Genomic DNA, 52,168 nt, shown 5'->3' with positions numbered 1-52,168 from the left:
CCAGGAGTCCCCCCACCCATGACCCACACCGCCGTGACCGCACCGGCACCCCTCACCGGCCTCCGCGTCCTCGACCTCGCCACCCTCTTCGCCGGCCCCCTCGCCGCCACGATGCTCGGCGACTTCGGCGCGGAGGTCATCAAGGTGGAGCACCCCCGCAGACCGGACCCGTCCCGCGGCCACGGCCCGTCGAAGAACGGCATCGGCCTGTGGTGGAAACTCCTCGGCCGCAACAAACGCACGATGACGCTGGACCTCTCCACCAACGGCGGCCGAACCACCCTCCTCCGCCTGGCCGCCTCGGCCGACGTGATCATCGAGAACTTCCGCCCCGGGACCCTGGAGAAGTGGGACCTCGGCTGGGAGGAACTGTCGGCGGCGAACCCCCGGCTGGTCCTGGCCCGCGTCACCGGCTTCGGCCAGTTCGGCCCGTACGCGCACCGCCCCGGCTTCGGCACGCTCGCCGAGGCGATGAGCGGTTTCGCCGCGATCACCGGCGAACCGGACGCCCCGCCGACCCTCCCGCCCTTCGGCCTCGCCGACTCGATCGCGGGCCTGGCCACGGCGTACGCGGTGATGACGGCCCTCGCGGCCCGCGACCGCACGGGCCGCGGGCAGGTCGTCGACATGGCGATCATCGAGCCGATCCTCACGGTCCTGGGCCCGCAGCCGCTCTGGTACGACCAGTTGGGCCACGTCCAGCCCCGCACGGGCAACCGCTCCCAGAACAACGCGCCCCGCAACACCTACCGCACCGCGGACGGCAGTTGGGTCGCCGTCTCGACCTCGGCCCAGTCGGTCGCCGAACGCGTGATGCGCCTGGTCGGCCGCCCGGACCTGACCGCCGAACCCTGGTTCACCACCGGCGCGGAACGGGCCCGCCACACCGACGTCCTCGACGAGGCGGTCGGATCGTGGATCGCCGAACACACCCGCGAGGAGGTCATCGCGGAGTTCGAGAAGGCGGAGGCCGCCGTGGCTCCCATCCAGGACGTACGCGACGTCATGACGGACCCTCAGTACGCCGCCCTCGACACGGTCACCACCGTCGACGACCCCGAACTGGGCCCGCTGCGCATGCAGAACGTCCTCTTCCGCCTCACCGAGACCCCCGGCGGAATCCGCTGGGCGGGCCGCCCGCACGGCGCCGACACGGACACCGTCCTCGCCGAACTCGGCCTGACGGAGGCCGAGATCACCACGCTCAGAGCGGAGGGCGCCCTGTGACCACGGAAGCCACCGGCGGCCCAGGAGCGACCGACGCCTTCGCTCTCACCTGGCTGTACGTACCCGGCGACCGCCCCGAAGTGGTGGCGAAGGCCCTGGTCGCGGGCGCCGACGTGGTCGTCGTCGACCTGGAGGACGCGGTCGCCCCCGACCGCAAGGAGTACGCCCGCGCCGCCACCGCCGACCTCCTGTCCGAGCCGTCCCCGCTCCCGGTCCCGGTGCACGTCCGCGTCAACGCCCCGGACAGCCCGGAGTCCGCCGCCGACCTCCGGACCCTGGCCGCGCTCCCGTCCCTGTCGGGCCTCGCGGGCATCCGCCTGCCCAAGATCACGACGCCCGCCCAGGTCGTGCGTGCGGCGGACAGGGCCCCGCACATCCCCCTGTACGCCCTCCTGGAATCGGCCCTCGCCGTCGAGCACGCCTACGCGATCGCCACGGCCCACACCGCACTGCGCGGCATCGCGCTCGGCGAGGCCGACCTCCGGGCCGACCTCGGCGTACGCGACGACGCGGGCCTCGACTGGCCCCGCTCCCGAGTGGTCCTGGCCGCCCGGGCGGCAGGTCTCGCCCCGCCGCCCCAGTCCGTCCATACCGACGTACGCGACCTCGCCGGTCTGGCCGCGTCCTGCGCCCACGGCCGCGCGCTGGGCTTCCTCGGCCGCGCGGCCATCCATCCCCGTCAGCTCCCGGTGATCGAGACGGCCTACCTCCCGACCCCGGCGGACATCGAATCGGCCGAGTCGGTCGTCAAGGCCGCGGCCACCCACCCCGGCGCCCAGGCCCTCCCGGACGGCCGCTTCATCGACGCGGCGGTGGTGGCGGCGGCCCACCGCACCCTGACACTGGCCCGCCGCCGCTAGTCGTGCACGCACACGTGGAGGGGGCGCCCCAACTGCTCGGGGCGCCCCCTCCACGTACGAACTGAGGTCAGGCCTTCTTGGCCGACTCGGCTTCCTTGTCCTTCGCCTCGACGGAACTCGACGAGTCGTCGGTCTCCGACTCAGAGGAGCCGGAGCTGGAGTCGGTTTCGGCCTCGGCCGTCTCCTTCTCGTCCACGTCCTCGGACTTCTTGGCCTCGGACTTCTTGCCCTCGGAGACCTTGGTCTCGGAGTCCTTCTTCTCGGAGTCCTCGTCCTCGGACTTCTTGTCCAGCTTCACCGCGGCGCCGTCGTCGTCGGTGTCCTCGTCGGAGGCACCCGGTTCGACGACCTCTTCGCGTCCCGGACGGAGCCGGGCCGACAGCACGATGTAGAGGACTGCGAGGAGGAAGACGACGATCGAGGTCCACTCGTTGAGGCGCATCCCCAGGAAGTGGTGGGCCTCGTCGACCCGCATGGCCTCGATCCAGAAGCGGCCCGCGCAGTACGCGGCCACGTACAGGGCGAAGGCGCGGCCGTGGCCGAGCTTGAAGCGGCGGTCGGCCCAGATGACGAGGACCGCGACACCGATGCACCACAACGACTCGTACAGGAAGGTCGGGTGGTAGTAGCCCGGCACCCGGCCGTCCGTCGAGGACGTGATGTGCAGCGCCCAGGGGAGGTCCGTCTCCCGCCCGTACAGCTCCTGGTTGAACCAGTTGCCCCAGCGGCCGATGGCCTGCGCGAGGGCGATGCCGGGCGCGAGGGCGTCGGCCCACGCCGGCAGCGGGATCCCGCGGCTGCGGCAGCCGATCCAGGCACCCACCGCGCCGAACGCGATGGCGCCCCAGATACCGAGGCCGCCCTCCCAGATCTTGAAGGCGTCGACCCAGTCCTGACCCTCGCTGAAGTACAGCTGGTAGTCGGTGATGACGTGGTAGAGCCGCCCGCCGACGAGACCGAACGGCACGGCCCACACGGCGACGTCCGCCACGGTGCCTGGTCGGCCCCCGCGCGCGATCCATCGCCTGTTGCCGAGCCAGACGGCTACGAAGACGCCGATGATGATGCAGAACGCGTAGCCGCGCAGCGGAATGACGCCGAATAGTTCGTACACTCCGCGCGACGGGCTGGGGATGTAGGCAATTTCCATGGCGGAGTCGACGCTACCCTGCCGGGCGGCACGTACGACAACCCGCCCGGGCTACGGCTCCATAACGAGACCGACGGGACCCACGGGGCCTCCGGTGCGGATGTGACATCCGCGAAGCGCCGGGCGGCCCACCGGCCTCCTGCTCCACCTACCACCACGGCCTCAGACCTCGGCGCCTCGCGCCTCCACCTCTGCGGCTCCGCGCCTCACGCCTTGTCGGCCTGCTGCACCATCTGCTTCAGCTTCGCCGGGGTCATCGACTGGTCCTGGTAGATGTTCTTGCCGTTCAGCAGCACCGTCGGCGTGCCGCTGAAGCCGCCGCCCTGGAAGGCCTGGTGGGACTTGGCGACCCAGCTGTCGTGCGCCCCGTCGTCGACGCACTTCTTGAACGGGCCGGTGTCCAGCCCGTCGACCTTGCCGGCCAGCTCGATCAGCTTGCTGTTCTTCGCGTACGCGTCGTCCGTCTCGGCGGGCTGGTTCTCGAACAGCACGTCGTGGTACGCGGTGAACTTCCCGGCGTCCTGGGAACAGGCCGCGGCGTTGGCCGCGCGCAGGGAGCCGCTGCCTCCCATGTTCCCGTCGATCAGGGTCGCGAGGTGGTACTCGACCTTGAGCTGTCCGGCGTCCGTCAGCTCGTGGATCGTCGAGCGGTAGGCGTCCTCGAAGCTCTTGCAGGCCGGGCAGCGGAAGTCCTCCCACACGGTGAGGGTCGACTTGGCGCTCTCCTTGCCGACGGGGATGGCCAGGCTGTCGTCGCCGTTCGCCCCCGAGGGGGCCGTCACCGGGCCCGCCGTGTCGGTCTTGTCCTTGCCTGCGTTCGCGGCCAGCACACCGCCGACCGCGGCCAGTGCCAGCACGCAGACGACGGCACCGCCCACGATCAGCACGCGCCGGCGCTTCTCCGCCGTCTTCTGCTTCGCTCGCTCTTCCGCCAGCCGCTCGCGGGCGGTGCGCTTTCCGTCACGGTTCTTCTCGCTCACATCCCGCAGAACGAACCGGGGAGGCGCACCGCGCCTCCCCGGCCCCAGGTCCACCCGTTCGAGTGAGCGGATTGTCCGTTACGTACGTGAACAGCTGTACGCAACGGACAATTGGTCACGCCGTGCCGCGCACGCCCTTCGCGAGGTCGGCGGCGAGGGCGCGTACGGCGTCCAGGCCAGCGGCCTCGTCCGGGGCGTCCAGCATCCGCTTCACGAAGGCCGAGCCGACGATGACGCCGTCGGCGAAGCCGGCCACCTCGGAGGCCTGCTCGGCGTTCGAGACGCCGAGGCCGACACAGACCGGGATGTCGGTGGTGGCCTTGGTGCGCCGCACCAGGTCCTGGGCCTGCGCGCCCACAGACGCACGTGTCCCGGTGACGCCCATCAGCGAGGCCGCGTAGACGAAGCCGGAGCCCGCCTTCGTGATCTCGGCGAGCCGGGCGTCCTTGCTGCTGGGGGCGACGACGAAGACGGTCGCGAGGCCGTGCTTCTCGGCGTGCTCCCTCCACAGCGCGGACTCCTGCACGGGCAGGTCGGGCAGGATGCAGCCCGCGCCGCCCGCCTCGGCGAGCTCGGCGGTGAAGCGCTCGACGCCGTAGCGGTCGATCGGGTTCCAGTACGTCATCACGAGGACGGGTTTGCCGGTCGCCTCGTACGCCTCGCGGACCGTGCGCATGACGTCCGCGATCTTGACGCCGCCTCGCAGGGCGATGTCGTCGGCGGTCTGGATGACCGGTCCGTCGAGGACGGGGTCGCTGTGCGGCAGCCCGACCTCGACGACGTCCGCGCCGCCCTCGAAGACGGCCTTGATGGCCGCGATCCCGCCGTCGACGGTCGGGAAGCCGGCCGGCAGGTAGGCGATGAGCGCGGAGCGCCCCTCGGCCTTCGCACCGGCGAGGGTGTCGCTCAACAGCTGGATGTTGCCGCTCACTTGGCGTCCCCCTCGATCTCCGCGCTGTCGCTGTCGGCATCCGCCTCGACGACGGCGTCGGCGCCCTCGTCGTACAGGCCGAAGTAACGGGCGGCCGTGTCCATGTCCTTGTCGCCGCGCCCGGAGAGGTTGACGACGATCAGCCCGTCGGGCCCCAGCTCCTTGCCGACCTCCAGGGCGCCGGCCAGCGCGTGCGCGCTCTCGATCGCCGGGATGATGCCCTCGGTACGGGAGAGCAGGCGCAGGGCCTGCATCGCCGCGTCGTCGGTGACGGCACGGTACTCACCGCGTCCGCTGTCCTTGAGGTACGCGTGCTCGGGGCCGATGCCCGGGTAGTCGAGTCCGGCCGAGATCGAGTACGGCTCGGTGATCTGGCCCTCCTCGTCCTGGAGGACGTACGACCGCGAGCCGTGCAGGATGCCGGGCTCGCCCGCGGTGAGGGTGGCCGCGTGCTCACCGGTCTCGATGCCGTGTCCGGCGGGCTCGCAGCCGATGAGGCGTACGTCCGCGTCCGGGATGAAGGCGTGGAAGAGACCGATGGCGTTGGAACCGCCGCCGACGCAGGCGACGGCCGCGTCGGGGAGACGGCCCGCGCGCTCCAGGATCTGCCGCCTGGCCTCGACGCCGATGACGCGGTGGAAGTCGCGGACCATCGCGGGGAAGGGGTGCGGTCCCGCGACCGTGCCGAACAGGTAGTGGGTGCGGTCGACGTTGGCGACCCAGTCGCGGAAGGCCTCGTTGATGGCGTCCTTCAGCGTGCGGCTGCCGGACTTCACGGCGATGACCTCGGCGCCGAGCATGCGCATCCGGGCCACGTTCAGGGCCTGGCGCTGCGTGTCGATCTCGCCCATGTAGATGGTGCATTCGAGGCCGAACAGCGCGCAGGCGGTGGCCGTCGCGACACCGTGCTGGCCCGCGCCGGTCTCGGCGATGACCCGGGTCTTGCCCATGCGCCGGGTGAGCAGGGCCTGCCCGAGCACGTTGTTGATCTTGTGGGAGCCGGTGTGGTTCAGGTCCTCGCGCTTGAGGAACACCCGGGCGCCACCCGCGTGTTCGGCGAAGCGCCGCACCTCGGTGAGGGAGCTGGGGCGGCCGGTGTAGTGGACGAGCAGGTCGTCCAGTTCCCGGGCGAACTCGGGGTCGGACTTCGCCTTGTCGTACTCCACGGCGACCTCGTCCACGGCGGCGACCAGCGCCTCCGGGATGAATTTCCCGCCGAACGCGCCGAAGTATCCCTCGGCGCTGGGGACCTGACCCTCGGGGTCGGGAATGAAGAACTCGCTGGGCATGCGGTTACCTCGCAGGGGCGACAGCCCCGGTCAACAGGTCGGATGGACGGTCACGTCTGCGCCACGGCCGCCGAAAGGTTCGCTCATATGGAGGCGTACCACTCCCCGCCGCGACGGCGCGAGGCCCCACGGCGGTGGTCGGCTGTGATCGGCGGTGATCGGCGGTGCCGAACCGGGCCGCGACCCCCGTCAGGAGACGGGGCGGAGCCCACCGTCGGCGGTGGCGCGTACGCGCCGACGCCATCGCATGCCGTTGACCTGGCCGGGCTCGTCACCGATGACGTACCGCACCCGGCGACCGTGCACGCGCCGCGCGGGCGCCCGGCAGCCGCGCGGACGGCAGCCGCGGGCGAGCCGTGCGTAGGGGCCACGGGCCACCGAGGGGCCCGCGGCGGCCGACCGTACGCTCGCCGGACCGCCGTCGGGGCCTGGGCCCGGACGGGTGGTCGTGGCGGCGAGGGAACGGTCGGCGTACATCCGGAGGTGTCAGCCCCGTCCGTGCCGCAGTGCGGGATGGGCTCCCGCGGCGACCAGGTCGGAGACGGCGGTCTTCGGGTCCCGGCCGGTGACCAGGGACTCGCCCACCAGCACGGCGTCGGCGCCCGCGTTGGCGTACGCGATGAGGTCGTGCGGCCCGCGGACGCCGGACTCGGCGATCTTCACGATGTGCGCCGGGATCTCGGGGGCGACACGGTCGAAGGTGCCGCGGTCGACCTTGAGGTCCTTGAGGTTGCGCGCGTTGACGCCGATGACCTTCGCACCGGCGTCCACCGCCCGCTCGACCTCGTCCTCGTCGTGCACCTCGACGAGCGGTGTGAGCCCGATGGACTCGGCGCGCTCGATGAGGGACTCCAGGGCGGGCTGGTCGAGGGCGGCCACGATGAGCAGCGCGAGGTCCGCGCCGTACGCCCGGGCCTCCCACAGCTGGTAGGAGGTGACGATGAAGTCCTTGCGCAGCACCGGGATGTCGACCCGGGCGCGGACGGCCTCCAGGTCGGCCAGCGATCCGCCGAAGCGGCGCTGCTCCGTGAGGACGGAGATGACGGCCGCGCCGCCCGCCTCGTAGTCGGCGGCGAGTGCGGCCGGGTCGGCGATCGCGGCGAGGGCGCCCTTGGACGGGCTGGAACGCTTGACCTCACAGATGACCTTGACGCCGTCGCCGCGCAGGGCCGCGACACCGTCCTTGGCAGGCTGAGCCTTCGCGGCGCGCTCCTTGAGCTCGTCGAGGCTGACGCGCGCCTGCCGCTCCGCGAGGTCGGCACGGACTCCGTCGATGATCTCGTCGAGCACACTCACGCGAGCGGCCCCCTTCCCAGACGGTTGACAGTTGTAGCGCTTCTGCGGTTGACCCGGGTCCGTCTCGCTTCGGACGAAACCGATGGTCACTGCGATGGTATCCGGAGGAGGGCTTAGGCCTCGCATCCGGTTGACGCCGGTCCCACTACCTGGACGTTCACCGATTGATCAAGGATGCAGCCAGCCACCGAACGGCAGGTTCCGGACAACCGTGAAGACCAGCAGCAACGCACCCAGGCCCCACAGGACGGACGGTCGGGCATCGATGCGCAGGGGCCGTCCCCGGACCGTACGGATCACCCAGACGGTCCACACGACGGCGAACACCAGATACCCCACGACGGCGACCGCGTTGGCCCCGAGCGCCGCCACGAGGTCCCCGTGCGCGACGGCGTGCGCGCTGCGCAGTCCGCCGCAGCCGGGGCAGTACACGCCGGCGTACTGGAGCAGCGGACAGGCGGGGTAGTGCCCCGGCTCGTTCGGATCGACCGCCCCCACGTACGCGAAGGCGCCGGCCACGGCCGCGAGGATTCCGCCGGGCACGAGGAGCCGCCGGGCCACGGACCCCTGCGGTACGGGTCCGGGAGCGGGCGTCACCCTCTGGGTCTCGGCGTTCACCCCACGCATTCTGCCGCGCCGGGGCACACACCGCACACATGCGCGTACGCGAGGAGGCACGTCCGTACGCGAGTGAGCATGTCCTTACACGAGGAAGCCCGTCCGTACGCGAAAGAGGCGGGCCCGGCGGTCGAAGCCGGTTCCGCCTCTCAGCACGCTGTGAGGATCAGCTCTCGGCGGACGCGGACGCCACCTGGTGGGTCCGGGGGGCGGCCTTCTGCTTGCCCAGGCCCGCCGCGCTCATCGCCATGCCGACCACGCCACCGAGGGCCACGACGACCAGGCCGGCCCAGAAGCCCAGCGGATTGGCCATCACCATGAAGGCACCGGAGACGCAGAAACCGATGACTGCGATGGTGACACCGGTCCAGGCGGCCGGAGTGTGACCGTGGTTGCTGCCCGCCATGACTTAGCTCCTCATGATCTGTGTTGCTCTGTGCGTGTGTGAGTCGGACGCTCACCGACCATTGTCCCGCACGCGCGCGTGCGGCCTGCGCGGGGGTGCCGCGGCCCGTCAGGCACGCGGGACATCTGCGCTCCGTAAGGGGCGCGGGGCTGTGACATTTTGCGGCTCCGCCGCGAGGCGCGACCAGCCACGACGGACCCGCACCATCCGAACTGCGCTCTCAACGGAACCCGGCGAAGCGCTCACGCCCCCGTGGGGTCCTCACCTCGGTCCAGCGCCTTCCAGATCTCCTCGGGCCGCTCGGGGTCGGCCGGGGCCCGGGTCTTGCGAGGGCGGGGCGTGCCGTCACGCTCGTAGCGCCCGGACATGGCCGGCCAGAGCCGCCCGTACCGCAGCGCGAGGAGTCCGGCGAGGAGCAGCAGCACGCCCCCCGCCGCGGCCACGTACGGCCAGGCGGTGTGGGTCATGGCGTCCACGGTCGCCCCGCTGTCGCCGGAGGCCTGGGCGGCCTTCTCGTCGAGCGCGGAGGTGTCGGAGGCGCCGAGGAGCGCCGAGACGACGGTGCCCGCGCCGGAGAGCGCGAGGAGCCCGGCGACCAGGAAACGGCCGGCGCGGCGGACGGCGAAGACGGCGACGAGAGCGGCGAGGCCCACTATGGCGAGGGACGCGGGCACGCCCGTCACATCGCCGCCCTTGGCGCTCAGCGGGAATTCGCCGCCGGCCACCGTCGCGGTGCCCTCCGACCAGCCCTGCCGTGAGGCGAGCAGCGCGACGACCGCGCCGAGCGCGCCGAACAGCAGGGCGAGGGCGAGGCTTCGGCGGCCGGACCGGGCGGGTCCGGGGGCTTCGGATCGGGGGTGCGGAACAGCAGTCACGTACTCCACTATCGCCTGAACCCCGGGCGAACCGTCACCCGGGGTTCACGTGACTCACGTCCCACTGCCCGCGTACGTCCGGCTGTACTGCCGTTTCCCGGGGTCCGGGGCGATATGTGACCTACGGTCGTCCGAGCCGGTTCGCCGTGTGGACCGCGCGCAGGACGGCCGCCGCCTTGTTGCGGCACTCGGTGTCCTCGGCGACGGGGTCCGAGTCGGCGACGACTCCGGCGCCGGCCTGCACGTACGCCGTGCCGTCCCGGAGCAGGGCCGTCCGGATCGCGATGGCGGTGTCGGAGTCGCCCGCGAAGTCGAGGTAGCCGACGCAGCCGCCGTAGAGCCCGCGCCGCGAGGGCTCCAGTTCGTCGATGATCTGCATCGCGCGGGGCTTGGGGGCTCCGGAGAGGGTGCCCGCGGGGAAGCAGGCGGTGAGTACGTCGAAGGCCGTACGCCCCTCGGCCACCCGGCCCGTGACCGTGGACACGATGTGCATGACGTGCGAGTACCGCTCGATGGACATGAAGTCGACGACCTCGACGGAGCCGGGCTCGCAGACCCGCCCCAGGTCGTTGCGCCCCAGGTCGACGAGCATCAGGTGCTCGGCGCGCTCCTTGGGGTCGGCGATCAGCTCGTCGGCGAGGGCCTGGTCCTCCTGGACCGTGGCGCCGCGCGGCCGGGTGCCCGCGATGGGGTGCACCATCGCCTGTCCGTCCTCGACCTTGACGAGTGCCTCCGGGGAGGAGCCCACGACGTCGAAGCCGTCGAAGCGGAAGAGGTACATGTACGGGGACGGGTTGGTGGCCCGCAGGACCCGGTACACGTCCAACGCGCTTGCCGTGCACGGTGTTTCGAAGCGCTGGGAGGGGACGACCTGGAAGGCCTCGCCGGCCCGGATGCGCTCCTTGATGTCCTCGACGGCCACCTGGTAGTCGGGGCCGCCCCACAGCGCGGTGTACTCGGGGAGCTCGGACGGCGGGAGGGCGGCCGGGGGCTGCGAGACGGAGCGCGAGAGGTCCGCCTCCATGGCGTCGAGGCGGGCCACCGCGTCCGCGTACGCCTCGTCGACGCCCGTGTCGAGGTCGTTGTGGTTGATCGCGTTGGCGATCAGCAGGACCGAGCCGTCCCAGTGGTCCATGACCGCGAGATCGCTGGTGAGCAGCATGGTGAGCTCGGGCAGCTTCAGGTCGTCGCGCTCGCCGGGGCCGATCTTCTCCAGTCGGCGGACGATGTCGTAGCCGAGGTAGCCGACCATTCCGCCGGTGAAGGGCGGCAGTCCCTGGTCGTACACGAGGTCGTGAGGGGTATGGAGGGCCTCGATGGTGGCGCGCAGGGCGGCGAGGGGGTCGCCGTCGGCCGGGACGCCGACGGGCGGGGTGCCCAGCCAGTGGGCCTGGCCGTCACGCTCGGTGAGGGTGGCGGCGGAGCGGACGCCCACGAACGAGTAGCGGGACCAGGAGCGGCCGTTCTCCGCGGACTCCAGGAGGAAGGTGCCGGGGCGCTCGGCGGCGAGCTTGCGGTAGAGCGCGACGGGCGTGTCGCCGTCCGCGAGGAGCTTGCGGCTGACGGGGATGACACGCCGGTCGGTGGCCAGCTTGCGGAAGGTCTCGAGGTCCATGGCGGCTGACCTTACTGATCCACGGCGGGTACGCCGGAATCGGCGCCCCCGGTGTCCGCGACGCCCTCGGTGCCCATGGCGCCCTCGGCGTCCTTGAGGAGCACGTCGGCGTCGAAGCAGGTGCGGTCGCCGGTGTGGCAGGCGGCGCCCACCTGGTCGACCTTGACCAGCACGGTGTCCGCGTCGCAGTCGAGGGCGACGGACCTGACCCACTGGAAGTGACCGGAGGTGTCGCCCTTGACCCAGTACTCCTGGCGGCTGCGCGACCAGTAGGTGCACCGGCCGGTCGTCAGCGTGCGATGCAGTGCCTCGTCGTCCATCCAGCCGAGCATCAGCACCTCTCCGGTGTCGTACTGCTGGGCGATGGCGGGAACGAGCCCGTCGGCGCTGCGCCTGAGGCGGGCGGCGATCTCGGGATCCAGGCTGCTGGGCGTGCCGGGCGGGGGCGTGCTGGTCATGACGACCATTGTGCCGCGCCGGTCGGACACTCCTGTGCCCCTGTCCACTGGGCGGACCCCGGAGGCAGTCGTAGGCTGGCAGGCATGTCGACCCATGCAAAGCGTGAACGACTTCTCCTCGCGGATCTGTTGGAGACGGAGGGCCCGGACGCCCCCACTCTGTGCGAGGGCTGGAACACCCGTGATCTCGCCGCGCACGTGGTCGTGCGCGAGCGCCGCCCGGATGCCGCGGGCGGCATCCTGATCAAGCAGCTCGCCTCGCGCCTCGACCGGGTGATGGCCGAGTTCACCGAGAAGCCGTACGAGGAGCTGATCCAGCTCATCCGTACGGGACCGCCGCGCTTCTCGCCCTTCTCCCTCAAGCAGATCGACGAGGCGTCCAACGCGATCGAGTTCTACGTCCACACCGAGGACGTACGCCGCGCCCAGCCCGACTGGGTTCCCCGCGAGCTCGACTCCGTCTTCCAGGACGCCCTGTGGTCCCGTCTGGAGCGCGGGGCCCGCCTCATGGGCCGCGGCGCCCCCACCGGCCTGGTGCTCCGCCGCCCGGACGGCCAGACGGCGGTCGCCCACCGGGGCACACCGGTCGTCACGGTCACGGGAGAGCCGTCCGAACTCGTCATGTTCGTCCACGGCCGCCAGAACGCCGCGGACGTGGAACTGGAGGGCGACAAGGACGCGATCGCCAAACTGCACGAGGCGAAGCAGTTGGGCATCTGACAGCTGCTTCGGGAGTACGGCTACTTCGGGAGTACGGCCCGGCGGAGGTCGCGTACGCACAGTGCGAGCACCCCACCGAGGCCGCACACGGCCGCGCTGACGACAAAGACCGGGCCTGTGCCCCACGCGCCGATCGCGGCGGCGGACAGCGGCATGCTGAGCGGGGCGAGGCCGAGGCTGACGATGCCGGACACGGAGCTGACCCTGCCCAGGTAGGCGGGGTCGGTCCGGGTCTGCAGCAGTGCGCCGCACAGGGCGCCGCTGAGGCCCGTGAGCAGGCCGATGAGGACGGCGACGCCCGCCGCCGCGACGACGTTCGGCACATAGGCCAGGGCACCGACCGCGACCGAGCCCGTCAGGATCGTCACCGCCATGACGCGTCCGGCGTGCGGAAGGCCCCCGCGTACGGCGAGCAGCAGTGCGGCGCTGCCCGCGCCCACGCCGAACCCGGCGAGCACCCAGCCCACGCCTGAGGCGCCCCAGCCGCGCTCGTCGGCGAGCAGGGTCAGCCCCACGTTGAGCGGGCCGACGAAGCCCAGGTCCCCGAGGGCGATGGCGACGATCAGCGGGGCCAGGACGCGGTGACCGCGGATGTAGCGCAGTCCGTCGCGGAGGTCGCTCCAGGCGGTGGGGCGTTCGGCGGCCCTGTCGTCCCCGGGGAGGTCGGCGACCCGCAGGGAGACCAGCAGGGGCACCGACACCGCGATCAGCAGCCCGGCCAGTCCGAAGGCCGCGGCGGGCCCGCCCAGTGCGATGCCCAGACCGCCGAGCGGCGCGCCCACGACGTTGGCGAAGCGGATGGCGAGGCCGCGCATGCCCTGGACGCGGGTGAGCTGGTCGCGGCCGGTGATGCGGGCCGGCAGGGCGCCCACCGCGGGCATGAAGACGGCGTCGACCGTGCCGAAGACGAGGGCGAGCAGCGCCAGCGGCCACAGCCCGGGGGTCGTGGCGAAGAGCAGTGCGGCCACCGCGAGCACGGCCGCGCACCGCACGGCGTCACTGCCGATGACGACCTTCCGGGGTCCGAACCGGTCGGCCAACACTCCCCCGCCGAGCATCAGCAGGGCGCGCGGCACGGCGCTCACGGCCGCCACGATCCCTGCCTGCGCGGGCGTGCCCGCCTGGACGGCGGCCCAGGTCAGCGCGAGGTAGTAGATGTTGTCGCCGACCATGGACGCGGCGTAGGCGCCGAGCCAGCGCAGGACGTTCGGGTCACGGTGGGCCGGCCCGTCGGAGACGGCGGCCGGGGGTATGGACGTCGTGGACATACGGGCGTGCCCTCCCAGGGCTGCGAACTCTCAGGTGCGGAACGGGAATCCGTACACGTGCAGCGCGACGTTCTCGCGCCCCTCGGTCGCGCCGGCCGCCTCGGCGGCGCGACCCTTCTCGTCGTACTTCCTGGCGAGGGCGAGCAGCTCCGCGCCGAGTTCGGCCAGTTCGGCGGGGGTCAGCCGCAGCAGCGACTCGTTGTCGGGTGCGGCGGAGTTCCACTCGGCGCCCCAGGTGGGGCGTTCGTCGAGGTAGCGGCGGTACATGTCGGCCCGCTGCTCGTGGAAGAGCCTGGTGGCGGCCAGATGCGCGGAGGCCCTCTCGGGTGCGTCCCGGAAGTCCTTGTCCCTGATGCTCACGCCCTGCGAGGAGGGCTGCCACCAGCGCTCGCGGCCGTCCCCGCTCTGTGGCTCGGCCGCCTCGATCAGCCCGTGCTCGGCGAGCTTGCGCAGGTGGTAGCTGACCAGTGAGACCGCTTCGTCGACCTGCTCGGCGAGCTGGGAGGCGGTGGCGGTGCGGGCCACGCACAGCCCTCGGTACAGCTGCATCCGCAGGGGGTGGGCCAGGGCCTTGAGGGTGCCCAGGTCCGTGATCGGGAGGTTCTCCGTGCCGCTCATGACACCACCGTAGATACGAAAGAAAAGTTGCGCAATATAAATTGCGCAACTTTTCTTTCCCTTCTCGCCACGAGTAAGCCCCGGCCACCAGGTGACCGGGGCTTACCGAACCTCTCCTATGCGTGAGCGAGTGCGTGGACGGGTCTCCGGGGCGTCACCGCACCGGATGCCCCGCCTCCCGCAGCGCCTGCTTCACCTCGCCGATCCGCAGGTCGCCGAAGTGGAAGACGGACGCGGCGAGCACGGCGTCCGCGCCCGCGGCGACGGCCGGCGGGAAGTCGGCCAGCCGGCCCGCGCCGCCGGAGGCGATCACCGGCACCGTGACGTGCTTCCGTACGGCCTCGATCATCTCGATGTCGTAGCCGTCCTTCGTGCCGTCGGCGTCCATCGAGTTGAGCAGGATCTCGCCCGCGCCCAGCTCGGCGGCCCGGTGCGCCCACTCGACGGCGTCGATGCCGGTGCCCTTGCGGCCACCGTGGGTGGTGACCTCGAAGGTGCCCTCAGCAGTCCGGCGCGCGTCCACGGACAGCACCAGCACCTGCCGCCCGAACCGCTCGGCGATCTCCCGGATCAGGTCGGGGCGGGCGATGGCCGCCGTGTTGACGCCGACCTTGTCCGCGCCCGCCCGCAGCAGCTTGTCGACGTCCTCCGCCGTACGGACGCCGCCTCCCACCGTCAGCGGGATGAACACCTGCTCGGCGGTGCGGCGCACCACGTCGTACGTGGTCTCGCGGTTGCCGGAGGACGCGGTGATGTCCAGGAACGTCAGCTCGTCGGCGCCCTCGGCGTCGTACACCTTGGCCATCTCGACGGGGTCGCCCGCGTCGCGCAGGTTCTGGAAGTTGACGCCCTTGACGACCCGGCCGTTGTCGACGTCCAGGCAGGGGATGACTCGTACGGCCAGGGTCATGACGCGGGCGCCTCTCGGTACGCCTCCACCTCGACCTCGACCACCAGGCTGGGGTCCACGAAACCGGAGACGATGATCATGGATGCGGCGGGCCGGACGGAGTCGAACAGCTCCTTGTGGGCGCGTCCCACGTCCTCCACATCGCGGGCATGGGTGAGGTACATACGTGTCCGTACGACGTCCTCGCGGCCGAGATCCAGCTGGTCCAGCGCCGCCAGCGCGACCTTGAACGCGTTGACCGCCTGCTCGTACGGGCCGCCTCCGGCGATCTCGCCGTCCACTATCGACGTGCAGCCGGAGACCAGCACCAGCCCGTTCGGCAGCTCCACCGCGCGGGAGTACCCGAAGGCCTCCTCCCAGGGGGCTCCGGTCGAGACGCGTCGCAGGTCACTCACTTGGCCACCGCCTCCAGTGCCTCTTCCAGGGTGAACGCCTTCGCGTACAGGGCCTTGCCGACGATCGAGCCCTCGACACCGAGGGGCACGAGCTCGGCGATGGCCCGCAGGTCGTCAAGCGACGAGACCCCGCCGGACGCCACCACCGGGCGGTCGGTCGCCGCGCACACGTTCTTCAGGAGCTCCAGGTTGGGGCCCTGGAGCGTGCCGTCCTTCGCGATGTCCGTGACGACGTACCGCGCGCAGCCCTCCTTGTCGAGGCGCTCCAGCGTCTCGTAGAGGTCGCCGCCGTCGCGGGTCCAGCCGCGCCCGCGCAGGGTCGTACCGCGTACGTCGAGGCCGACCGCGATCTTGTCGCCGTGCTCGGCGATGACCTTGGCGACCCACTCGGGCGTCTCCAGGGCGGCCGTGCCGAGGTTCACCCGGGTGCAGCCGGTGGCGAGGGCCGCGGCGAGCGTGGCGTCGTCGCGGATGCCGCCGGACAGCTCCACCTTGATGTCCATCGCCTTGGTGACCTCGCCGATCAGCGCGCGGTTGTCGCCCGTGCCGAACGCGGCGTCCAGGTCCACGAGGTGCAGCCACTCGGCACCCGCCCGCTGCCAGGCGAGCGCCGCCTCCAGGGGCGAGCCGTACGAGGTCTCCGTACCGGATTCGCCGTGGACGAGGCGGACCGCCTGGCCGTCACGGACGTCGACGGCGGGGAGGAGTTCGAGCTTGGCCATGGTCTACAGGGTTCCGATCCAGTTGGTGAGCAGCTGCGCTCCGGCGTCGCCGGACTTCTCGGGGTGGAACTGCGTGGCCCACAGAGCGCCGTTCTCGACGGCCGCGACGAAGGACTTGCCGTGCGTCGACCAGGTGACGAGCGGTGCGCGCATCGCCGGGTTGGCGACTTCGAGATTCCAGTCGTGGACGGCGTACGAGTGCACGAAGTAGAAGCGCGCGTCCGTGTCCAGGCCGGCGAAGAGCTGGGAGTCGGCCGGTGCCTCGACGGTGTTCCAGCCCATGTGGGGCACGATGTCGGCCTGCAGCGGCTCGACCGAGCCGGGCCACTCGTCGAGGCCCTCGGTCTCGACGCCGTGCTCGATGCCGCGCGCGAAGAGGATCTGCATACCGACGCAGATGCCCATGACCGGACGGCCACCGGCGAGACGACGGCCGACGATCCAGTCGCCGCGCGCCTCCTTCAGCCCCTTCATGCAGGCGGCGAAGGCGCCGACGCCCGGCACCAGCAGGCCGTCCGCGTTCATGGCCTCGTCGAAGTCACGCGTTATCTCGACCTCGGCACCCGCGCGCGCGAGGGCACGTTCCGCCGAGCGCACGTTCCCGAAGCCGTAGTCAAAGACAACTACTCGTTTGGAAGGGGAGCTCAATTCCACACCTCCAGCCTCAGGACGCCCGCGACCAGACACATCGCGGCGCCGATCGACAGCAGCACGATGAGGCTCTTCGGCATCTGCTGCTTGACGAAGGAGTAGACGCCGCCGAGCAGGAAGAGCCCGACGACGATCAGTACGGTGGAGAGGCCGCTCATGGGTTTACAGCGCGCCCTTCGTGGAGGGAAGGATCCCGGCGGCGCGCGGGTCACGCTCGGAGGCGTACCGCAGGGCCCGGGCGAGCGCCTTGAACTGGCACTCCACGATGTGGTGCGCGTTGCGCCCGTACGGCACGTGGACGTGCAGCGCGATCTGGGCCTGCGCGACGAACGACTCGAAGATGTGCCGGGTCATCGTCGTGTCGTACTCGCCGATCATCGGCGCCATCTTCTCGGGCTCGGTGTGCACGAGGTACGGGCGGCCGGAGAGGTCGACGGTCACCTGGGCGAGCGACTCGTCCAGCGGGACCGTGCAGTTGCCGAAGCGGTAGATGCCCACCTTGTCGCCGAGCGCCTGCTTGAAGGCGGCGCCGAGCGCGAGGGCGGAGTCCTCGATGGTGTGGTGCGAGTCGATGTGCAGGTCGCCCTCGGTCTTCACGGTCAGGTCGAACAGACCGTGCCGGCCGAGCTGGTCGAGCATGTGGTCGTAGAAGCCGACTCCTGTCGACACATCGACCTTGCCGGTCCCGTCGAGATCGATCTCGACGAGGACCGACGTCTCCTTGGTCACCCGCTCGACTCTTCCTACGCGGCTCATGCGCTCTGCTCCTTCTTCAGTTCACGTACCGCGTCGAGGAACGCGTCGTTTTCGGCGGGGGTTCCGGCGCTGACCCGCAGCCACCCCGGTACGCCGTTGTCCCGGACCAGGACGCCCCGGTCGAGGATCTTCTGCCAGGCCTCGTGGGAGCCGTTCTCGCCGTCGAACCGCCCGAACTGCACGAAGTTCGCGTCGGACTCGGTCACGTCGAAGCCGATCGCCCGCAGTTCGAGGACGAGCCGGTCCCGCTCGGTCTTCAGCTGCTCGACGTACTTCAGCAGCGTGTCGGTGTGCTCCAGGGCGGCCAGCGCGGTCGCCTGGGCGACGGCCGACAGGTGGTACGGCAGCCGTACGAGCTGGACGGCGTCCACGACCGCCGGGTGCGCGGCGAGATAGCCGAGGCGCAGCCCGGCCGCGCCGAACGCCTTCGACATGGTCCGCGAGACGACGAGATTCGGCCGACCTTCGAGCAGCGGAAGCAGCGATTCGCCGTGGCTGAACTCGATGTACGCCTCGTCGACCACGACCATCGACGGCTTCGCCGCCTGCGCGGCCTCGTACAGCGCGAGGACCGTCTCGGCCGGAACCGCGTTGCCCGTGGGGTTGTTGGGGGTGGTGATGAAGACGACGTCGGGCTTGTTCTCGGCGATCGCCCGCTCGGAGGCCGCGCGGTCGATCGTGAAGTCCTCGTTGCGGGGGCCGGAGATCCATCCGGTGCCGGTGCCGCGCGAGATCAGGCCGTGCATCGAGTACGAGGGCTCGAAGCCGATCGCCGTGCGGCCGGGCCCGCCGAAGGTCTGCAGCAGCTGCTGGATGACCTCGTTCGAGCCGTTGGCCGCCCACACGTTCTGGAGGCCGACCGCGTACTTGCCGGTCTTTGTCAGGTACTTGGCCAGCTCGGTGCGCAGCTCGACCGCGTCCCGGTCGGGGTAGCGGTTGAGGTTCCGGGCCGCCTCGCGCACCCGCTCGACGATCCGCTCGACGAGCGCGTCGGGCAGCGGGTACGGGTTCTCGTTCGTGTTCAGCCGTACGGGGACGTCGAGTTGGGGCGCGCCGTACGGGGACTTGCCGCGCAGCTCGTCGCGTACGGGGAGCTCGTCCCAAGGGGACAAGGAGGGGTTGCCGGTCACTTGCTGGGCACCTTCCAGTCGAACCTTGCCTTGACGGCGGCACCGTGGGCGGGGAGGTCTTCGGCCTCGGCGAGCGCCACCACGTGGTGGGCCACCTCCGCGAGGGCGTCGCGTGTGTAGTCGACGATGTGGATCCCGCGCAGGAAGGACTGGACCGACAGACCCGAGGAGTGGCAGGCGCAGCCGCCGGTCGGGAGGACGTGGTTGGAGCCGGCCGCGTAGTCGCCCAGCGAGACGGGCGCCCAGGGGCCGACGAAGACCGCACCGGCGTTGCGGACCCGGTCGGCGACCGCGCTCGCGTCGGCGGTCTGGATCTCCAGGTGCTCGGCGCCGTACGCGTTGACGACCCGCAGGCCCTCGTCCACGCCGTCCACCAGCACGATCGCGGACTGCCTGCCGCCCAGCGCCGGGACGATCCGGTCCTCGATGTGCTTGGTGGCCGCGACCTGCGGCTCCAGCTCCTTCTGCACCGCGTCGGCCAGCGCGACCGAGTCGGTGACCAGGACGGCTGCGGCCAGCGGGTCGTGCTCCGCCTGGCTGATCAGGTCGGACGCGACGTGCACCGGGTCGGCGCTCTCGTCGGCGAGGATCGCGATCTCGGTCGGACCGGCCTCGGCGTCGATGCCGATCTTTCCCGCGAAGTAGCGCTTGGCGGCGGCGACCCAGATGTTGCCCGGGCCCGTGACCATGTTGGCGGGCGGGCAGGACTCGGTGCCGTACGCGAACATCGCGACGGCGGTCGCACCACCGGCCGCGTACACCTCGTCGATCCCGAGCAGCGCGCAGGCGGCCAGGATCGTCGGGTGCGGCAGACCGCCGAACTCGGACTGGGCGGGCGAGGCAAGCGCGATCGACTCGACGCCCGCCTCCTGCGCCGGGACCACGTTCATGATCACGGACGACGGGTAGACGGACCTGCCGCCGGGCGCGTACAGCCCGACCCGGTCGACCGGCACCCACTTCTCGGTGACCGAGCCGCCGGGCACGACCTGGGTGGTGTGCGTGGTGCGGCGCTGCTCGCGGTGGACGATGCGGGCGCGGCGGATCGACTCCTCCAGGGCCGCGCGGACGGCCGGATCGAGCCGCTCCAGCGCGTCGGTGAGCGCCCGCGCCGGGACGCGGACGGACTCCAGGCGTACGCCGTCGAACTTCTCCGCGTAGTCGATCAGCGCCGCGTCTCCCCGATGATGCACGGCCTCGCAGATCGGACGCACCTTCTCCAGTGCGGCCGAAACGTCGAAGTCGGCTCGGGGCAACAGGTCGCGCAGAGCGGAGCCCTCGGGGAGGGCGTCGCCGCGCAGATCGATTCGGGAGATCACGAACCAATTCTCTCAGACGGGGTTCGAGCGCCGGACGGCTGTATCAATCGCTGATACGGGCTGTGGATCACCGGTCGGCACGTGGCCCGATTTCGCGCATGGCGCGGGTTCCGGAAGATCGCCTTCACCACTGGCGTTCAGGCCGTCACTCAGCGGGCATCACAGGAACGACTGTACGAAACCCGCGAGTAGCGGGGGAGAAAGGGAAGACCGTGACCCAGGGGGCCGGCGTCCGCGCCGGAGAACTGCCCGATGACCTGACCGCCGCCGAAGCCGGGATGTGGCAGGCGTTCCGCAACGGCAGCGTGTACGACCTGCGCGCCGGGGACACGACCATCGATGATCCGCACGGCGGCCATCCATGGGGCCCCGAGCGCTGTGTGCGGGCGCGGATAGTGGCCTGGCTGCTGCTGGACGGACCGCCCGCGCTCGACGGCCGCGTCGCCTCCCTCAAGCTGACCGGCGTCCAGATCGTCGACGTGCTCGACCTCGCGGGCGGCACGATCGAGCCGTACGTCGAGATCAAGGGCTGCCGGTTCGAGAAGGAGGTCCTGCTGCCGGAGGCCCGGTTCACGACCGTGCGCCTGGTGGACTGCGCGGTGCCGCGTCTTGAGGCGGCCCGGGTGCACACCGAGGGCGATCTGCATCTGCCGCGCTGCCGCTTCCACAACGGCGTACGCCTCACGGACGCGCACATCGGCACGGACCTGCTGCTCAACCAGGCGATCGTCTACCGGGACCGGCGCGGGCGCTCCCTCACCGGCGACGGGATGACCGTCGGGCAGGACCTCCAGGCCGAGATGCTGGAGTCGCACGGCGAGCTGAGCCTGCGCGGCGCGAAGGTCGGCGTCTCGCTGAGCCTGCGCGGCAGCCGGCTGGCGAACCCGTACGGGAGCCGCCGCGCGCTGAACGCACCGCAGCTGACCGTCGAGCGCACGCTGTACCTGACCCCGGCGAGCGTGGGCGACCCCCTCCACACCAGTGGCCGCACCCCGGCGCGCGGCACCCGCGTCCAGCGGTTCGAGTGCGAGGGCGGGATCCGGCTCGACGACGGCCGGTTCGGGGACGCGGTCGACTTCGAGCAGGCCCGCCTCATACTGCGGGACGGCCAGGAGGTCTCACTGCGCCGCGTCCAGGTGCCCGAGCTGCGCTTCCTCGGCGAGCGGCCACAGCGCGGACGGGTCGTGCTGAACGGCGCGAAGGTGGTCAACCTGATGGACCAGGCGACCAGCTGGCCGGGCGCGGGCCAGCTGCAGATGGGCGGCTTCCAGTACGAGTACCTCGTGCCGCGCGGCCCGTTCCCGCTCGCCCGGCGCCTGGAGTGGGTGGCCGCGGCGACTCCGGAGTACAACCCGGAGCCGTACGAGCGGCTGGCGACCGTGCTGCGCAACGGCGGCGAGGACGAGGACGCCCGGGAGGTGCTGCTCGCCAAGCAGCGCCACCGGCGCGAGAACCTGCCGATCGCCGCCAAGCTCTGGGGGTACGCGCAGGACTGGACGGTCGCCTACGGGTACCGGCCGGGGCGGGCGGCCGTGTGGATGGCCGTGCTGTGGGCGGCGACCTCCATAGCCTTCGCACATGCCGACCATCCGCCGCTCAAAAGCGGCGAACATCCGCCGTGGAACGCGTCGCTGTTCGCCCTGGATCTGCTGCTCCCGGTCATCGATCTCGGCCAGGTCGGCTTCTGGCAGCTGCGCGGCGGCTGGCAGTGGCTGTCCGCGGTGGTGATCCTGCTGGGCTGGGTCCTCGCCACGACGGTGGCGGCGGGCGCGACACGGATGCTGCGCAGGGGATGAGCAGGGGCCGGGCAGGGGCTGAGCAGGGCTCTCTCCCGGGTCGCGCACAGCTGCTTGACACATGAACAACAGTCACCTTTTACCTGGCCTTGACCATTCCGCACGCAACCAAAATACGGTTACAAAAGCGTCACCGCGTACCCCCTGGCACCCGTCCGACCTGCGGGTTTTCAATGGGCAACACCATGGCACTGCTGCGCGCGTTCCTCCGTACGGCACGGATGGCGCGGAACACTTCGCGCCTCGCCGCCGGTCTGCCCGCCGACGACGAGGTACTGCTCGACGCGCCCGACGAGCGGCTCGGACCGGCGCTCGTCGCCGCGGGCCGCGGCGAGTACGGGACCGCGGCGAAGCTGCTGTCCACCACCCGGGAGGCCGCCGAGTGGGAGAACCGGGACCGGTACGCGACCCGGCTCGCCGCCTTCGCGCGCTCCCGGACGGAGTGGTTCGACGACTGGTGCTCCGACGCCCCGCACGACCCGGACGCGCTGCTGGTCAAGGCCGAACTCGCGGTGTGCCGGGGCTGGGAGTCGCCGGCCCGCGCCGAGCTGCTGCGCCAGGTCGCGCCGCTGATCACCGCCGCCGCCGAGGGCGACCCACGCGATCCGGTGCCGTGGCGCATCGCGCTCGACCACGCCCGGGGCACGAACACCCCGCACACCGCGTTCGAGCGGCTGTGGGCCGAGGCCGTACGCCGCTCCCCGCACCACTACGGCTGCCATGTGGCCGCCCTCCAGTACCTGTCCGCGGCCTGGTACGGCTCACACCGCGAGTGCTTCGACTTCGCCGAGCGGGCCGCGCAGGACGCGCTGCCCGGCTCCCTCGTCCAGGCCCTGCCGGTGCGCGCGGCCTTCGCGTATCTGACCGAGGGCGGCGGAGCGGCCGTGCCGCGCGAACGCCTCGACACGGCGGCCGACCTCGCGATCGCCGTCTCCGGGGAGTACGCGACCGCCGACCCCTGGCCCGCGGAGGTCCGCAACCTGCTCACCTACGTGCTGATCCGCCTGGAACGCTGGCAGGACGCGCTTGCGGAGCTGCACCGGATCGGGCCGTACGCCACCTCGTTCCCCTGGGACCGCGTCTCGGACGACCCGCTCGGCCAGTTCCTCGAACTGCGCGACGGGATACGGATCGAGGTGGCCTCGGGCATGCCCCTGAAACTACGGAACGGGGATCTTCCGTATCCACGGAGTGAGCACGGCGGACGTGCGCCCTCCGGTGACCATTAGGCTTTCTCGTCGTGACCACCGTCCGGCTCCCCCTCTTCCCCCTGAACTCGGTGCTGTTCCCCGGGCTCGTACTGCCCCTGAACGTCTTCGAGGAGCGCTATCGCGCGATGATGCGCGAGCTGCTGAAGACTCCCGAGGACGATCCGCGCCGGTTCGTCGTCGTCGCCATCCGCGACGGCCACGAGGTCGCGTCCACCGCGCCCGGCATGCCGGACCAGACCGCCGTACCCCAGCGCGGGCCCGCGGCCGGCTTCGGCGACGACCCGGCGAAGGCCTTCCACGAGGTCGGGTGCGTCGCGGACGCGGCGACCATCCGGGAGCGGGCCGACGGCAGCTTCGAGGTGCTGGCCACCGGGACGACCCGGGTGCGGCTGCTCTCCGTGGACGCCTCCGGTGCCTTTCTGACGGCCGAACTGGAGGAGCTGGACGAAGACCCCGGCGAGGAGGCCGGCGCGCTGGCCCAGGGCGTGCTGCGGGCCTTCAGGCAGTATCAGAAGCGGCTCGCGGGGGCCCGGGAACGGTCCCTGTCGACCGGGGCGGAGCTGCCGGACGAGCCGGCCGTCGTCTCGTACCTGGTCGCCGCCGCGGCGATGCTCGACGTACCGGCGAAGCAGCGGCTGCTCCAGGCCCCGGACACGGCGTCCCGCCTCCGCGAGGAGCTGACGCTGCTGCGCGCGGAGACCGCGATCATCCGCAACCTGCCGTCGCTGCCCGCCTCGGAGCTGACGCGGGGGCCGACGAGTCTCAACTGAGGCTGCGGGGGGGGCGGAATCAGTCAATCGGGATGGCCCAAAACCCATGGAGAACAGGCGTTCGGCGCGTTTATGATCTTCCCTCCACGGTCGTGATCATGGTCATGACCACCGAGTGTTGGGGGAACAACCAGATGAGCCGTCGGAGCATTCTGACCGTCGCCGCCTGTATGGCGGCTGGTTCGACGCTTTTGATCGCACCCGCCCACGCGTCCGAGTCCAAGGACGTGGGAATCCAGGCCCGGGTCGAGTGCACAAGCCTGAGCAACGGGGAGCTCTGCATCTCCTTGAACACGAGCCCCAGCCGCGTCGAGGTCTTCTACACGAAGTCCGGCGGCGGGACGATCAGCGCGCAGCTCGGATACCGCACCACCGCCGGCGGCAGCCCCACCTACGGCGGGACGAAGAGCATCAGCCTCCATGAGCGGGCCGTCAGCACCTGGAACATGAGCTACCGGTGCGACGTGGACTGGAAGGGACTCATCAAGGTCTCCGGGCAGGGGACCTTCGAGACCCCGTGGGCAACCTGCTGACCCAGGTCGGCCTCTGACCAAGGACCGTCGCCCGCCGCCCCCGCCCGGACACCGTTCCGGGCGGGGGCGGCCTCGTTTCGGCCGTCTGGGATGATGCGGGCCCATGGCGAAGAAGTCGAAGAAGCAGCAGCCGGGAGGGACACCGGCGACCGTGGCGCTCACCGCGGCGGGCGTCGAGTTCACGGTCCACTCCTACGAGCACGACCCCTCGCACCCCTCGTACGGGGAGGAGGCGGCCGAGGCGATGGGCGTCTCACCGGACCGGGTCTTCAAGACGCTGGTCGCGGACGTCGACGGGGAGCTCACCGTCGCCGTCGTGCCGGTGGCCGGCTCGCTCGACCTCAAGGCGCTGGCCTCGGCGGTGGGCGGCAAGCGGGCCGCGATGGCCGATCCGGCCGCCGCGGAGCGCTCCAGCGGGTATGTGCGTGGGGGCATCTCGCCGCTCGGGCAGCGGAAGCGGCTGCGTACGGTGCTGGACGCGTCGGCCTCGGCCCACGCCACCGTCTGTGTGTCCGCGGGGCGGCGGGGGCTTGAGGTGGAGCTCGCTCCGGAGGATCTGGCGAAGCTCACGGATGCGGTGGTCGCCGCGGTCGGGCGTGCGTGAACCCTCGACGGGGCGCCTGTTTTCGGTTAAGCACCGAAGGCATGTCGAAGAAGACGCGTAAGCGGAAGTGGCGGGTCAAGAAGGGGCGGTCCAACCACGGGCATCGGCCCGCGTAGGACCGTTGCCCGGGGCCGTCAAGCCTGCGGCGGGTACTGGGGCTGGTCGAACGGGTACGGGTCCGGGTCCCTCGGGGCGAACAGGGCCGTCAGGCCCAGGTGGACCAGGAGGGCCGAGACGGACCAGGCGAGCAGGGCGCCCTTGGCGCTGATGGCGAGGGGGGCGTCGAAGGTGACGCCCTTGCCCACCTCCTTGCCGTGGGCGAGCGCGTCCTGGGTGGGGCCGAGCCAGATGCCCAGCCGCCAGGCGACCAGGGAGGCGAGGATGCCTCCGACGGTGAGCGCGACGATCAGCGGGATGCCGCCGCGACGCCGCAGCAGGAAGACGACCACCGCGGTGACCAGGCCGAAGCCGACCGCGAGCAGGGAGAAGGTGCCGTCCACGCCGATGACCTGCTCCCCCTCCACATCTCTGGGATAGACATCCACGCCGTCCGAGAACACCGGCACATGCGGCGCCAGCCACCACCACAGCAGTCCGAGCAGTACGCCGCCGATCGCCGTCGCGACCGTGATGACGGCGGCCTCGCGCAGTTCGGTCTTCATCCCGGGGCCGTCCTCCTCAGGAACGGGCGCGTACCCGGGGGGCGGCGCCTGCCAGACGTGGTGCGGAGGCTGGTGGTTCGGCTGTGGAGGCGGAGTCAGCGGTGCGGTCACACCGACATCGTGCCAGGCCCGCCTGTCGGCCGCGTCACCGGACGGCCGCCCGGCGGTAGGCCCAGGTCGCGACGGCCAGCGAGGCGACGCCGACGCCCGCGCACACGGCGAGGTCGAGCAGGACGACACCCCAGTCCGGGTCCGCCCCGAAGGTCAGCCCGAAGGCCTCGACGCCGTACGTGGAAGGCAGCAGGTCACGCGCGTACTGGACGACCAACGGCAGCCGGTCCGGCGGCAGCACGCCGAGCAGCAGCGCGGCGGACATGCCCAACTGTCCGAGCAGCGTGGCGAGTTCGGGGCGCGGGGCGAGCAGTCCGAGCGCCGCCCCGAGCCCGGCGAGCGCGGCGCCCGCGAGCGGGATGACCGCGATGAGGATCCACAGGTGGGTCAGCGGCAGCCCGAAGAGCATGCAGCCGACCACGGCGGTGACGAGGGTCCCGGGCACGGTGAAGGAGGCGTACGCGGCGGCGGCGCCGAGCACGACGGCGGCCGGCGGCACGGGCAGCGTCGCGTAGTGGTCGAGGCCGCCGCTGGCACGCAGCTGGCCGAAGTACTGGGCGAGCAGGTTGAGCGCCACGAACGCGACCACGAGGACCGACGAACCGGCCACCACGGCATGCGCCTCGTCCCCGCCGTCCACGACCCCGCGCATCAGGACCATGATCCCGACGGACTGGAAGGTCGCCACGAACAGCAGCGGGATCCTGGCCACCCGGGCCCGGGAGAGCTGCGCCCGGTAGACGGCGGCCAGGGCCGGCCAGAGCCGCGCGCGCGGCCCGAGCCCGGCCACGGCACGGACTCCGTCCTCGGTGTCCACGCCCCGGTTCCCGTCCGCACGGGCTGCGCCGGGCAGGACCTCGGCGGGTACGACACTCACGTCGAGCGGCTCCTGTTCGCTTCGGCTGTCGTCCTGTACCTGTTCCGTACGGCTGTGGAGGCCCGCACGCTCATGCCTTGACCAACCCCCGTACGTTTCCGGCGCTGCCGCCCAGCGCCAGGTACACGTCCTCCAGGCTCGGCGTGGCGAGCGTGAAGTCGTCCAGGGCCGCGAAGGCGGCGCCGCCGGTGACGGCCGCCACGGCCGCGCGGGCCTCCTCGGGGGCGAGCCGCAGCGACCAGCGACGGCCCGACTCTACGGCCCGGTCGCGCAGGGCGGCGACCTCGGGCACGTCGAGGGGTGCGCGCTCGCGCCAGACGAGTTCGAGGCGCACCTCGCCGGCGACCTGCTCCTTCAGCCCGGAGGGGGTGTCGCAGGCGATGACACGGCCCCGGTCGAGGACGGCGACGCGGTCGAGGACCGTCTCCGCCTCGATGACGTTGTGGGTGACCAGGAGGACCGTCGTGGCGTGCTCGACCCGGCGCCGGTCGACGGCGCCCCAGACGGCACGGCGGGCGACGGGGTCCATGCCGGTGGTCGGCTCGTCGAGGACGAGGAGGGGCCGCGCGCCGACGAGCGTGGTGGCGAAGCAGGCAAGCCGCCGCTGTCCGCCGGACAACTTCTTCAGCGGCCGTGCGGCCAGCGCGGTGAGCCCCAGCTCCTCCAGGACCTCGTCACGCTCGGCCCTGGCGCTGCGTACGTCGAGCCCGCGCAGCCGTCCGGTGGTCTCCGCGGCGAGCGACACGGTCAGCTCGTCGAGCGCGGTGGACTCCTGTCCCAGGTACGCGAGGATCCGCGCCGCCCGCTCGGGATGGCGCACGATGTCGTGCCCGAGGATCTCGACACTGCCGCGGTCGGGGCGCATCAGCCCCGTCAGCTGCCGTACGAGGGTGGTCTTGCCCGCGCCGTTCGGCCCGAGCAGCCCGAAGATCTCACCTCGCCGGATGTCGAGCCGTACCCCGTCGGTGGCCCGCACCTCGGGCGTCCCGGGTGCTCCCCGCCGCCCACGCACCGCCGGATAGGTCTTCGTCAGATCCCGCACCGCGCACACGACATCCCCACCGTGCCCGTTCCGGACTCCCTGTGCGGTGCGCGTACTCACGAGGACTGAGGGTACGGGGTCCCACCCCCAAGACAACGCCCGGGGCGGGCATACACCCAATATCGGCCCCGCACGACGCCCCGCCGGGACACGAGGAACACCGGGCCGCGCCCCGTCAGGGGCGCGAGGAACTGCGCGCTCAACCCTGGCAGACCCGCACCAACAAAGCCGGGCCGCACTCCTTCAGGGGCGCGGGGAACTGCGCACACTCACCCCCACAGACCCGCACCCAACAACACCGGGCACCACTCCTCCAGGGGCGCGAGGAACCGCGCACTCACCCCCGACAGACCCGCACCCAACAACACCGGATCACCACTCCTTCAGGGGCGCGGGGAACTGCGCAACAAGCCCCCACCCGGCCGCCCGGCAGCAAGCCAACCTCAGCCAACCCCCTACTCCCCCGCAGGGGCATGCTCCGCCGCGGTCCGCACATCGATCTCCCGCCAGAACCCCGCCCGAATCGCATACCGATCATGCTCATCGATCTGATCGTCCTTGTGCGCAAGCAGCCCGAACCGAGCCGCATACCGCAACAGCTCGCCGTCAATGCGATGCGGCACCCGCGGATACATCGTCGACAGCTTCTGCAACTGGGCCTGGTCCGACAACCGCCCCATCCACCGCCGAGCGAACACCTGCCCGACCTCGTACGGATCCCCACCCACCGTCGTGATGTCCTCCTCACGATCGGCCCACCGCTGCTCGGCCGACGTGAGCTGCGCGAGCGTGGGCAGCAGCGCCGCCTCCGCGGACTCCGCGGCCGTACCGGGCCGGTCGACCCACCCCTTGTCGGAGGACCACCGCAGCGTCGCGTTGGCGGGCTGCGGATGCGCATGCGCCCCCGGCGCCCGCAACGCGGCCAGGTCCTTCGGCGTCGGAACACCCCCCTTGGTGGCCGGCGCCCTCTCCTCCGTGCCGTTCTCACTGGGCGCGGCCTGCGCGTGCTCGGCGTCCCGCGAGGGCCGCTCCCCCGCAGAGCTCAGCGCGGACTCGGGCAACGGCGCGGAAAGGATCGCGGCGATCTCCGGCCGCGGCACGGGCGGCGGCGCGCAGACCCCGCCGAGATCCTTGGCCTGGACGGCCTTGGTGATCCAGGTCCGGTCGAGGACACGCCGCTCGTCGGCCTCGGCGACAAGATCCTCGGACTGGTTGTAGTCGCCGTCGGCGGCCTGCACGGCCCACAGATGCACGGCGACCCCGTGCTCCTTCGCGGCCATCATGCCCGGCAGCAGATCCCCGTCCCCGGTGACGAGCACGACGTCGGAGCAGGCCCGGTTGCGCGCCAGCTCCGTGAGCTCGGCGTGCATGGCGGCGTCCACGCCCTTCTGCGCCCAGCGCCCGTCGCTGCGGGTCAGCGCGCCCAGGCGCACCGTGACCCGCGGCATCACCCGCAGTCTGCGGTGCTCGGGCTGCGGTACGCGGTCGGGGGCGCCGTCGAACCAGTAGATGCGCAACAGGGGCCGTTCCGTGTCGGACTCGGCGCGCTCGCGCAGGCCCTGGATGAGGGCGGCGTGGTCGACGGTGATCCGGGAGCGGGAGGAATCCCCGGCGAGGAGACTGGCAGCAGCCCCGAGCAGGTACCCGGCGTCCACCAGGACAATGCAGCGGTCCACGCGATCCACCCTCTTTCCGGGAGGTTTGCTTCGGGCTTCCTTCGAGTCTGCCCGACCCTGCGGAGGTTAACGGCCGGAACTCGATCTTCGGCGTGGCGGATCGACGGATCACTCACCGACAGGGCTTATTACGCACGGTAATTCTCCGAAATGCGCTCCTTGTCGCGCTATGTGAGTCTGGTCCCCGGCCCTGGCCCCGAGATCCCCCGTAGGAGGCAGATCACCATGGCCAAGAACAAGAACCGCAAGCACGGTGGGCAGCAGGACCGCTCCTCGCAGGCAGAGCGCGCGCAGGAGCAGGCAGACCGGTCCTCGACGGAGGCGCAGCAGTCGCCGATGTCGCAGGCCCAGGGCAGCCCCGCCGATGTTGCCCGTAAGCACCAGAAGCGCTTCGGCCACAACTGAGGCCCGCGCGAGGCCTGTTGAGGGCCGCGCAAGGCCCGTTCAGGGCTGCTGAAGCCCAGGCACACGACGAGGGGCGCATCCGCGACGGATGCGCCCCTCTCGTACCTCGTCCATCGGTCGAGGTCGTACCTCGACTACCGGTTCAGGCCGCCCCGCACGTCGACGGCCACCGGTTCAGCCCGCCAGGCAGGACGGGCCGAGCAGCACTTTCAAGTCACCGAAGAGCGCGGGGTCCGGCTTCACCCGGTGCCGGTCGAGCCGCAGGACCGTGGTCTTGCTCGGGCCCTGGAGCCTGATCCGCACCTCGCTCTCGCCCTTGTGATGGCTGAGGATCTCTCCGAGCCTGCTGATCATCGGCGGGGTGACCTTCAGCGCCGGGATGGTGAGGATCACGGGCGCGTTGGTGCCCGCGTTCGACAGGTCCGGGACCTGGAGTTCCATCGCGACGAGCCGGGGCACGTCCTCGCGCTTGTCGAGGCGTCCCTTGACGAACACCACCGCGTCCTCGACGAGTTGGGTCGACACCAGCTGATAGGTCGCCGGGAAGAACATGCACTCGATGGAGCCCGCGAGGTCCTCGACGGTGGCGATGGCCCAGGCGTTGCCCTGCTTGGTCATCTTGCGCTGCAGACCGGAGATGATCCCGCCGATGGTGACGACCGCGCCGTCCCCGTGCTCGCCGCCGGTGAGCTGGTTGATGCCCGCGTCGGCCTTGTCGGACAGCACGTGCTCCAGGCCGAAGAGCGGGTGGTCGGAGACGTACAGGCCGAGCATCTCCCGCTCCTGGGCGAGCAGGTAGGCCTTGTCCCACTCGTCGGTGGTGAACTCGACGTCGAGCCCGAAGCCGGGCTCGCTGCTGTCGTCCTCGCCCATGCCGCCGAAGAGGTCGAACTGGCCCTCGGCCTCCTTGCGCTTGACCGCGACCACGTTGTCGATCATCGGCTCGAAGTGCGCGGTGAGGCCCTTGCGGGTGTGCCCCATCGTGTCGAAGGCGCCGGCCTTGATCAGCGACTCCGTGGTGCGCTTGTTGCACGCGGCCGCCTCGACCTTGTCGAGATAGTCGGGGAACGAGCCGTACTTCCCCTTGGCCTTGCGGCTGCGGATGATCGACTCCACGACGTTCGTACCGACGTTGCGCACCGCCGAGAGGCCGAAGAGGATCACGTCGTCGCCCTGCGCGGCGAAGTTCTGCTCGGACTCGTTGACGTTCGGCGGCAGGACCTTGATCTTCATGCGCCGGCACTCGTTGAGATAGACCGCCGACTTGTCCTTGTCGTCCTTGACCGAGGTGAGCAGCGCGGCCATGTACTCGGCCGGGTAGTTCGCCTTCAAATAGCCGGTCCAGTACGACACCAGCCCGTACGCGGCGGAGTGCGCCTTGTTGAACGCGTATCCGGCGAACGGGACCAGCACGTCCCACAGGGCCTGGATCGCCTCGGCGCTGTAGCCGTTCTTCTGGGCGCCCTCCTGGAAGAGGACGAAGTTCTTCGCCAGCTCGTCGGGCTTCTTCTTGCCCATCACACGACGGAGGATGTCGGCCTCGCCGAGCGAGTAGCCGGCGATGATCTGGGCGGCCTTCTGGACCTGCTCCTGGTAGACGATCAGGCCGTAGGTGACCGCGAGGACCTCCTCGAGCGGCTCCTCCAGCTCCTTGTGGATCGGCGTGATCTCCTGGCGCTTGTTCTTGCGCTCCGCGTAGTTGATGTGCGAGTTCATGCCCATCGGGCCCGGCCGGTAGAGGGCCGAGACGGCGGAGATGTCCTCGAAGTTGTCGGGCTGCATCTGGCGGAGCAGCGAGCGCATCGGGCCGCCGTCGAACTGGAAGACACCGAGGGTGTCACCGCGGCAGAGCAGTTCGAAGGTCTTGGGGTCGTCCAGCGGGAGGGAGAGCATCTCCAGGTCGATGCCCTTGTTGGCCTTCACCATCTTGATGGCGTCGTCCATGATCGTGAGGTTGCGCAGGCCCAGGAAGTCCATCTTGAGCAGGCCGAGCGACTCGCACTGCGGGTAGTCCCACTGCGTGATCGTGACGTTGTCGGTGTGCCGCACCCAGACCGGGGCGTGGTCGACGATGGGCTCGCTGGACATGATCACGCCGGCCGCGTGCACACCCATCTGCCGGACCAGACCCTCGACGCCCTTCGCGGTGTCGATGACCTTCTTCACGTCCGGCTCGTTCTCGTACATCCCGCGGATCTCACCGGCCTCGCCGTAGCGCGGGTGCTTGGGATCGGTGATGCCGTTCAGGTCGATGCCCTTGCCGAGGACGTCGGCGGGCATCGCCTTGGTGAGCCGGTCGCCCATCGCGTACGGATAGCCCAGCACGCGCGCGGAGTCCTTGATGGCGTTCTTCGCCTTGATCTTGCCGTACGTGCCGATCATGGCGACCTTGTCGGCGCCGTACTTCTCCGTCACGTACCTGATCACCTCGACGCGCCGACGCTCGTCGAAGTCGATGTCGACGTCGGGCATGGAGACGCGCTCGGGGTTCAGGAACCGCTCGAAGATCAGACCGTGCGGGATCGGGTCGAGGTCGGTGATGCCCATGGCGTACGACACGATCGAACCGGCCGCGGAGCCACGGCCGGGGCCGACCGCGATGCCCTGCTTCTTGGCCCACATGATGAAGTCGGCGACGACGAGGAAGTACCCCGGGAACCCCATCTGGATGATGACGTCCATCTCGTACTCGGCCTGCTTCTGGCGGTCGTCGGGGACGCCGCCGGGGAAGCGGCGCTCCATTCCGCGGCGCACCTCCTCCTGGAACCAGGTGACCTCGGTGAAGCCTTCGGGGATGTCGAACTTCGGCATGAGGTTCTTCGCCTCGAACATGCCCGTCGTGTCGATCTGCTCGGCCACCAGGAGGGTGTTCGCACACCCCTCCTGCCAGGCATCCGAGGAGTCGACGGCATACATCTCGTCCGTCGACTTCAGGTAGTAACCGGTCCCGTCGAAGCGGAAGCGGTCCGGGTCGGAGAGGTTCTTGCCGGTCTGGATGCACAGCAGCGCGTCGTGCGCGGTCGCCTCGTGCGCGTACGTGTAGTGCGAGTCGTTCGTCACCAGTGGCGGGATGCCCAGCTTCTTGCCGACCCGCAGCAGGTCGTCACGGACCCGGCTCTCGATCTCGATGCCGTGGTCCATCAGCTCCAGGAAGTACCGGTCCTTGCCGAAGATGTCCTGGTACTCCGAGGCCGCCTTCACCGCCTCGTCGAACTGGCCGAGGCGCAGCCGGGTCTGCAGTTCGCCGGAGGGGCATCCCGTGGAGGCGATCAGCCCCTCGGACCACTGGGAGATGGTCTCCTTGTCCATCCGCGGCCACTTCTGCAGCCAGCCCTCGGCGTACGCGTCCGAGGACAGCCGGAACAGGTTGTGCAGCCCGGTCCGGTTCGCCGCCCAGATCGTCTTGTGCGTGTAGCCACCGGAGCCGGAGACGTCGTCCCGCTTCTGATGCGGCTGACCCCACTTGATCTTCCGCTTGTTGCGCCGCGACTCGGGGGCGACGTACGCCTCGATGCCGATGATCGGCGTGACGCCCGCCTTCTTGGCCGTGTGGAAGAAGTCGTACGCCCCGTGCAGGTTGCCGTGGTCGGACATCGCGATATGGGTCATGCCCATCTCGTTGCACGCGTTGAACATGTCCTTCAGCCGCGCGGCACCGTCCAGCAGCGAGTACTGGGTGTGGACGTGCAGGTGCGTGAACGGCGGCTTTGACACGGCTTCGGCCTCCAAGAAGAACTGGCGTCGACGAGCTCCCCAACAGGCTGCGCACAGTCCGGGGGACAGCGTCGAAGTCTATGCCGGAGCACTGACACTCGGAGCGGTCTCCCCCGTACCTTCGTGAGGGGAAAGCGGGCACTCCCGCGTACCTTCGTCCGTTGGAAGATGACGGAGACATCCGCTCCGGCGGACGGCACATTCCGTCCCACTTGTCATGCACCACCTGCACCAGGAGGCACCAAGCGATGTCGGTTCCGCAGCTCAGCGCCGAGCAACGCGGCGAACAGATCCTCGCCGTATTCGACACCGCCTTCGGCGAACTGCTGGCCGCCGACCCGGCCGCGTTCCGCGTGAAGTTCCGGAAGATGGCGGCCTCCGCGTTCGCCTTCTACCGCGGCACGGCCGGCCTCTTCTACCACGACCTGGAGCAGGAGAAGCGGGGCGGACCGTACCTGGACGAGCGCACCTCGCGCGTGTGGATCCACGGCGACCTGCACGCGGAGAACTTCGGCACGTACATGGACGCCCAGGGGCGCCTGATCTTCAACGTGAACGACTTCGACGAGGCGTACGTCGGCCCCTTCACCTGGGACCTCAAGCGCCTCGCGGCCTCGGTGGCCCTGATCGGCTACGCGAAGGCGCTGAGCGACGAGCAGATCACCGACCTCGTCCGGACGTACGCGGCGGCCTACCGCGAGCGCATCCACGCCCTCGCGACGGGCGCCAAGAGCGACGAGGTGCCGCCCTTCACGCTGGACACCGCGCAGGGCCCGCTCCTGGACGCCCTGCGCGACGCCCGCTCGCTGACCCGCTTCGGGCTGCTCGACTCGATGACGGAGATCCGCGACTTCGAGCGCCGCTTCGCGCCGGGCGGCGGCTCCATCGAGCTGGACGCGGCCACGCGCTACAAGGTCCTGGCGGCCTTCGACGGCTACCTGGAGACGCTGCCGGAGGCGTCCCTCTCCCGCCCCGACTCCTACCGCGTGAAGGACGTCGTGGGCCGCCGCGGCATCGGCATCGGCTCGGCGGGGCTGCCCTCGTACAACATCCTTCTGGAGGGCGCCACCGACGCCCTGGAGAACGATGTGGTGATCTACATCAAGCAGGCCCAGACCCCGGCCGTCTCCCGGCACATCACGGACTCCTCGATCCGTGAGTACTTCCAGCACGAGGGCCACCGCACGGTGATCTCGCAGCGCGCCCTCCAGGCGCACGCGGACCCGTGGCTGGGCTGGACCGAGCTGGACGGCGCGGGCCAGCTCGTCGCCGAGGTCTCGCCGTACGCGGTGGACCTGGACTGGAGCGACATCGACGACCCGGAGGAGATCGCGGCGGTCGTCGCGGACCTCGGCCGGTCCACCGCCACCATGCACGCGGCGGCGGACGACGAGAGCGGCCACTCGGAGCTGGTGCCGTTCTCCACGGAGCGCGCCATCGACGCGGCGATCGCGGGCGACGAGGACAGCTTCGGCGACCTCCTTGTCGACTTCGCGCATGAGTACGGCGCACGGGCGCGTGCCGACCACCAGATCTTCGTGGACCTTTTCCGCAACGGCCGGATTCCGGGTCTGTAGGCACCGCACAAGGCACACCGCACAGGAACCCTTTTCGCACAGGAACCCTTTAGGGACCTCTTACTGGAGTACGTGGGACACTCTCCTCCGCTATGGACATATCCGGGACCCAGCTCAGAGCCGTGCGCGCGGCGCTGTTCACGGCACTCGTCGTGACGCTCAGCACCGCGTCGCACGTGCTGCTGTCCCAGGTCCCGCTGCCGCTGACCACCGTGGCCGTGATCGCGGGTGCCGTCTTCGTCGTCGCGTACGCGCTGGCGGGCCGTGAGCGCGGCTTCGGGCGGATCGCCGCCCTGCTGATCCCGCTGGAGTTGGCCGCCGACACGCTGTTCACCGCCGGCCAGCACGCCTGTTACGGCAAGGCGGGCGGCCCGGTGGCGGGCCCGCTGCGCTCGGTCGGCTTCGACATGCTGTGCGGCGGCGAGGTCGGTACCCCGCTGGCCCGCGTCACGGGCGGCGAGGCCCAGCCCGCCGCGGCCCTGCTCGCGAACGCCGACCCGGCCGCCGCCTGGCTGCTGCTCGGCGCGCACATCGGTGTGGGTCTGCTCGCGGCAGCCTGGCTGCGGCGCGGCGAGCGGGCCCTGGCCCAGCTCCTGGACGCGGTGGCCGCGGCCACCTTCCGGCCCCTGCTGATCGCGGTCGCCGCGGTGACCGTCCACTTCACTCCCGTACGCCGGCTGCCGCGCCCCACGCGCCGGGTCGCCGCCACACGTACGCGCCTCTTCGTGCACTCCCTGGGACGGCGTGGACCGCCATGCTCGGCCGTATTCGCCTGAGCACACCAGTCCCCGTACACCTGTCATCACCACGGAGAACACCATCATGAGCAAGAGGAACAGCCAGGCGGCAAAGTCGGCGGCCCGTGAGCGGCTGCGCGTCGAGCGCGAGCGTCAGGCCAAGCGCGAGAAGGTCAGGCGGCAGGCCATCGTCGCCGGTTCGATCGTCGCGGTGCTCGCGATAGCCGGTGGCATCGGCTACGCCGTCGTACAGAACAACGAGCCCTCCAAGTGGGACGCGGCTGCCGACGCGAAGGTCGTCGCCCCCGCCAACACCAGCGGCACGAACGGCACGACCATCGTGGCCGGCGACTCCAAGACCAAGAACACGATCCACCTCTACGAGGACGCGCGCTGTCCGGCCTGCGCCTCCTTCGAGCAGACCGTCGGCGAGACCGTCAACAAGGGCATGACGGACGGCGACTACAAGCTGTCCTTCACCCTGGGCACCTTCCTCGACGGCAACCTCGGCGGCGACGGCTCGAAGAACGCGCTGAGCGCGCTCGGCGCCGCGCTGAACGTGAGCACCGACGCGTTCCTGGACTACAAGACCGCGCTGTACTCGACGAAGTACCACCCCGAGGAGACGACGGACGAGTTCTCCAAGGACAGCTACCTGATCAAGGTCGCGGACACGGTGGACGCGCTGAAGGGCAACAAGAAGTTCCAGGACGCCGTCGAGAAGGGCACGTACGACGCCTGGGCGATGAGGATGAGCAAGACCTTCGACAGCGCCAAGGGTGTCGACTCGACGCCGACCATCAAGATCAACGACAAGGTGATCAAGAACCCGAGCACGGTCGCCGACTGGGAGAAGTCGCTCAAGGACGCGGGCGTCACCAAGTAGGACGCGGGAGTCACCGAGTAACGCGGGCGGCGCAAGCAACGCATGCGGCCCAGGGCGTGGATCGAGCAGCTCAAGTAACGCGCGGCATAAGGGCGGGCGAACTCTTCCGGGTTCGCCCGCCTTTCACGTCTTCTGCCTTACCGAAAGCGCTACCCGTCAGTAATCTGATCGGCCGTGACCAGTCGACTCAGATCCCTCTCCAGTCCCAACTCCCCCGCGCCGCGCCGCCGTACGGTGGTCAAGGCAGCCGCGGCCACCGCCGTGCTCGGAGCCCCACTCGCCGCCGCCCTGCCGGCCCGCGCCGCCGAGGCCCCGGCCTTCCTGCACGGCGTCGCCTCCGGAGACCCGCTGCCGGACGGCGTCCTGCTGTGGACCCGGGTGACACCCACGGCCGCGGCGACACCCGGCTCCGGGCTCGGCCCCGATGTCGAGGTCGGCTGGACGGTGGCCACGGACAAGGCGTTCACGAACGTCGTCGCGAAGGGCTCCACCACCGCGACCGCCGCCTCCGACCACACCGTCAAGGCCGACATCCGCGGTCTGAAGCCCGCCACGGCCTACTGGTTCCGCTTCTCCAGCGGCGGAACAGACTCACCGGCCGCCCGTACCCGCACCGCCCCGGCCCATGACGCGGCCGTGGCCGGGATGCGCTTCGGCGTGGTGTCCTGCGCCAACTGGGAAGCCGGCTACTTCGCGGCCTACCGTCACCTGGCCGCGCGCGGCGACCTGGACGCCTGGCTGCATCTGGGCGACTACATCTACGAGTACGGCACGGGCGAGTACGGGACGCGCGACACCGTCGTACGCCCGCACGCCCCCACGCACGAGATCGTCACCCTCGCCGACTACCGCACCCGGCACGGCCGTTACAAGACCGACCCCGACCTCCAGTCCCTGCACGCCGCGGCCCCGGTGATAGCCATCTGGGACGACCACGAATTCGCCAACGACACCTGGTCGGGCGGTGCCGAGAACCACACCGAGGGCGCGGAGGGCGCCTGGTCCGCCCGTCAGTCGGCCGCCAAGCAGGCCTACTTCGAGTGGATGCCGGTGCGGCCCGCGATCGCGGGGACCACCTACCGGCGGCTGCGCTTCGGCAGGCTGGCCGATCTCTCGCTGCTCGACCTGCGCTCGTACCGCTCGCAGCAGGTGAAGGTCGGCAACGGCTCGGTGGACGACCCGAACCGTACGCTCACCGGCCGGGCCCAGCTCGACTGGCTGAAGGCGGGCCTGAAGTCCTCCGACACCAGCTGGCGGCTGGTCGGCAACTCCGTCATGATCGCGCCCTTCGCCCTCGGCTCCCTCTCCGCCGAGCTCCTGAAACCGCTCGCCGAGCTGCTCGGCCTGCCCAAGGAGGGCCTGGCCCTCAACACCGACCAGTGGGACGGCTACACCGACGACCGCCGCGAACTGCTCACGCACCTGCGGGACAACGCGATCCGCAACACGGTCTTCCTCACCGGCGACATCCACATGGCCTGGGCCAACGACGTGCCGTACAACGCCGGTACGTATCCGCTGTCGGCGTCCGCCGCCACCGAGTTCGTCGTCACGTCGGTGACCTCCGACAACCTCGACGACCTGGTCAAGGTCCCGGAGGGCACGGTCTCCGCCCTGGCCTCACCGCTGATCCGGGCCGCCAACCGGCACGTCCACTGGGTCGACACGGACCGCCACGGCTACGGCGTCCTTGACCTCACGGCCGAGCGGGCGCAGATGGACTACTACGTGCTGTCCAGCCGCACGTCCGCGAACGCGACGACGTCCTGGGCCCGTTCGTACCGCACGCGCAGCGGCACGCAGAAGGTGGAGCGGGTGTACGACCCGGTCTGATCCGGCACGGACGGAACGGGGTCCGGCACGGACGGAACAGAGTCCGTCACGGACGGGACGGAGTCCGGCACCCATGGGGCGGAGTCCGTCGCCGACGGGATGAAGTCCCTCGCCGGGGCTACAGGCTGTCGAGGAAGCCGAGCGCCACCTGCCAGGTGGCCTCGGCGGCCTCCTTGTCGTAGTCCGGCAGACCGGGGTCGGTGTAGAGGTGCCCGGCCCCCGCGTATCTGTAGACCTCCACGTCGGCGCCCGCCTTCCCCATCTGGAGATACCAGGCGCTCAGCCAGTCGTCGGGCTCGAAGGCGTCCGGCTCCGCGACGTGCAGCTGGACCGGCAGGTCGTCCACCGAGGCGTTCGGCGCGATGTCGGACGTGCCGTGCAGGAGCAGCAGCCCGCGGGCCTTGCTGTCGCCGAGCGCGAGGGTCTGGGCGGTCGCCGCGCCGAGCGAGAACCCCGCGTACACGATCCCCCGGTCCGAGTACGGAGCCGCGGCCAGGATCGCGCGCTTCAGCAGCTCCTCCTTGCCGAGCTCGTCCTTGAAGGCCCTGCCCTCCTCGACGGTCTCGAAGGTGCGCCCCTCGAAGAGATCGGGCGTCCACACCTCGTGTCCCGCCGCGCGCAGCCGGTCCGCCGCGTCACGCACCGCGGGCCGCAGCCCGTAGGTCGAATGGAAGAGCATGATGTTCATGAGCCCATGGTGCCAGCCGCGACCGACAATGCCCGGGCCGGGCGGGACCGGGTGATGGCTACGGACGATGGGGCCGAGACCACATGTTCATGACGGCCCCTGTCCGGTTACGGTCGAGGGCATGGAGAACGTGCTGCGCCCGCTGATCGTCGTCGGCGGCTCGCTCGTACTGACGCTGCTGGTCGGCTGGATCGCCGACCTGTTGCTGAAGCGTGCCGACCAACGCCACCAGGGGGTCCCTCTGTGGGGCCTGCTGCGTCGCTGCCGCCTGCCACTGCAGGTGGTGATGTGCACGGCGCTGCTGAGAGGGTCCTACGACCAGGCCGAGATCGCCCTCGACCACTCCGCCGCAATCGGCCAGATCCTGACGCTGGTCCTCATCGGCTCCACGGCCTGGCTCGTGGTCCGTATCGCGACGGCGATCGTCGATTCCTCGTACTCCCGCTACGCCAACGCCCACCGCGATCCGGCCCGGGTCCGCCGAGTCCGTACGCAGGTGACGCTGATCCAGCGGGTGGTGTCGGCGATCGTCGGTGTGATGGCGGTCGCCGCGATGCTGCTGACGTTCCCCGCGATGCGCGCGGCCGGTGCCTCGCTGCTCGCCTCGGCCGGCATCCTCGGCATCGTCGCCGGTGTGGCCGCGCAGTCCACGCTCAGCAACATGTTCGCCGGGCTGCAGATCGCCTTCGGCGACATGGTGCGCATCGGTGACACGGTCGTGGTGGACGGCGAGTGGGGCACGGTCGACGAGATCACCCTGACCTTCCTGACCGTCCGCACCTGGGACGAGCGCCGGATCACCATGCCGGTCTCGTACTTCACGTCCCAGCCGTTCGAGAACTGGTCCCGCGGCGGCGTGCAGATGACCGGCACGGTCTTCTTCCACGTGGACCACAGCGCGCCCGTCGAGGAGATGCGCGACAAGCTCCGGGACATCCTCCGCGAGTGCCCCGCCTGGGACGGCCGCGACTACGGCCTCGCCGTCACCGACACCACCCCCAACACCATCGAGGTGCGCGCCCTGGCCACCGCGAAGGACGCCGACGACATCTGGACGGTCCGCGTCACCGTCCGCGAACAGATGATCCGCTGGCTGACCGCCCACCACCCCTACGCCCTGCCCCGCGTCAACACGGCCGACGCGGTCCTCCCACCGAACTCCCACCCCAACGGCAACGACGCCCGCCCCCCGAGGACAACCCGAGGCCGAGCGGTGGAACCACCGAGAACGGGCCGAGGCTAAGAGAAGCCGCACAGAGACGCGCCCCAAAGGGGCGCGGGGAACGGCGCGCTCAACAACAGCGAACGCACACCCTCCTACGGACACGAGCCATAGGAAACCCCCACCGTGTAGGCAAGGTTGAAACGGGCGGAGCGGGCGGGAAAGCCCCAAAAAAATTCACCGAAGACTCCGCACATCCAAATGCCGCAACACCCGATCCACCACCTCAGGATCGGCCCCGGCCTCACTACGCGCGGCCAACACCTCATGCCGAGCCGCGGACAACATCTCCCCCTGAATCCGCCGCACCCGCTTGATCCGCCGCACCCGATGCTCGTGCCCCTCCCGCCGCTCGTCCTCCCCCATGTCGGGACTGATCCGGAACCCGATGTCGAAGGCCCGCCGCAACAACTGCTCGGACAGCTCGTCCGGCAGCTCCTCGACCGCCTCGATCTCCCGCAGCCGCCGCTTCGCCGCCTTCGCCGCCCGCAGGGCCAACGCCTTCTCGAACTCCTGCTCCCGGTCCGTATCGGCCCGCACGTCCAGCTTCCGGACCAGCCACGGCAGACTCAGCCCCTGCACCACGAGCGTCGCCATGATCACGCCGAACGCGATGAACACCATCTCGTCCCGGTCGGGAAACGGCGCCCCGCTGTCCGTCTCCAGCGGAATGGCCAGCGCGAGCGCGACGGAGGCCACTCCGCGCATCCCGGCCCACCACATGACGACGGTCTCCCGCCAGCTCGTCGGAATGTCCTCGTCGTGGTCCCGCTTCGCGTGCAGCCGCTTCGTCAGCCAGGTCGCGGGCAGCAGATACGCCAGCCGTACGAACACGACGACGCCCACGATCGCGGCGGCCCACCCGAGCATCTCCTCCCACCGCCCGGACGCCGTCCTGATCGCGTTGTGCAGTTCGAGCCCGATGAGCCCGAACGCCACCCCGGTGACCAACGTGTCGACGATGTCCCAGAACGTGTGCCCGGCCAGCCTCGTCATCACGTCGTCGGCGTCGTTCGCGTACTCCGCCAGGAACAACGCCGTGGTGAGCACCGCCAGCACCCCGGACCCGTGCAGCTCCTCGGCCAGCACGTACGAGGCGTACGGCACGATCAGGGTCAGCCCGATCTGCAGCGTCGGGTCGCCGAGGTAGTCCATCAGCCGGTTGGTGCCCCATCCGAGCCCGAAACCCATCGCCACGGCGACGACTGCGGAGAGCAGGAAGTCGAGCGCGGCACTCGGCAGCGAGAAGGTGCCGCTGACCGCGGCGGCGATGGCGACGTGGTAGAGCACGATGGCCGTCACGTCGTTGAACAGCCCCTCGCCCTCCAGAATCGACACCAGCCGGCGCGGCAGCCCCAGCTTGCCCGCGACGGCGGTCGCCGCGACCGGGTCGGGCGGCGCCACCAGCGCACCGAGCGCCACGGCGGCGGCGATCGGCAGCCCGGGCACGATCGCGTGGGCGACCACGGCCACCACGGCGGTGGTGACGAACACCAGCGCCACGGCAAGCAGGAAGATCGGCCGTTTGTTGGCCGTGAACTGCCGCCAGGAGGTACGCCGTACGGCGGCATACAGCAGCGGCGGCAGCAACGCGGGCAGGATCAGCTCGGGCGGAATATCCACGTTCGGTACGAAATCGAGGACGGCCAGCGCGATTCCGAGCAGCGTCATCAGCACCGGGGACGGAAGCCCGAGCCGGTCCCCCAACGGGACGCTCAGCACAGCCCCGAGCAACATCACGAACAACAGGGCCAACTGATCCACGGTCAGCACTCCGGACTGGGTCTAGAAGATCAAAAACAACCAGACCCCAAGCGTGCCACTGAACCCCAGCCGCGCCCCCTCAAGGGGCGCGGGGAACGGCGCAGTCTTTTGGGGGCGCGGGGAACGGCGCAATCTTCTAGGGGCGCGGGGAACGGCGCAATCCTTTAGGGGCGCGGGGAACGGCGCGACCAGCCCTCACCGGCCCGCAGCCAGAATGCCGACCGGAACCCCAGCCGCCCTAGAGCTCTCGCCGCATCGCCAGATGCGCGATCCCCGCATCGAGAAACTCCGGCCCGTAGGCCACATACCCCAGCCGCTCATAAAACCCGACCGCATGCGTCTGCGCGTGCAGATCCACCGCCGTCAGCCCCCGCGCGCGTGCCGCGTCCTCGATGCCCCGCACGAGCGCGACCCCGACACCGAGCCCACGCGCGGCCTTGAGCACGGCGAGCCGCCCCAGGGACCCGACACCGGGCTCACCGCCCGTCTTGGCGGCTGCCACCTCGCCGTACAGCAGCCGCCCCGCGCCGAACGGCAGCCCGTCCTCGCGCACGGCGACCACATGCAGGGCATCGGCGTCGTACGCGTCGTACTCGATGTCCTCAGGGACTCCCTGTTCGACGACGAAGACCTCCTTGCGCACCGCGAAGCAGGCCTCACGGTCGGCGGGGTCCTCGGCCACACGCACCACGTAGGACGACGGGCTCATGCGTAGCTTTCCTCCCGGACGCGGTCCAGCGCCTTCTGCAGGTCCTCCGCGTAGCCGCTCTCGAACTCGACCCACTGGCCGTCCCCGGGGTGCTCGAAGCCGAGCTTCACGGCCTGCAGCCACTGCCGGGTGAGCCCGAGCCGCTTGGCGAGCGTGGGGTCCGCGCCGTACGTCAGGTCGCCGACGCAGGGGTGCCGGTGGGCCGACATGTGGACGCGGATCTGGTGCGTGCGGCCGGTCTCCAGCTTGATGTCGAGCAGCGAGGCCGCGCGGAACGCCTCGATCAGGTCGTAGTGCGTCACGGAGGGCTTGCCCTCGGCCGTGACCGCCCACTTGTAGTCGTGGTTCGGGTGCCGGCCGATGGGGGCGTCGATGGTGCCGCTGGTCGGGTCCGGGTGGCCCTGGACGAGCGCGTGGTAGCGCTTGTCGACCGTGCGCTCCTTGAACTGGCGCTTCAGCGACGTGTACGCGTACTCCGACTTGGCGACCACCATCAGGCCCGAGGTGCCCACGTCCAGGCGGTGCACGATGCCCTGGCGCTCCGCGGCGCCCGAGGTCGAGATCCGGTACCCGGCGGCGGCGAGCCCGCCGATGACGGTCGGACCCGACCAGCCGGGGCTGGGATGCGCGGCGACACCGACCGGCTTGACGATCACGACCACGTCGTCGTCGTCGTGCACGATCTCCATGCCCTCGACGGGCTCGGCGACGATCTGCACGGGCGCGGGCGCCTGCGGCATCTCGACCTCCAGCCAGGCGCCGCCGTGCACCCGCTCGGACTTCCCGACCACCGAGCCGTCGACCGTGACCTTCCCCGCCGCGGCAAGCTCGGCGGCCTTCGTGCGGGAGAAGCCGAACATGCGGGAGATGGCGGCGTCGACACGCTCGCCCTCCAGGCCGTCGGGCACGGGCAGGGTACGGATCTCGGGACTGGTGCTCACCCGTCGAGTATGCCGGACAGGTCCGACACCCCTGACCAGAGCCCGAACAACAGTGCCCGCAGGCGAGCCCGTGGGCCGCCCTCAAACCTCAGTCCTCGGCCCTCAACCCTCGGCCCTTGGCGGCCCTCAGTCCTTGTGGACGGTGCCGTCCGGGTCGAGCCCGCGGAAGGACAGCAGCACGATCAGGATGCCGCCGCAGACGATCGCGGAGTCGGCGAGGTTGAAGACCGCGAAGTGCTTGGGCGCGATGAAGTCGACGACCGCACCCTCGAAGACGCCCGGCGCACGGAAGATCCGGTCGGTGAGGTTGCCGAGCGCACCTCCGAGCAGCAGGCCGAGCGCGATCGCCCAGGGAAGGCTGTAGAGCTTGCGGGCGAGCCGGGCGATCACCACGATCACGGCCGCGGCGATCACCGTGAAGATGACGGTGAAGGCCTCGCCGATGCCGAAGGCCGCGCCCGCGTTGCGGATCGCCTCGAACCTCAGCCAGTCCCCGATGATCTCGATCGGCTCGTGGTGCTCCAGCTTCGCGACCACGATCATCTTGCTGATCAGGTCCAGCGCGTACGCGAGGACGGCGACCGTGAACAGCACGGCGATCCGGCGCTTGCCCCTGGAGGGCTCGGCCGGGGCCGCCGCCGCCTCGGAACCGGAGTCGGAGCCCTGGCTCCCGGCCGGGTCCTGCGCCCCCTGGGCATCGGACCGCTCGCCCGCCGCCGCGCTCTGGTCGGTCTGCTCCGGCTCGGCGCCAGCCGCCTCCGGGATATCCGGCGTACCGATGATCCGCTCCGCCTCTGCCACGTGAGTCCCTCAACCTAGGTGCCTGACTGAGGACGAGAGTACGGCACGGCCCACCGCGCCCATGTGCTCAGGAGGCGCACCGGGCCGATCAGTATCGGATCATTGGCCGATCAGTAACGGCGCTCCTGCTTCTGCTTGCACTCGACGCACAGGGTGGCGCGCGGGAAGGCCTGCATACGGGCCTTCCCGATGGGATTGCCACAGCTCTCGCAGAGCCCGTACGTGCCCGCGTCCAGGCGTTCGAGGGCGCGCTCGTCCTGCTCCAGCATCTCCCTGGCGTTGGCCGCGAGCGCCATCTCGCTCTCGCGTGTGATGTTCTTGGTGCCGGTGTCGGCCTGGTCGTCGCCCGCACCGTCCCCGGAGTCGCGCATCAGGCCCGCCAGGGACTCCTCGGAGTGCGTGATCTCGGCACGCAGCCGCAGGGCCTCCGACATCAGCCCCGTGCGTGCCTCCGCGACCTCCTCGGGGGTCCAGGGGTCCTCACCGGGGCGTACCGCGAGTTCGCCGGGCTCCGCCGCGGCGAGCCGCGCCTTGGGGACCGCGGTGGTCTTCTTCGCCGCCGTGGCCGTGCCAGAAGTCTTCTTCGCAACCACCGTCGTGGCTCCCGTCGTCTTGGCGGCCTCCGCCGCACCCTCGGCCGCTGCAGCGACCGCTTTCTTGGCCGTACGTGTGCCCTTCCTGCCCGCCTTCTGCGGGGGCTCCGCGACGGAGACGCCCGCCTCACCCGCCCCCTTGCCGGCGGCACTCTTCCTGGCGGCCTTCTTCGCAGGAGCCGCCTTGGCGGCAGCCTTCTTGGTGGAGGCCTTCTTGGTACCGACCCTCTTCGTAGCGGCCGTTTCGGCGACCGCCCCCTCCGTGGAGGCCACCGCCGCAACCGTCTTCTTCGAATCGGCCGCCCCCGCACCGGCCCTCTTCGAAGCAGCCACTTTCTTGGTGGCCGACTCCTTGACAGCGACTTTCGTGGTGGCCGACTTCTTGGCGGCAGCTTTCTTGGTGGCCGTTTTCCTACCGGCCGCCTTCGTGCCGCCGACCGTCTTCTTGGCCTCGCCGTGCTGTGCCGCGCCCTTCGCGGAACGGTCCGCCCCCATGGATCTGCCGGACGCCGACTGCTGTACGGCGGTCTTCTTCGCCACCATGGCCGCGGCCCCTTCACATATTGTGATCTTGCTCGCGAATCGTGCTGGGACGATAAATCGACTTGAGTCCCGCGGCAACGGGGCACGCCGCCCGATTCGCCCGCCCCGCCCGTACCGTGCGGCGAGCCTGCAAGCGTTGTGCCCAGCTCCCCGCCGGGTAATCCGCCGAGTCGGCCGTCCCAGGATGCGAACACGGCCGCCTCGGCATTCGGGTCAGTCCGCACGCCTTCCCGGCACCCCGCCACCCCTCGCCCACCGGCCCGGGAAAACCGGTCGGCCGCTGTCCGCCCGGCGCCGTACACTGGGCGGAGCGAGAAGCGTGGATGGGGACGAGTAGCGGCGTACGCAGCCAGGAGCGACCCGGGGACGGTGCGAGCCCGGGGGCCGGCGCGACGTGAAGATCACCCCGGAGCCGCCGGAAGAAAGCCGCAGCCGAGAGGCACGAAAGGCAGCGGCCGGTAGACCCGGCATCGCGACCCCAATGAGGGGGCTCACCGGCGCGCAGGAAGCGCCGGAGAGCCAAGGAGGGTGGTACCGCGGGAGCGCGCCGCACACGGCGTAGGTGACAACACAGCTCTCGTCCCTCCGGACGGAAGGCAGAAAGTCCGCCGGAGGAAGCTCGTTGAATACGCAGCCGAGTACACAGCCGCAGTACCGCCAGGTGCCCGCCCAGGTCGACCTGTCCGCCCTCGAGCACGCCGTGCTCGACTTCTGGCGCGAGCAGAAGATCTTCGCCAAGACCCTGGAGCAGTCCGAGGGCCGCCCGGAGTGGGTGTTCTACGAGGGCCCGCCCACGGCCAACGGCATGCCCGGTGCCCACCACATCGAGGCGCGCGTCTTCAAGGACGTCTTCCCGCGCTTCCGCACCATGCGGGGCTACCACGTGGCCCGCAAGGCCGGCTGGGACTGCCACGGCCTCCCCGTGGAGCTGGCGGTCGAGAAGGAGCTCGGCTTCAACGGCAAGAAGGACATCGAGGCGTACGGCATCGCCGAGTTCAACGCCAAGTGCCGCGAGTCCGTGACCCGCCACACCGACGCCTTCGAAGAGCTCACGACCCGCATGGGTTACTGGACCGACCTGAACGACCCGTACCGCACGATGGACCCCGAGTACATCGAGTCCGTGTGGTGGTCGCTCAAGGAGATCTTCAACAAGGGCCTGCTGGTCCAGGACCACCGCGTCGCCCCCTGGTGCCCGCGCTGCGGCACGGGCCTCTCCGACCACGAGCTGGCGCAGGGCTACGAGACGGTCGTCGACCCCTCGGTGTTCGTCCGTTTCCCGCTCACCTCCGGTCCGCTCGCGGGCGAGGCCGCGCTCCTGGTGTGGACGACGACCCCGTGGACCCTGGTGTCCAACACCGCGGTCGCCGCCCACCCCGAGGTCACCTACGTCGTCGCGACGAAGGGCCCGTCCGGTGACGAGAAGCTCGTCGTCGCCGAGCCGCTCGTCGAGAAGGCACTCGGCGAGGGCTGGGAGACCACCGGCCAGACCTTCACCGGCGCCGAGATGGAGCGCTGGACGTATCAACGTCCGTTCGAGCTCGTCGAGTTCCCGAAGGACGAGCCCGCCCACTACGTGGTGAACGCGGAGTACGTGACGACCGAGGACGGCACGGGTCTGGTTCACCAGTCCCCCGCCTTCGGTGAGGAGGACCTCAAGGTCTGCCGCGAGTACGGCCTGCCCGTGGTGAACCCGGTCCGCCCGGACGGCACGTTCGAGGAGGACGTCCCCCTGGTCGGCGGCGTCTTCTTCAAGAAGGCCGACGAGAAGCTCACCGAGGACCTCCAGCAGCGCGGCCTGCTCTTCAAGCACATCCCGTACGAGCACAGCTACCCGCACTGCTGGCGCTGCCACACCGCGCTCCTCTACTACGCGCAGCCGTCCTGGTACATCCGCACCACGGCCATCAAGGACCGCCTCCTCCAGGAGAACGAGAAGACCAACTGGTACCCGGAGTCGGTCAAGACCGGCCGGTACGGCGACTGGCTGAACAACAACATCGACTGGGCCCTGTCCCGCAACCGCTACTGGGGCACCCCGCTGCCGATCTGGCGCTGCGAGGACGACCACCTCACGCTCGTCGGCTCCCGCGCCGAGCTCTCCGAGCTGACGGGCACGGACCAGTCGGACCTCGACCCGCACCGCCCGTTCATCGACGAGGTCACCTTCGCGTGCCCCCAGTGCGAGAAGACGGCCACGCGCGTGCCGGAGGTCATCGACGCCTGGTACGACTCGGGTTCGATGCCGTTCGCGCAGTGGGGCTACCCGTACAAGAACAAGGAACTCTTCGAGAGCCGCTACCCGGCGCAGTTCATCTCGGAGGCCATCGACCAGACCCGCGGCTGGTTCTACACGCTGATGGCGGTCGGCACGCTCGTCTTCGACAAGTCGTCGTACGAGAACGTGGTGTGCCTGGGCCACATCCTCGCCGAGGACGGCCGCAAGATGTCCAAGCACCTGGGCAACATCCTGCAGCCGATCCCGCTGATGGATCAGCACGGCGCCGACGCGGTCCGCTGGTTCATGGCGGCCGGCGGCTCCCCCTGGGCGGCCCGCCGCGTCGGCCACGGCACGATCCAGGAAGTCGTCCGCAAGACGCTCCTCACGTACTGGAACACGGTCGCCTTCCAGGCCCTGTACGCCCGCACGTCCAACTGGGCGCCCAGCGAGGCCGATCCGGCGCCCGCGGAGAGGCCCGTCCTCGACCGCTGGCTCCTGTCCGAACTCCACGCGCTCACCGACCAGGTGACGCAGGCTCTGGAGGCGTACGACACCCAGCGCGCCGGAAAGCTCCTCTCGGCGTTCGTCGACGACCTGTCCAACTGGTACGTACGCCGCTCGCGTCGCCGCTTCTGGCAGGGCGACAAGGCGGCGCTGCGCACCCTGCACGAGGTCGTCGAGACGGTCACGCGCCTGATGGCCCCGCTGACCCCGTTCATCACCGAGCGGGTCTGGCAGGACCTGGTGGTGCCCGTGACGCCGGGTGCCCCCGAGTCCGTACACCTGACGTCCTGGCCGGAGGCGGACCTGTCCGTCATCGACCCGGAGCTGTCCAGGCAGATGGTGCTCGTACGCCGTCTCGTGGAGCTGGGCCGTGCCACGCGCGCGGAGTCGGGCGTGAAGACGCGTCAGCCGCTGTCCCGCGCGCTGGTGGCGGCGACCGGATTCTCGGCTCTCGACCGTGAGCTGCACGCGCAGATCACGGAGGAGCTGAACGTGAGCGCGCTGGCCTCCCTCTCCGAGGTGGGCGGCTCGCTGGTCGACACGACCGCCAAGGCCAACTTCCGCGCGCTGGGCAAGCGGTTCGGCAAGGGCGTACAGGCGGTGGCCAAGGCCGTCGCCGAGGCCGACGCGGCTGCGCTGTCCCTGGCCCTGCGCGAGGGCACGGCGTCGGTGGAGGTCGACGGCGAGACCATCACGCTCGCCCCGGACGAGGTGATCATCACGGAGACCCCGCGCGAGGGCTGGTCCGTCGCCTCGGACTCCGGCGCGACGGTCGCCCTGGACCTGGAGATCACCGAGGAGCTGCGTCAGGCGGGCCTGGCCCGTGACGCGATCCGCCTGATCCAGGAGGCCCGCAAGAACAGCGGCCTGGACGTGGCCGACCGGATCGCCCTGCGCTGGACGTCCACGGACCCGAAGGTGATCGCGGCACTCACCGAGCACTCCGCACTGATCGCCGACGAGGTCCTCGCCACGGACTTCGGCCAGGGTGAGACGGACGACACGTACGGCGCCCCGTTCACGGACGAGTCGCTGTCGCTGACGTTCCGCCTCCGCAAGGCGTAGCGACAGCCTCGAAGGCCCGGTCCCGCCAAAGATCTTGGCGGGACCGGGCCTTCGGCGTTGCGTGCCCGCGTACAGATGCCCGCGTCCTCCGAACGCGCACACGGCCACACGCGGAGACGAAGGGGCCGCACACGCCCACGCAAAAGGGCGGAGCCCCGGATGGTTATCCGGGGCTCCGCCCTGAACGCTGCCGACGCCTAAGGCGTACGGGAGGCCGTCAGTTGTCGTCCTCGTCGATCAGGAAGCCACGCATCGGCGAGGGCGCCTGCTGCATGGGCGAGGGGCCCTGCGGCCGGACCGGCGCCATCGGCTGGGTCATGGCCGGCGACATCTGCTGCTGACCACCGTAGGACGGCGGGGCCGGAGCCGGGCCACCCATCTGCTGGCCACCGTAGGACGGCGCGCTCGCCCCGGCCGGAGCCATGGACGGACTCGGCGACGACGGAAGCGACGCGGCGGCCGGAGCACGCGGCGGAGCCAGCGAGTCGTCGGCCTGGGTCTCCAGCTGACGCAGCTGCGACTCCAGGTAGGACTTCAGACGCGTGCGGTACTCGCGCTCGAAGCCACGCAGGTCCTCGACCTTGCGCTCCAGCGTGGCGCGTGCGGACTCCAGGGAGCCCATCGCCACGCGGTGCTTCTCCTGCGCGTCCCGCTCGAGAGCGTCGGCCTTGGCACGGGCGTCGCGCTCCAGACCCTCGGCGCGGCTGCGGGCCTCGCCGACGATCTTGTTGGCCTCGGAACGGGCCTCGGCGATCGCCTGGTCGGCGGTCTGCTGCGCCAGCGAGAGGACACGGGCGGCGCTGTCGCCACCGGGGCCCTGACCGGGCTGACCCATCTGCGGGCCACCGTGACCGCCCATCGGGCCACCCATGGGACCGCCCATCGGGCCGCCCATCTGCTGGGGCATCTGCTGCTGCATCTGACCCTGCATCTGCTGCTGCATCTGACCGGGACCCTGACCCATGGGGCCCTGGCCCATCGGACCCTGACCCATCGGGCCGGGACCCTGCTGGCCACCCTGGGCGCTGGGGCCCGCGGGCAGCTGCGGCGCACCGCTCGGCAGCTGGGGCGGGCCGCCCATGGGGCCGCCCATCTGCTGCTGCGGCGGACCCGATATGCCGGCGGGCACGGGAGCGCCGGGACCGCGCATGCCCTGCGGCGGACCCTGTTGTTGCTGGGGATCCTGCTGTTCGGGCGGCTTGCGCATGCCCTGCTGCTGGTTCTGCGCGGCGGCGCGTGTGGCGGCGGCCAGCTTGGCGCGCAGGTCCTCGTTCTCGCGGAGCAGGCGGGTCAGTTCGGCTTCGACCTCATCGAGGAAGGCATCGACCTCGTCCTCGTCATAGCCTTCTCGGAGGCGGACGGTCGTGAACTGCTTGTTCCGCACGTCCTCGGGGGTCAACGGCATCTCTTCACCTCAACGTAGTCGTCGGCATCGTCGGCGTTCGGCAAGACCGTATCGTTCACAGCCGGCTCACAACGGAGATCAGGATGTAGACGATGATCATCAGTACGAAGAAGGACAGGTCGAGCGCCACGCCCCCGAGACGCAGCGGCGGGATGAACCGCCGCAGAAGCTTGAGCGGTGGATCAGTGACAGTGTAGGTGGCCTCCAGAACGACCACCATCGCCTTGCCGGGTTGCCATGAGCGGGCGAACTGGAAGACGTAGTCCATGACCAGCCGGAAGATCAGCACGATGAGGAAACACATCAGCGCGACGTACAGAACCTGCGCAACCACGCTCATGATCCGTGCTTCCCTCTCCCCTGTTTCCGTGCCTTGTCCGGTCCTGCGTCTCAGCTCTGGTTGAAGAACCCGCCCTCTGCGATGCGAGCCTTGTCCTCCGCCGTGACATCGACGTTAGCAGGCGACAACAGGAACACCTTCTGCGTCACCCGCTCGATGCTCCCGTGGAGACCAAACACCAAACCGGCCGCAAAGTCGACAAGTCGCTTCGCGTCTGTGTCATCCATCTCAGTCAGATTCATGATCACCGGGGTGCCCTCACGGAAGTGTTCCCCGATGGTACGGGCCTCGTTGTAGGTCCGGGGGTGCAGTGTGGTGATCCTGTACGGCTCTCGTTCCGACACGACCTTGGGCATGATCACCGGTGCGTTCTTCTCCAGGCTTTGACGTTCTTGTGTGATGGACGCCACGGGGGCGATACGCGCCGGACGCCCTGATTCCGCGGTGAGCGAAGCGGAATGTGACACGGGATCGCGCTGTACGGGTGGTTGCACCACTCGTACCGATTCGTCCCGTTGGGACTGATGCGGCTGGTGTGATTGATGCGACGGCTCATGCCGTCGACGGTCCCGCTCGGGCTCCGGGTCAAGCTCGGGCTCGAAGTCGTCGTCGGGGTCGAAGCCCCTGCCGTCGTACCCATCGTCCTCCACGAGGCCGAGGTAGACCGCCATCTTGCGCATCGCGCCGGCCATGCTCTGAGTCCTCCGCTCTGTGGTGGATCGGCTGACTATTGCCAAGTGCCCG

Annotated in this window: 50 protein-coding genes; 15 read left to right on the top strand and 35 right to left on the bottom strand. The window is 70.5% G+C overall.

Features of this window, described 5'->3' with window-relative positions:
• Positions 1-18: 18 nt before the first annotated feature.
• Both AOK17_RS10725 and AOK17_RS10720 read left to right on the top strand, forming a co-directional pair.
• Positions 19-1,227 (top strand): CaiB/BaiF CoA transferase family protein, encoded by a 1,209-nt coding sequence (locus AOK17_RS10725; RefSeq protein WP_055612144.1) that lies wholly within the window; start codon positions 19-21, stop codon positions 1,225-1,227.
• Entirely contained in the window at positions 1,224-2,087 is an 864-nt protein-coding gene (locus AOK17_RS10720; protein WP_055612143.1) for an HpcH/HpaI aldolase/citrate lyase family protein, read from the top strand. Before AOK17_RS10725 ends, AOK17_RS10720 begins: the two co-directional genes overlap by 4 nt.
• A gap of 67 nt (positions 2,088-2,154) precedes the next feature.
• Here AOK17_RS10720 and lgt read toward each other — a convergent pair whose 3' ends face one another.
• The 11 genes from lgt to hisI form a co-directional block, all read right to left on the bottom strand.
• Entirely contained in the window at positions 2,155-3,237 is a 1,083-nt protein-coding gene (gene lgt, locus AOK17_RS10715) for a prolipoprotein diacylglyceryl transferase (protein WP_055612142.1), read from the bottom strand.
• Between the two features lie 206 nt (positions 3,238-3,443).
• Complete coding sequence (locus tag AOK17_RS10710) at positions 3,444-4,217, bottom strand: DsbA family protein (RefSeq protein WP_055612141.1); 774 nt, start codon at positions 4,215-4,217, stop codon at positions 3,444-3,446.
• A gap of 115 nt (positions 4,218-4,332) precedes the next feature.
• A complete protein-coding gene (trpA, locus tag AOK17_RS10705; protein ID WP_055612140.1) occupies positions 4,333-5,148 on the bottom strand; it encodes a tryptophan synthase subunit alpha in 816 nt (271 codons plus the stop codon).
• Positions 5,145-6,437, bottom strand: coding sequence for a tryptophan synthase subunit beta (trpB, locus tag AOK17_RS10700; RefSeq protein ID WP_055612139.1), 1,293 nt, complete (start codon positions 6,435-6,437; stop codon positions 5,145-5,147). The genes trpA and trpB overlap by 4 nt, the downstream gene beginning before the upstream one ends.
• A 189-nt stretch (positions 6,438-6,626) precedes the next feature.
• Entirely contained in the window at positions 6,627-6,914 is a 288-nt protein-coding gene (trpM, locus tag AOK17_RS10695; protein ID WP_245697082.1) for a tryptophan biosynthesis modulator TrpM, read from the bottom strand.
• Positions 6,915-6,923: 9 nt separating this feature from the next.
• On the bottom strand, positions 6,924-7,733 hold the full coding sequence (trpC, locus tag AOK17_RS10690) for an indole-3-glycerol phosphate synthase TrpC (protein WP_055612138.1): 810 nt from the start codon (positions 7,731-7,733) through the stop codon (positions 6,924-6,926).
• Between the two features lie 168 nt (positions 7,734-7,901).
• A complete protein-coding gene (locus AOK17_RS10685; protein ID WP_055612137.1) occupies positions 7,902-8,360 on the bottom strand; it encodes a DUF2752 domain-containing protein in 459 nt (152 codons plus the stop codon).
• A gap of 157 nt (positions 8,361-8,517) precedes the next feature.
• Complete coding sequence (locus tag AOK17_RS10680) at positions 8,518-8,757, bottom strand: HGxxPAAW family protein (protein WP_055612136.1); 240 nt, start codon at positions 8,755-8,757, stop codon at positions 8,518-8,520.
• A 242-nt stretch (positions 8,758-8,999) separates the two neighbouring features.
• Complete coding sequence (locus AOK17_RS10675) at positions 9,000-9,641, bottom strand: TIGR02234 family membrane protein (RefSeq protein WP_206190723.1); 642 nt, start codon at positions 9,639-9,641, stop codon at positions 9,000-9,002.
• A 112-nt stretch (positions 9,642-9,753) separates the two neighbouring features.
• Entirely contained in the window at positions 9,754-11,247 is a 1,494-nt protein-coding gene (locus AOK17_RS10670; protein ID WP_055612134.1) for an anthranilate synthase component I, read from the bottom strand.
• Positions 11,248-11,258: 11 nt separating this feature from the next.
• Positions 11,259-11,705, bottom strand: a complete 447-nt coding sequence (gene hisI, locus AOK17_RS10665; protein ID WP_055612155.1) for a phosphoribosyl-AMP cyclohydrolase — start codon at positions 11,703-11,705, stop codon at positions 11,259-11,261.
• 84 nt (positions 11,706-11,789) lie between these two features.
• Between hisI and AOK17_RS10660 the strand changes: the two genes are divergently transcribed.
• A complete protein-coding gene (locus AOK17_RS10660; RefSeq protein WP_055612133.1) occupies positions 11,790-12,425 on the top strand; it encodes a TIGR03085 family metal-binding protein in 636 nt (211 codons plus the stop codon).
• Positions 12,426-12,445: 20 nt separating this feature from the next.
• Here AOK17_RS10660 and AOK17_RS10655 read toward each other — a convergent pair whose 3' ends face one another.
• The 10 genes from AOK17_RS10655 to hisD all read right to left on the bottom strand — a co-directional run bounded on the left by AOK17_RS10655 (position 12,446) and on the right by hisD (position 20,194).
• A complete protein-coding gene (locus AOK17_RS10655; RefSeq protein WP_055612132.1) occupies positions 12,446-13,693 on the bottom strand; it encodes an MFS transporter in 1,248 nt (415 codons plus the stop codon).
• Between the two features lie 30 nt (positions 13,694-13,723).
• Positions 13,724-14,311 (bottom strand): ArsR/SmtB family transcription factor, encoded by a 588-nt coding sequence (locus AOK17_RS10650; RefSeq protein ID WP_055612131.1) that lies wholly within the window; start codon positions 14,309-14,311, stop codon positions 13,724-13,726.
• 154 nt (positions 14,312-14,465) lie between these two features.
• Positions 14,466-15,221, bottom strand: a complete 756-nt coding sequence (gene hisF / locus AOK17_RS10645; RefSeq protein ID WP_055612130.1) for an imidazole glycerol phosphate synthase subunit HisF — start codon at positions 15,219-15,221, stop codon at positions 14,466-14,468.
• Positions 15,218-15,616 (bottom strand): RidA family protein, encoded by a 399-nt coding sequence (locus AOK17_RS10640; RefSeq protein ID WP_055612129.1) that lies wholly within the window; start codon positions 15,614-15,616, stop codon positions 15,218-15,220. Before AOK17_RS10640 ends, hisF begins: the two co-directional genes overlap by 4 nt.
• The gene (gene priA / locus AOK17_RS10635; protein ID WP_055612128.1) at positions 15,613-16,338 is read right to left on the bottom strand and encodes a bifunctional 1-(5-phosphoribosyl)-5-((5-phosphoribosylamino)methylideneamino)imidazole-4-carboxamide isomerase/phosphoribosylanthranilate isomerase PriA; all 726 of its coding nucleotides are present in this window, start codon (positions 16,336-16,338) and stop codon (positions 15,613-15,615) included. Before priA ends, AOK17_RS10640 begins: the two co-directional genes overlap by 4 nt.
• Before the next feature lie 3 nt (positions 16,339-16,341).
• Positions 16,342-16,992, bottom strand: coding sequence for an imidazole glycerol phosphate synthase subunit HisH (gene hisH / locus AOK17_RS10630; RefSeq protein ID WP_055612127.1), 651 nt, complete (start codon positions 16,990-16,992; stop codon positions 16,342-16,344).
• Entirely contained in the window at positions 16,983-17,147 is a 165-nt protein-coding gene (locus tag AOK17_RS51225) for a hypothetical protein (RefSeq protein WP_055612126.1), read from the bottom strand. The genes hisH and AOK17_RS51225 overlap by 10 nt, the downstream gene beginning before the upstream one ends.
• Before the next feature lie 4 nt (positions 17,148-17,151).
• Positions 17,152-17,745, bottom strand: coding sequence for an imidazoleglycerol-phosphate dehydratase HisB (gene hisB, locus AOK17_RS10620; protein WP_055612125.1), 594 nt, complete (start codon positions 17,743-17,745; stop codon positions 17,152-17,154).
• On the bottom strand, positions 17,742-18,875 hold the full coding sequence (locus AOK17_RS10615) for a histidinol-phosphate transaminase (RefSeq protein ID WP_425424602.1): 1,134 nt from the start codon (positions 18,873-18,875) through the stop codon (positions 17,742-17,744). The genes hisB and AOK17_RS10615 overlap by 4 nt, the downstream gene beginning before the upstream one ends.
• A complete protein-coding gene (gene hisD, locus AOK17_RS10610) occupies positions 18,872-20,194 on the bottom strand; it encodes a histidinol dehydrogenase (RefSeq protein WP_055612124.1) in 1,323 nt (440 codons plus the stop codon). The genes AOK17_RS10615 and hisD overlap by 4 nt, the downstream gene beginning before the upstream one ends.
• A 212-nt stretch (positions 20,195-20,406) precedes the next feature.
• Between hisD and AOK17_RS10605 the strand changes: the two genes are divergently transcribed.
• From AOK17_RS10605 to ybaK, 5 genes are all read left to right on the top strand, one after another.
• Positions 20,407-21,990 carry a hypothetical protein gene (locus AOK17_RS10605; protein WP_055612123.1) on the top strand — a complete coding sequence of 528 codons (1,584 nt, stop codon included), beginning with the start codon at positions 20,407-20,409 and terminating at the stop codon, positions 21,988-21,990.
• A gap of 185 nt (positions 21,991-22,175) precedes the next feature.
• Complete coding sequence (locus AOK17_RS10600; protein ID WP_055612153.1) at positions 22,176-23,219, top strand: hypothetical protein; 1,044 nt, start codon at positions 22,176-22,178, stop codon at positions 23,217-23,219.
• 11 nt (positions 23,220-23,230) lie between these two features.
• Entirely contained in the window at positions 23,231-23,971 is a 741-nt protein-coding gene (locus tag AOK17_RS10595; RefSeq protein ID WP_055612122.1) for an LON peptidase substrate-binding domain-containing protein, read from the top strand.
• Between the two features lie 104 nt (positions 23,972-24,075).
• A complete protein-coding gene (locus AOK17_RS10590; RefSeq protein ID WP_245697081.1) occupies positions 24,076-24,504 on the top strand; it encodes a hypothetical protein in 429 nt (142 codons plus the stop codon).
• Positions 24,505-24,607: 103 nt separating this feature from the next.
• Positions 24,608-25,108: a Cys-tRNA(Pro) deacylase gene (gene ybaK / locus AOK17_RS10585; protein ID WP_055612121.1), complete on the top strand. Its 501-nt coding sequence runs from the start codon at positions 24,608-24,610 to the stop codon at positions 25,106-25,108.
• 134 nt (positions 25,109-25,242) lie between these two features.
• On the opposite strand, the gene AOK17_RS10580 is transcribed toward ybaK, so the two are convergent.
• The 4 genes from AOK17_RS10580 to AOK17_RS10565 form a co-directional block, all read right to left on the bottom strand.
• The gene (locus AOK17_RS10580; protein ID WP_055612120.1) at positions 25,243-25,881 is read right to left on the bottom strand and encodes a hypothetical protein; all 639 of its coding nucleotides are present in this window, start codon (positions 25,879-25,881) and stop codon (positions 25,243-25,245) included.
• Between the two features lie 34 nt (positions 25,882-25,915).
• Complete coding sequence (locus AOK17_RS10575; RefSeq protein ID WP_055612119.1) at positions 25,916-26,758, bottom strand: ABC transporter permease; 843 nt, start codon at positions 26,756-26,758, stop codon at positions 25,916-25,918.
• Between the two features lie 70 nt (positions 26,759-26,828).
• Positions 26,829-27,809, bottom strand: coding sequence for an ABC transporter ATP-binding protein (locus AOK17_RS10570; protein WP_055612118.1), 981 nt, complete (start codon positions 27,807-27,809; stop codon positions 26,829-26,831).
• A 446-nt stretch (positions 27,810-28,255) separates the two neighbouring features.
• Positions 28,256-29,476, bottom strand: coding sequence for an NYN domain-containing protein (locus tag AOK17_RS10565; RefSeq protein ID WP_079052919.1), 1,221 nt, complete (start codon positions 29,474-29,476; stop codon positions 28,256-28,258).
• Between the two features lie 225 nt (positions 29,477-29,701).
• Here AOK17_RS10565 and AOK17_RS10560 point away from each other — a divergent pair, with 225 nt between their 5' ends.
• Positions 29,702-29,881, top strand: coding sequence for a hypothetical protein (locus AOK17_RS10560; RefSeq protein ID WP_055612151.1), 180 nt, complete (start codon positions 29,702-29,704; stop codon positions 29,879-29,881).
• A 174-nt stretch (positions 29,882-30,055) separates the two neighbouring features.
• Here AOK17_RS10560 and dnaE read toward each other — a convergent pair whose 3' ends face one another.
• Positions 30,056-33,595 carry a DNA polymerase III subunit alpha gene (dnaE, locus tag AOK17_RS10555; RefSeq protein WP_055612116.1) on the bottom strand — a complete coding sequence of 1,180 codons (3,540 nt, stop codon included), beginning with the start codon at positions 33,593-33,595 and terminating at the stop codon, positions 30,056-30,058.
• A 248-nt stretch (positions 33,596-33,843) separates the two neighbouring features.
• Between dnaE and AOK17_RS10550 the strand changes: the two genes are divergently transcribed.
• From AOK17_RS10550 to AOK17_RS10535, 4 genes are all read left to right on the top strand, one after another.
• Complete coding sequence (locus AOK17_RS10550; RefSeq protein WP_055612115.1) at positions 33,844-35,172, top strand: DUF2252 domain-containing protein; 1,329 nt, start codon at positions 33,844-33,846, stop codon at positions 35,170-35,172.
• A 92-nt stretch (positions 35,173-35,264) separates the two neighbouring features.
• Entirely contained in the window at positions 35,265-35,948 is a 684-nt protein-coding gene (locus AOK17_RS10545; protein ID WP_055612114.1) for a hypothetical protein, read from the top strand.
• Positions 35,949-35,994: 46 nt separating this feature from the next.
• Positions 35,995-36,795: a DsbA family protein gene (locus tag AOK17_RS10540; RefSeq protein WP_055612113.1), complete on the top strand. Its 801-nt coding sequence runs from the start codon at positions 35,995-35,997 to the stop codon at positions 36,793-36,795.
• A 174-nt stretch (positions 36,796-36,969) separates the two neighbouring features.
• A complete protein-coding gene (locus tag AOK17_RS10535; RefSeq protein WP_055612112.1) occupies positions 36,970-38,628 on the top strand; it encodes an alkaline phosphatase D family protein in 1,659 nt (552 codons plus the stop codon).
• A 118-nt stretch (positions 38,629-38,746) separates the two neighbouring features.
• Here the strand turns inward: AOK17_RS10535 and AOK17_RS10530 are convergent, their stop codons facing one another.
• On the bottom strand, positions 38,747-39,316 hold the full coding sequence (locus AOK17_RS10530; RefSeq protein ID WP_055612111.1) for a dienelactone hydrolase family protein: 570 nt from the start codon (positions 39,314-39,316) through the stop codon (positions 38,747-38,749).
• 121 nt (positions 39,317-39,437) lie between these two features.
• Between AOK17_RS10530 and AOK17_RS10525 the strand changes: the two genes are divergently transcribed.
• Positions 39,438-40,559: a mechanosensitive ion channel family protein gene (locus AOK17_RS10525; RefSeq protein ID WP_055612110.1), complete on the top strand. Its 1,122-nt coding sequence runs from the start codon at positions 39,438-39,440 to the stop codon at positions 40,557-40,559.
• Between the two features lie 156 nt (positions 40,560-40,715).
• On the opposite strand, the gene AOK17_RS10520 is transcribed toward AOK17_RS10525, so the two are convergent.
• From AOK17_RS10520 to AOK17_RS10500, 5 genes are all read right to left on the bottom strand, one after another.
• Positions 40,716-42,302 (bottom strand): Na+/H+ antiporter, encoded by a 1,587-nt coding sequence (locus AOK17_RS10520; RefSeq protein WP_055612150.1) that lies wholly within the window; start codon positions 42,300-42,302, stop codon positions 40,716-40,718.
• 238 nt (positions 42,303-42,540) lie between these two features.
• Positions 42,541-43,011 carry a GNAT family N-acetyltransferase gene (locus AOK17_RS10515; RefSeq protein ID WP_055612109.1) on the bottom strand — a complete coding sequence of 157 codons (471 nt, stop codon included), beginning with the start codon at positions 43,009-43,011 and terminating at the stop codon, positions 42,541-42,543.
• Positions 43,008-43,952: an RluA family pseudouridine synthase gene (locus AOK17_RS10510; protein WP_055612108.1), complete on the bottom strand. Its 945-nt coding sequence runs from the start codon at positions 43,950-43,952 to the stop codon at positions 43,008-43,010. Before AOK17_RS10510 ends, AOK17_RS10515 begins: the two co-directional genes overlap by 4 nt.
• A 126-nt stretch (positions 43,953-44,078) precedes the next feature.
• Positions 44,079-44,753, bottom strand: coding sequence for a signal peptidase II (gene lspA, locus AOK17_RS10505; protein ID WP_055612107.1), 675 nt, complete (start codon positions 44,751-44,753; stop codon positions 44,079-44,081).
• 110 nt (positions 44,754-44,863) lie between these two features.
• Entirely contained in the window at positions 44,864-45,889 is a 1,026-nt protein-coding gene (locus AOK17_RS10500) for a TraR/DksA family transcriptional regulator (protein WP_055612106.1), read from the bottom strand.
• Positions 45,890-46,511: 622 nt separating this feature from the next.
• Between AOK17_RS10500 and ileS the strand changes: the two genes are divergently transcribed.
• Entirely contained in the window at positions 46,512-49,679 is a 3,168-nt protein-coding gene (gene ileS / locus AOK17_RS10495) for an isoleucine--tRNA ligase (RefSeq protein WP_055612105.1), read from the top strand.
• A gap of 217 nt (positions 49,680-49,896) precedes the next feature.
• Here ileS and AOK17_RS10490 read toward each other — a convergent pair whose 3' ends face one another.
• From AOK17_RS10490 to AOK17_RS10480, 3 genes are read right to left on the bottom strand one after another with little or no spacing between them, the layout of a single operon-like run.
• Positions 49,897-51,084 carry a DivIVA domain-containing protein gene (locus AOK17_RS10490; protein ID WP_055612104.1) on the bottom strand — a complete coding sequence of 396 codons (1,188 nt, stop codon included), beginning with the start codon at positions 51,082-51,084 and terminating at the stop codon, positions 49,897-49,899.
• A gap of 55 nt (positions 51,085-51,139) precedes the next feature.
• The gene (locus AOK17_RS10485; RefSeq protein WP_055612103.1) at positions 51,140-51,424 is read right to left on the bottom strand and encodes a YggT family protein; all 285 of its coding nucleotides are present in this window, start codon (positions 51,422-51,424) and stop codon (positions 51,140-51,142) included.
• Positions 51,425-51,474: 50 nt separating this feature from the next.
• Positions 51,475-52,116 (bottom strand): cell division protein SepF, encoded by a 642-nt coding sequence (locus tag AOK17_RS10480; RefSeq protein ID WP_055612102.1) that lies wholly within the window; start codon positions 52,114-52,116, stop codon positions 51,475-51,477.
• Between the last annotated feature and the right edge of the window lie 52 nt (positions 52,117-52,168).

Source organism: Streptomyces phaeochromogenes, assembly GCF_001418655.1.
Classification (GTDB): domain Bacteria; phylum Actinomycetota; class Actinomycetes; order Streptomycetales; family Streptomycetaceae; genus Streptomyces; species Streptomyces phaeochromogenes.
Note: the sequence above shows the minus strand (reverse complement) of the source record. Positions and strands in the feature narration are given on the sequence as shown.

Bases quoted from the DNA above. Each gene is read 5' to 3' on its own strand.
- AOK17_RS10500 (WP_055612106.1), bottom strand. From the start codon at position 45,889: ATGGTGGCGAAGAAGACCGCCGTACAGCAGTCGGCGTCCGGCAGATCC.
- AOK17_RS10680 (WP_055612136.1), bottom strand. From the start codon at position 8,757: ATGGCGGGCAGCAACCACGGTCACACTCCGGCCGCCTGGACCGGTGTC.
- priA (WP_055612128.1), bottom strand. From the start codon at position 16,338: ATGGCCAAGCTCGAACTCCTCCCCGCCGTCGACGTCCGTGACGGCCAG.
- AOK17_RS10660 (WP_055612133.1), top strand. From the start codon at position 11,790: ATGTCGACCCATGCAAAGCGTGAACGACTTCTCCTCGCGGATCTGTTG.
- AOK17_RS10530 (WP_055612111.1), bottom strand. From the start codon at position 39,316: ATGAACATCATGCTCTTCCATTCGACCTACGGGCTGCGGCCCGCGGTG.
- AOK17_RS10485 (WP_055612103.1), bottom strand. From the start codon at position 51,424: ATGAGCGTGGTTGCGCAGGTTCTGTACGTCGCGCTGATGTGTTTCCTC.
- hisB (WP_055612125.1), bottom strand. From the start codon at position 17,745: ATGAGCCGCGTAGGAAGAGTCGAGCGGGTGACCAAGGAGACGTCGGTC.
- ybaK (WP_055612121.1), top strand. From the start codon at position 24,608: ATGGCGAAGAAGTCGAAGAAGCAGCAGCCGGGAGGGACACCGGCGACC.
- AOK17_RS10480 (WP_055612102.1), bottom strand. From the start codon at position 52,116: ATGGCCGGCGCGATGCGCAAGATGGCGGTCTACCTCGGCCTCGTGGAG.
- AOK17_RS10725 (WP_055612144.1), top strand. From the start codon at position 19: ATGACCCACACCGCCGTGACCGCACCGGCACCCCTCACCGGCCTCCGC.
- AOK17_RS10685 (WP_055612137.1), bottom strand. From the start codon at position 8,360: ATGCGTGGGGTGAACGCCGAGACCCAGAGGGTGACGCCCGCTCCCGGA.
- AOK17_RS10560 (WP_055612151.1), top strand. From the start codon at position 29,702: ATGGCCAAGAACAAGAACCGCAAGCACGGTGGGCAGCAGGACCGCTCC.
- trpM (WP_245697082.1), bottom strand. From the start codon at position 6,914: ATGTACGCCGACCGTTCCCTCGCCGCCACGACCACCCGTCCGGGCCCA.
- AOK17_RS10650 (WP_055612131.1), bottom strand. From the start codon at position 14,311: ATGAGCGGCACGGAGAACCTCCCGATCACGGACCTGGGCACCCTCAAG.
- AOK17_RS10540 (WP_055612113.1), top strand. From the start codon at position 35,995: ATGAGCAAGAGGAACAGCCAGGCGGCAAAGTCGGCGGCCCGTGAGCGG.
- AOK17_RS10525 (WP_055612110.1), top strand. From the start codon at position 39,438: ATGGAGAACGTGCTGCGCCCGCTGATCGTCGTCGGCGGCTCGCTCGTA.
- AOK17_RS51225 (WP_055612126.1), bottom strand. From the start codon at position 17,147: ATGAGCGGCCTCTCCACCGTACTGATCGTCGTCGGGCTCTTCCTGCTC.
- AOK17_RS10655 (WP_055612132.1), bottom strand. From the start codon at position 13,693: ATGTCCACGACGTCCATACCCCCGGCCGCCGTCTCCGACGGGCCGGCC.
- AOK17_RS10490 (WP_055612104.1), bottom strand. From the start codon at position 51,084: ATGCCGTTGACCCCCGAGGACGTGCGGAACAAGCAGTTCACGACCGTC.
- AOK17_RS10515 (WP_055612109.1), bottom strand. From the start codon at position 43,011: ATGAGCCCGTCGTCCTACGTGGTGCGTGTGGCCGAGGACCCCGCCGAC.
- trpB (WP_055612139.1), bottom strand. From the start codon at position 6,437: ATGCCCAGCGAGTTCTTCATTCCCGACCCCGAGGGTCAGGTCCCCAGC.
- lgt (WP_055612142.1), bottom strand. From the start codon at position 3,237: ATGGAAATTGCCTACATCCCCAGCCCGTCGCGCGGAGTGTACGAACTA.
- AOK17_RS10600 (WP_055612153.1), top strand. From the start codon at position 22,176: ATGGCACTGCTGCGCGCGTTCCTCCGTACGGCACGGATGGCGCGGAAC.
- AOK17_RS10545 (WP_055612114.1), top strand. From the start codon at position 35,265: ATGGACATATCCGGGACCCAGCTCAGAGCCGTGCGCGCGGCGCTGTTC.
- hisF (WP_055612130.1), bottom strand. From the start codon at position 15,221: ATGACCCTGGCCGTACGAGTCATCCCCTGCCTGGACGTCGACAACGGC.
- AOK17_RS10590 (WP_245697081.1), top strand. From the start codon at position 24,076: ATGACCACCGAGTGTTGGGGGAACAACCAGATGAGCCGTCGGAGCATT.
- AOK17_RS10670 (WP_055612134.1), bottom strand. From the start codon at position 11,247: ATGGACCTCGAGACCTTCCGCAAGCTGGCCACCGACCGGCGTGTCATC.
- AOK17_RS10550 (WP_055612115.1), top strand. From the start codon at position 33,844: ATGTCGGTTCCGCAGCTCAGCGCCGAGCAACGCGGCGAACAGATCCTC.
- hisI (WP_055612155.1), bottom strand. From the start codon at position 11,705: ATGACCAGCACGCCCCCGCCCGGCACGCCCAGCAGCCTGGATCCCGAG.